Source organism: Lacrimispora sinapis, from assembly GCF_043633585.1.
GTDB classification, from domain to species: Bacteria; Bacillota; Clostridia; order Lachnospirales; family Lachnospiraceae; genus Lacrimispora; species Lacrimispora sinapis.
Map to the genome: position 1 here is coordinate 2,879,772 of NZ_CP141832.1, position 57,671 is coordinate 2,937,442.

A 57,671-nucleotide genomic window follows, 5' to 3' on the forward strand; every position below is an offset into this window, starting at 1 on the left:
TCACACCTGCTGCCACCAGATGATCACAGACGTCTTGGGCTGACTGGGCGGGAACCGTAATGATGCCGATATGTATGTTCATTCTCTGGCAATGATTTTCAAGCATTTCAAAAGGCAGGACCATTTTCCCTCCAATTTTAGTATTCACTTTTCTTCCGTCCGTATCAAATGCCATAACAATCTTCACCCCATACTGCTCAAAGCCTTTGTAAGAAAGCAGCGCTTTCCCTAAGGAACCGGCTCCTACCAGTACCGCCTGGTTGTTGTTATGGTATCCCAAAAACTCCTCCATGTCCTTAATTAACTCTGTAACCTGATATCCCATCTTTGGTTTTCCGCCGTTCCTGGACACCATAGCCAGATCCTTTCGTACCTGAACCTCGTTAAGCTGCAGCTCCGCGGCGATGGAGGGGGCTGATATGGTTTCCGTTCCTTCTTTAAGCAGCTTATGTTCCAGATAATGATGGTAAATGGGGAGGCGCTCCAAAGTTTTTCTGGATATGCCCCCGACCATATGCTTTTTTTCTTCCATACGCAATACCTACCTTTTAAAACGTCAGGCTCCGGCACCGGTTAAATGCCGCAAAAATCTCCTGCCTTCTGGGGAGTGCAAGATTTACAGGAAGATATCCCTTCTCTCCCAGAACATCCAGACCTTCTGTCCGCACCATATGTTCCAATTCATCAACGACCTGTACCAGAGTCTTCTTCCGGTTTATCAACCGGGCGCCTGCATACTGGAGCAAAAATCCCAGTGCCGCAACCTGTTCCACATCTGCGATCTGTTCCACATAACGCAAGTCCACCACCTCATGGCCGATCTTAAAACTGTCCCGCCCCAAAACCTTTGTCTTAGAGCGTTCCTCTTTTCCTCCGGTCTCCAGGGCAAGCGGCACACGGCTAAGATTTATTTCCGGTAATGGAAGGGGGAAAATCCCTTCTCCATACGCCTCTGCCGCTTCCTTTGCAAAACTTGTGATTTCGACTGGCACATAAGCATCCATCTGAATCACCCGATCTGCAGGATGGAAATAAGCTCCGGAGCTTCCAGCAACGAGTATGGTGGAAATGCCTTTCTGCTCGTATAATGCCCTGATCCGTTCCACAAACGGAGTGATCGGTTCCCGGTCCCGGCTGACCACCTGCTGCATCAACCGGTCTCTGATCATGAAGTTGGTGGCACTGGTATCCTCATCAATCAGAAATACCTTTGCTCCGCTTTCTATAGCTTCCACCAAGCCAGCTGCCTGTGAAGTGCTTCCGCTGGCATCTTCTGTGGAAAACCGGACCGTATCCCGATGATCCGGAAGATTATTAATGAATGCAGAGATGTCCACCTTCTTCACACTTCTTCCGTCTTCTGCCCGTAGCTTTACCGCCGAACTCTCCGTAACAACAAACTCTCTTCCGTCTCCGGAAATATGGTTATACACGCCCTTTTCCAATGCCTTCAATAATGTGGACTTCCCATGATACCCTCCGCCCACAATGAGCGTAATGCCTTTGGGAATCCCCATTCCTTTGATACGGCCCTTATTGGGCAGAGAAATCTCCACTTCCATAGCAGAGGGCGAGAGAAAAGGAACTGCCTTTTTCATGGGTTCTTCCGATATTCCCGATTTTCTGGGTAAAATTGCTCCATTTGCCACAAATGCCGCCAGCCCAAGCTCTGTAAGCTGGCTCCGAAGAAACTGCTGATCCTCTGCCAGTTTTCTCACTTCTTCAATTTGTCTTTTCTTTCCATCCGAATATGAATGGTAAAAACAAATTTCTGCCGCACAGGAGGGCAGAAAATCAAACAATATTTTGATCAGCTCCTCCGAACGAATGGATCTTCCATTGGCTGGAAATCCCACTTCAAGACGAAGGATCAGGCTGCCGTCTGTTTTATTAATCTTGCATCCAGTGCGTTCCAATATCTCCTGCCCAGGACGGCTGACGGCCAGCAGCCCGCTTTTGCCTGATCCTTTTGCCTGAAACTCATAGGGCTTTAAGCTTTCTCCAAACTGCCGTAACAGATGATCAGAAAGAGCCGTTCTTTTATAATCCGTATCATAGGAAGCAGGCGGAAATCCTGCTCTTTTTCCATCGACATGTATGCTGATCCTGGAAGGAGATGCAAATGGATCTCCCTGGACATGGTCAACGGATAACACGTAATCGGGAAAACGGTATTCCCCTTTGGCTCCTTTGTATGCCGGGTACCCCTTCCCATCTACGGAGCGGAGAAATTGTTTTAAATCCCCGGAGGTTTTCATTACACGTTCCCTCCATGTTCCTGTTTTTCATGAAGATCCGTTAAAAACATGGCATCACCGAAACTGAAGAACCGGTAGCGTTCTTTTATAGCTTCTTCATAAGCATGAAGCACGTGCTCCCGTCCTGCCAGTGCGGAAACCAACATTACAAGGGTGGATTCCGGCAAATGAAAGTTTGTAATCAGACAGTCCAAAATTTTAAAACGGTATCCCGGATATATAAATATCTCCGTCCAGCCGGTTCCTGCTTTTAAAATTCCGTCCTCTGTTGACGCGGATTCAACCGTTCTGCAGCTGGTCGTTCCCACACAAACCACTCTGCCGCCATTTTTTTTGGCATCATTGACCTTTTTGGCTTCCTCCTCCTCTACAATATAGAATTCGGAATGCATATGATGGGACTCTATTTCCTCCACTTTCACAGGCCGAAACGTACCAAGACCCACATGCAGAGTCACATGGGCAATGGAAATTCCCTTGTCTTCAATCTCTTTTAGCAGTTCCTTTGTGAAATGAAGCCCGGCGGTAGGTGCTGCTGCTGAACCCTCATGCTTTGCATATACGGTCTGATACCGGTTTTTATCCTTTAACTGGTGCGTAATATAGGGAGGCAATGGCATCTGCCCCAGACGGTCTAAGATCTCTTCAAAAATTCCATCATAGGAAAACTGAATCAGGCGGTTTCCCTCCTCCACCACGTCAATGACGGTTCCCTTCAGCAAGCCTTCCCCAAAGGAAATTACAGTACCGGCTTTTGCCTTTTTCCCCGGCTTTACCAGTGTCTCCCAAATATCATTCTCTCTTCTTTTTAAAAGAAGAATTTCAATCTTTGCTTCGGTTCCCTCTTTTACGCCAAAAAGTCTGGCCGGAATCACTTTTGTATCATTGATGACCAGACAGTCTCCTTTCTTTAAATAGGAAAGGATATCTTTAAAATGTCTGTGTTCTATCTCTCCGGTGTGCTTGTCAAGTACCAGAAGTCTGGAAGCAGAACGGTCCAAAAGAGGGTCCTGTGCAATCAACTCCTGAGGTAAATCAAAATTAAAATCTCTCACGTTCATAAATAATTATCTCCTTTGCCAAAAATGCTCCTCTGCACGGTGCCACGCAGAGAAGCATCTGTTTACATATTGTTGGTCTGGCTGCCGGACTCTGTTGCAGCTTCCGTCTCTTCTGCGGAACTCTCATCTGCACCCGAGGAAGCAGCACTTTCCTGTGAATCCTCCTTCTGGTCCATCAGGGTGTGATAAACAGCCAGAAGATTCTCATCAGACTTTAATGCCTGATCCAGGCCCTCATTTACTTCCTTGGCCAATTTCTGAACCTCATCAGACCGATTGGCTTTATCCATTAATGCGGATTGATTTTTATCCGGATTCGCTACCAGATAATAGGTATGATCTGTTCCCTTTTTTGCATAGCACACGATCAAGCTTGGAGCCAAAGTCTCCGCCTGGCGGAATTTGATGTCAAACTTTGCATAAACGAGAAAATCCCCTTCCAAAAGCCCTGGTGCGGTGTAGCATACCAGATTCTCATAATCCTGATAAAACTTCACCTCTTCTTCCAGTCTGGCACTCTGCTGACTCAGTTCTTCTGCAGAACAGGTACCTCCGTATACCTCAGAAAGCGCTTCTGAGTCGCAGGTTTTTCTGGCTTTAAAATAAGCTTCCATTAAATCATGGATCTCAGGCACAGACTCTTTCATCAAGGTAATCTTTGCCGCAGCCGCTTCCGCTGAAGCGTTCTCTTCTGTTCCAGCAGCAGATCCGCCCACAGTCCCGGACCTATGGTCTTTTCCGGATTTATCAAGTACAATTACGACAGACATAAGTATTATGACTATCAACGGAATGGCCAAAAATTTAAGATATTTTTTCGACTCTTCTTTCATTCCATTCTTCCATTTTTCCAATAAGTGCTTCATATAGGCTTGACCTCCTGGAGAATCAATCTCCTCTTTATTTTAACAAAAAAAATGATAAAAATCAACAAATACTCTTGCGCATTATAAGAACTTATAGTAGAATATAAAAGATGCATCTGTAGCTCAGTGGATAGAGCAATGGCCTCCGGAGCCGTGTGCGTAGGTTCGATTCCTATCAGATGCACTATTTTTTTGCTTTATTTTAATTCTTTAAAAGTCTTATCTTATATGGAATTTCTTGTATTTATCAGCTTTTCATAAATTTTTCCAATTCCTCATGTTTTACTGGTTTCTACTGATGCTTTTGATTTTTAATGAATGATAAGTGGTCATTAAATGGACAGTTCCATTTCCTGGTCAGATATTTGGTAAAACTTATGCACAATCCTGGAATAATTCGGCTTCTACTTTAACAGTATATTTAGTCTTGTCCTTGTTATATTCCTCAATTTTACGTTATAATTTCCTATCGGTTTTGGTATCGAAAAAATATTATCACATTATAAACATTTTAACATGGAAAGGTACTGATACGAAAAATTATATAAAGCCTATTTAATTATTAAGGTCCTATGAGGAAACAAGCATCATCCCTTTGATTACCTTCAAGTACCTTGTCAATATATAATACTGACAGCTTTATGATCTGCTCTCCAATAACCAACGCACTATGTACTGTTACATACAGTCGCATACACAAAAAAACGCCATCTTTACGACAGCGTTTTTTCCTCATAATCATTTGTTACTTTTATCATAAATAATAATTGCAACTACAATCATACCTATCAGAATTACAAGAGTTTTATCCCGCAATTCTGATTTTATCATGTTCCAGCAAATAGCTTTAGCGGCTGCTTTTTTCAGCAGCAAGCCAGCGATTATTGCAATAAAGCTCCAAACACTAATGATTCACTCATTCTTTTTCTTTTAAATTTTATGTTCTTTTTCCTAAGCTAAAACATGATGCCTGCCCTTAGGTACAATAAACGGAGATCCTGACACCGGATCTTTAATAACCTCACAGTCCAATCCAAACACCTGCTTGATCAGTTTTTCTGAAATAATCTCCGAAGGCTCTCCTTTGGCAATTAAATTTCCTTTTTGTAAGGCAAAGATATAATCTGCATAACGGGCAGAAAGATTAATGTCGTGAAGGACCATAACAATGGTGGTTCCCTTCTTCCGGTTTAAATCCGTCAACAAATCAAGGATCTCGATCTGGTAAGTAATATCCAGGAATGTGGTCGGTTCGTCTAAAAGCAGAATATCGGTCTGCTGGGCCAGTGCCATAGCAATCCAGACTCTTTGACGCTGACCACCGGATAATTCATCTACACTCCGGTCCGCAAGTTCTGTGATTCCCATAATTTCCAAAGCCTCTTCCACCGCTTCATAATCCTGACTGCTAAGCCCTTTTAAAAAGCTCTGGTAAGGAAAGCGTCCACGGGATACCAGATCAGAAACCGTAATTCCTTCCGGGACTACCGGTGATTGAGGAAGCAGACCAAGAATTTTTGCCAGTTGTTTGGGCGGAATGGAACTGATCTCTTTTCCGTCAAGACATACCTGACCTGATTCAGGACGAATCAGCCTGGCCAGGGTTTTTAACAGCGTCGACTTTCCGCATGCATTGGAACCGATAATCACACTGATTTTATTTTCCGGTATTACTACATCAATCCCATTGATAATAATTTTTTTCTCATATCCGGCAACAAGGTCTTTTGCCGTAAATACTGGTGTTTGCTTCATGCTCCTCCTCCGGTTCGGTTGATTCGTATTAACAGAAAGATTAGATAGGGGGCACCCAGGATTCCGGTTATCACTCCCACTGGAAAACGGGTCCCAAATACATGCTGCCCAATGAGATCCGCAGCAAGCACCAAAATCGCTCCCGTCAGTCCGGCAGGTATGGTGTTGGGTGCCCCGGCTCCTGCAAGCCTTCCTGCGATTGGTCCTGCAAGAAAAGCAACAAAGGCAATCGGCCCAGTGACAGCAGTTGCATATGCAATTAAAAATACGGAACTGATTACCAGAATAAGCCTTGCCTGATCGGTCTTCAATCCCAGTGTTACCGCGGATTGATCACCCAATTCAAGAATCTTTAGCTGTCTTCCAAATAAAATCTGGACTCCTCCAAAAATAACAACTACTGCAAAAAGTCCGGGAATACTTTTCATTTGCATTCCATTTAAACTGCCGTTGAGCCATCTTAAAGCAGTTGAAACATCATGTTCATTGGCTTTGAGAATCAGAAATGAGATCACTGCATTTAACATTGCCTGGATTCCAATTCCAATCAGGATCAGCCTTCCACCGGAAAAACTGCCTCCTCTGGATAAACCGTATATCAGTGTTGCCACAGCAATTCCTGATAAAACCGCCGAGACAGAAACAATGCTTCCGCTGATTTTTAATATAAGAATACAAAATACGGCAGCAACACTGGATCCGGAGGTAACACCGATGATATCAGGACTTGCCAGAGGATTACGAAGCATGGTCTGAAAGGTATTTCCAGCCATTCCAAATGCCAGACCTGCGAACAAGCCGGCAAGCAGCCTGGGAAGTCTTATGGTTCCCACCGCAAAAGCGGCTCCCTTTATCTGCTCTCCCAGAAGCACCTTAAATATGACCACAGGAGAATATGTGGTAGTTCCAAAATACAGCATTGCCATGCACAATATTGCAGTGATTGCGATTAACACGGCTGTTATGGTTCTATAACGAATTTTTCGCTTTTGAAATCCCGCTTGAACTGTAGTAAGAATATTTTTTGTCATAAGGAACGCACCTTCACTCTCATCGCTATCCATATCAACACAGGTGCTCCGAAAAATGCGGTAACAATTCCTGCTTCCAGTTCTCCCGGATGTCCAATCATTCTTCCGATAATATCAGAAATCGTTAATAAAATCGCACCGCCAACCGCAGACATTGGTATCATGCATCTCATGCTGGAGCCGCATAGCAGTCTCATGGTATGAGGAATCATCAGTCCCACAAATCCAATGGGTCCTGCAAGAGCAGTCGTAGCACCACATAGAAGCACGCCTGCAGCAGCACTTACAATTCTGACCAAAGAAGTATTTACACCTTGTCCCGTTGCCACATCATCTCCCAGCGCCAGAGCATCAAGAGAAGAGGAGGATAAGATACCTATTCCAAGTCCTGCAACTATAAAAGGTAAAATTGATAAAATGCCTGTCCATGTTGCTCCGCTGACACTTCCCACTTGCCAGAACCGATATGCGTCCATTACATCCGATCTTGGAAGAATTACGGCACTGACCAGAGAAGACAGCGCCGCACTGATGGCAGCTCCGGCTAGCGCAAGCTTAATGGGAGTGGCTCCTCCGTATCCAAGAGAACCGATTCGGTATACAACTACAGCCGTTACCGCAGCTCCTGCCATAGCAAACCAAATGTACTCGCTCGCCGTACTGATATGAAAAAACGCTATTCCGCTAACTACAAACAAAGAAGCACCCGTATTTACCCCTAATATGCTTGGATCGGCAATGGGGTTGCGGGTAATTGCCTGCATCAAAGCTCCTGAAACTCCCAGGGAAGCACCGGCTATCATACTGAAAACGGTTCTCGGAATCCGTTCCCTGACAACCAGAGAATCAAAAGAATTGGCTCCATTTCCAAATAAAGCAGCAATCACTTCACTGAGTCCCACATTTCTTGAACCAAAGATAAACGAAGCAAAGGCGGCCAGAATAAGGCCGAAACCGGATACAATAACTAAAACGATTATTTTATTTGCTTTCATTTCACTTTATCAGCTGCCTCTCCGATCAAACCTAAATACTCATCAATGGTTGCCGGGATAGAAAGTGCGCTTGGAGTACAGGAAGCCGCTAACGGTGTGCCGTCAGGAATCATTACCACAGAACCTCTTTTTACAGCAGGAATGGTTCCAAGCAGAGAATCTGCCTGTAATGCAGTTAAAACGTTCTGGTCTCCATAAGCTATAATAATATCAACGTCTTTCAGTAAATCAGCATTCTCTGCACTAATCTCAGCAGAAAAACTTTTGGAATTCTTCCCAAGGCTTATCACACTTTCCGGAACTTTTAATCCCAAATCAGTAAGATAGGCAGCACGTGGGTCCGTAGGGAGATATACACTAAATTTACCTAAATCAGAAGGATTGAAATAGAAAAATGCTGCTGTTTTGCCCGTTATCTGGGAATACTCTGCCGTTTTATCTGCAATCTGTTTTTCTAAATCAGAAACCAGTTTTTCACCCTCCTCTTTCATTCCCATACCAGTCGCATCAAGAATGATCTGATCTCTCCAGTAGGTCTGCCAGGCAAGGGTCGGATAAGCGACTACAGGAGCAATCTCACTTAACAAATCATACTCTTCTTTTGTAATTCCCGAATAAGCCGCAAGTATTACATCTGGCTGGGCTGCACTGATTGCTTCATAATCAAGTCCATCCGTATCATGAAAAAGAACTGGATTCTCCACTCCAAGCTTTTTGAAACCGTCCCTTGTCCACGGCAGCAGACCGCTGCCATCCGTCACGCCATAGTTGGCTTCTGATACTCCCACAGGAGTAACTCCTAATGCCAGAATCACATCCTGATTCCCCCAGGAAATAGATGCCACTCGCTCTGGTTTCTTATCAAGAACAGTTTCTCCAAACGCATGTTTTATAGTAATGGAATCCGATGATTTCGCTTCGCTTTTAGCTGTTGTAGTTTCCGTTTCAGTTGATTCCGTTTCAGCAGCAGATGACTTCGGATTCTCTGCTTTACCAGCACATGCAGTTAATGTCACTGCTAAGGTTACACTCAAAAGGAAACCCAGTTGTCTTAATTTCATGTTTAACACCTCAAATAGTTTTCTTAAATTTGTTAGTTTAAACTAACTATCGTTAAGGTTATCAAACTCCAGTTGCTTTGTCAAGTGGACCGGTCGTGCAAAGGTATTTAGAGGGTACTTATTGGGAGACTATATTTTATATTACTGGTTTAATCTTATTAGTAAATATTATATTATGATTTATTTCATATATAGTTATTTTTTATTATATTTTTCTTATATTTATCGCACTCCACATTACTCTTTTGTAATGTTTTACACAGAATAGTGTCAATAGAATGCTTTCATCTTATTCTTTATTCCATTTTTTATAGGGCCGTATAATGACCCTATGATATTTATGATAAAACCAGAGGTGATTATAAAAGTCAAAAAAATCTGGACTTATGTCCATAACTCAGACACAAGCCCAGGCTAATTACACCATCACTATAATTTATTTAATCCCTACTCCTCAACCTCATGCAGCTTCCTATTCCCATTCAAATTAATAATCCCCGCCACAAATTCCTCTTTTTTCACCACAATAATCCGATACCCCTTCGCCACAAACAGCAGCCCCAAGAGAAAGAGCCCCATAAAAATTATGAGCAAAGAAGTTTCATTTCCATTCCCCGCATTCCACACATTCCCGATCATTGAAAATAAGCAAATAAAAATACCGATTACATAATAAGATACTTTTTTACTCATAATTTTTATCCTCCTGTTTTTTTATAAATATTATAGCACATTCTCGTGTTAAAAATTGTTAATTTTAACCATCATCTTTTATATTCTCACAAAAACCGCTTTTATTGAAATTAATTATCAAATAGTGCACCAGTCTCCCACATTTTTTTTCCTTAAATCTTTTTTCATTCTCAAATTTTTTAAATCATATTGTTTTTTCCCCATAACTCCGCTATAATAGAACCACCAATCAAATCTAAAATCATTTCTATATCTGTTACGGTTCTGAAATTCAATTTCAATTCCCTAAAGAATCATCCAAATCCAGTTGTAAATCTGCACTCTGCAATTTACATAAATCACATCTAAGGAGGTATACCCATGGTATACGAAGCATTTCTTGAAACTATCAAACAATCCGTTGGAGAACGTCTTGGTCCGGATTTTACGCTGATTCTCCAGTCCATTACGAAAAACAATGGTCTGGTTCTGGATGGGCTGTGCATTGAAAAAGCTGGAGAAAAAGCTGCTCCCACCATTTACTTAAACCAATTTTACGAACCATATGAAAATGGAATTCCTATCAACGAAATCGTCGAAGATATTCTACTGCTCTATCAGACCAACCGGCTTCCCGATCATATTAAAATTGAAAAACTATCTTCTCCTGAATACATCAAAACAAAAATCATTTACCGGCTGATTAATGAACCAGCCAATCAGGATCAGTTATCAGATATTCCTCACATCTCTTATCCATCTCTGGATTTATGTCTCATCTTTTGCCTGTCTCTGCATCGGTCACAAGATGACCTTTTGACCGCATTGATCCACAACAGCCACCTAAAGACCTGGAACTTAACCACAGAAGAATTATTTCAGGCTGCAAAAATCAATACGCCCTATCTATTCCCCGCACGCATCCGTTCCCTCTCAGAAGTAATAAAAGATATCGCCAGGAATTCCGCAAAAGAAGAGATAGAGGAAGAAGATTTAATTGATTTTTTTGATACCACACCTCTGTCACCACCCATGTATGTACTTACCAATCCAGCAGGTATCAATGGTGCTGCATGTATGTTTTACGACGACATATTAAAAGACTTCGCCACCTGTACAGACAGTGATCTAATCATTCTGCCTTCCAGCATTCACGAAGTCCTTATAATCCCCAACAGCAAAAATATATCCATAAAAGAACTGTCTGAAACCGTCTTCTCCATCAATCAGGAGGAAGTCCCGGAAGAAGACCGCTTGTCCAATCACATCTATTTCTATTCCAGAAGCAGCGACGAACTCACCATCGCTTTCACCTCTTCTTTCCCAATCGGAACAAAGAATCCATAATAAAGATTGCCATGGCAATGGCGCCTGAAATCTGCAGCGTCTGTACCAGATAATAACTGGATAGCTCTGTATTGTTGCTGATTACATAGGACACACTGCGGTAAATAGAAGCTCCTGGCACGGACGGAAGAATCCCTGCTACCAAAAAAACAGTTACCGGAGCTTTGAATATCCTTGCAGAGACATGGCTTGCCAAAGCCACTAAAAGCGTGGATAAAAATGCCGCAGCCGTAACTGACCCTGCTGCGGCATCCACCAAAAGATAGGCCAGCCAGCCTGCCGCCCCAATACTGCCTGCCAAAACCACATACTTTTTTGGTAATTCCAAAATCAGGGAAAAACTGATCACTGCCAAAAATGCACCAACCGTCTGCACTACCATAGAACCCCTCCTGTCAGCCACTGGAACAACCCCATACCGGCTCCTACTCCTGCTGCCACAGCCAAAGCGACCACTATCGCTTCCACCATTCTTGCTGTACCGGAAGCATAATCACCATTTAACGTATCTCGGATTGCCGTAGTGAATATTACCCCTGGTACCAGAGGCATGATTGCTCCGATAATGATAATATCACTCTTGACTCCCGGCAGCAGCCAGCGTTCCACAAACAATGCGGTTACTGCAATTAAAAAAGCACATACTCCATTGATGCAAAAGTCATTGAGCCGGAACCGAACCGATAGTTCCATGGTTCCTGCAAGAACAGCACCCGTCACTGCCGCTCCCAGACAGTCCCTTCCACTTCCCCCCAGCAGCAGCGTAAAAAAAACTGCAACGCCTACAATACCCACATCCTTCAGCAAGCCGCTATACTGCATGGTATTGCGTATTTCCTTCAGCTTACCATAAGCCTCTTCTACCGTCAAAAGATCCTCACAAAGTCTGCGTGATACATCATTGACCAAAAAAACCCTGTTTAGATTTGTAGATCTTCCCGGTACTCTCCTGGCCACTGTGATAGCTTCGATGGAAGGATCATTGAGCGAAGCAAATATCCCGGTAGAAAAGACAATGGCCTCCGCAGTCTCCCGCCCTGCCTTACGTAAGATATGGTCTATGGTATTTTCCACTCGAAAAATTTCCGCACCGCTTACCAGCATAATTTCGCCTGCCAGTACTGCGGTTTCCACAAGCAGTTTATCATTCATTCACGTATCCCTCAAAATTTAGTATAAAATAGGAGGCTTCCCATCTGAAACACCAGAACAGCTGCAAGCCAAGCCACTGCAAGCTGAAAAAGCACCATCCCAATGGTCCATTTTATGGAGCCCGTTTCTTTTTTTATTGCCGCAACAGCGGCAATGCAGGGAGAATAAAGAAGACAGAAAATCATGAGTGCATAAGCATTTACACTCCCGAATCCAAAGTTTCCAAGACTCCCAAAAAGCTGTTTCATTCCTGCTGCCGAATTGATATTGCTGATTCCAAAAAGAACAGAAAAACTGGAAACCACCACTTCTTTTGCAGAAAGCCCGGAAATCAGTGCTACAGCAATTCTCCAATCCCCCAATCCTGCGGGACGAAGAATCGGAATAAGAACACGTCCGATGATTGCTGCAAAGCTTTTTGATACATCAGTAACAAAACCGTTAGGTCCTCCGTTTAATACAAACCACAATACAATGGTTGCCAGAAAAATAGTGGTTCCTGCCTTACTTAAATAATCCTTTACCTTATCCCATACATAGATGGTTACCGTTCTTCCATCAGGCATTTTGTATTCCGGAAGCTCAATAAGGAGTGTATCCTCTCCCTTTGCACCTGCCAGGCGATGAGTGATAAAGGCAATCGCAACCGCCATTATAAGACCTACAAGATATAAAGAATATGCCACTGCCAATGCATGATTTGGAAAAAACATTCCAGAGAATAAAATATAAATTGGAAGTCTTGCCGAACAGGACATAAACGGCGTAATGAGTATGGTTCTCTTCCTGTCCCTATCGCTTGACAGAGCCCTTGTTGCCATAACAGCCGGAACTGTACAGCCAAAACCAAGAAGCATGGGCAGAAATGCTTTTCCAGATAAACCTACCCGCCCCATCACTTCATTCATCACATAAGCTACCCTTGCCATATACCCGCTGTCTTCCAGAAATGCCAGCGCAAGAAACAAAATAATGATATTCGGCAAAAACGTGAGAATCCCTCCTACTCCCGCTGCGATACCATCAACCACTAACGATGTGATCCAGCCAGAGGCTCCGATTCCCACCATCAACTGCTGCATATACGAAGAAAACAGATCCAATGCAATCTCAAAATATTTCTTCAGAATATCACCGATGGTAAACGTAAAAAAGAACACCAACGCCATTATTCCCAGAAAGAAAGGCACACCCAGAACCGGATGGGTCAAATAATGATCGATCTTATCCGTGAGTGTGCAGCTTCCTTCTTTTTTTACCAGACATTGTTCCATAATTTCTTCAATATAATCATATTTCTGATTGATAATTTCCTTTTCATAATTCCGGTCAACAATGCCGCTTAAATCGACGAGGCAATCATTCATAACCGTTTTATCATATTCCAGGCACTTGATCGCATACCATCTTATGTTATCCAGATTGTTATCATGAGATTTTAAAATCGTTTTTATCTTGCAGATCTTATTTTCAATTCTAGGAGTGTATTTCACTGTCACCCCCTGAGGCGGCTCCTTGTAATGATGAACGACCGTATCCAACAACAGCTCCAATCCGGTTCGGTTTCTAGCAGAGACAGGCACCACTGGAATGGTACCAAGCATATCAGAAAGGCGGTGAAGATTTATCTCTATTCCCCTCTCCTCCACAAGATCCATCATGTTAAGTGCCAGAATCATTGGTTTTTTCATTTCCAGAAGCTGAAGAGTTAAATACAGATTACGCTCCAGAGAGGAAGCATCCGCTACGTTTACAATCACGTCCACTTCTCCGTCTTCCAGACACCTTCTCGTAACTTTTTCTTCCATCGTATAACAGGACAGGCTGTAAATACCAGGCGTATCTATCAATTTTATGGGACAGTCATTATAACTGGTCATGCCTTCCATTCTCTCGACCGTAACTCCCGGCCAGTTAGCTACTTTTAATTTGGCACCGGTGAATGCATTAAATAAAGTTGTTTTTCCGCAGTTAGGGTTTCCAACAAATCCAACACGGATCCCTTTATTTTCCTCATTCATGACTGGCGGCCTCCCTTATTTCAATTCCCTCTGAGATTTTTCTTCCAAGAGCAAGTCTGGTACCTCTTACTTTAATAATTACAGTACCTCTTCCCTTTTTATTCATCAGAATTACCGGAGTCAGTTCTGTGATTCCCAAGGACTCCAGCCGCCTGGTGATCGCATCATTTACCATAACACGGTATACAATGTATGTTTTCCCGATCTCCCCTTCATGAAGCTTCATGATAATCTCCTCTGCATGCAGACATTTCCTGTCATTGCATCCATAGAAATTTTACTATTCCCCCAATTCATTGTCAATGCCGCTTACTTGTACGATTTTTAAAATAATTACAAAAAGGAATGAACTCATTCGTCATCCATTTCCTGCAGCATCTTTTTTACCTGTACCATACGGTCACGCAGCTTGGCGGCCTCTTCAAAATTCAGTTCTGCGGCTGCCTGATGCATTTTCTTTGTAAGCTCTTTGGCAAGCTTCTCCAGTTCTTTGGCATCCATGGATTCCGGATCCTTTTTAAAGTCTTCCTCTTTCTCAATGGCGGCTTTTGAAATTGCAATCAGATCCCTGACTGACTTTTTAATGGTAGTCGGCGTGATCCCATGTTCTTCATTATACTTTTGCTGAATTGCCCTTCTACGGTTCGTCTCTTCAATTGCCACCCGCATGGAATCCGTAATATGATCCGCATACATGATCACATGGCCTTCTGAATTTCTGGCGGCCCGGCCGATCGTCTGTATCAGAGAGGTTTCTGAACGTAAGAAACCTTCTTTATCCGCATCAAGGATTGCCACCAGCGTGATCTCTGGAATATCAAGACCCTCCCGCAGCAAATTGATGCCCACCAAAACATCAAAAACATCAAGACGCATGTCACGGATTATCTCGGAGCGCTCCAGCGTATCAATATCGGAATGAAGGTATTTGACCCGGATTCCCACCTCTCTCATGTAGTCGGTCAAATCCTCCGCCATACGCTTGGTCAGCGTGGTAATGAGAACCTTATTCTTCTTCCCAATCTCTTTATTTACTTCAGAAACCAGATCATCAATCTGCCCCTCCACCGGTCTTACATCAATTTCCGGGTCAAGAAGACCGGTAGGCCGTATGATCTGTTCCACTCTCATCAGCTCGTGCTCCGCCTCATAAACCGAAGGAGTCGCGGAAACAAACAGCATCTGATTGATCTTGGATTCAAATTCCTGAAAATTCAACGGGCGGTTGTCCAAAGCAGAAGGAAGACGGAACCCATAATTGACCAGAGTGGTCTTTCTGGAACGGTCTCCTGCATACATTCCCCGGATCTGAGGCAGCGTAATATGAGACTCATCCACGATGATCATAAAATCATCTGGGAAATAATCAATAAGGGTAAAAGGCGGCTCCCCCTCTTTCCCACCGGTCAAATGTCTGGAATAGTTTTCGATTCCCGAACAAAATCCAGTCTCCCTCATCATTTCCACATCAAAATTGGTTCGTTCCGCAATTCTCTGTGCCTCTAAAAGCTTGTCTTCACTTTTAAAAAACTCCACCTGCCCTTTAAGCTCCTCCAAAATCGTCTGAGTCGCAAGCTCCAGCTTATCCTTGGAAACCACATAATGGGAAGCCGGAAAAATAGCCACATGGCCAAGCTCCGCCCGGATCTCTCCGGTCAGGGTATCAATCTCCGTAATCCGGTCCACCTCATCACCAAAAAATTCCACCCGGTAAGCCTCACTGCCGGAATAGGACGGAAATATTTCCACCACATCGCCTCTGACCCGGAAGGTTCCACGCCTGAAATCCATATCGTTTCTGTCATACTGGATCTCAATCAGCTTATGGATCATCTCATCCCGATCCTTCATCATACCCGGCCTTAAAGAAATAACCATCTCCTTATAATCTATGGGGCTGCCCAATCCGTAAATACAGGAAACCGATGCAATAATAATAACATCCTGCCGTTCCGAAAGAGCCGCCGTGGCAGAATGACGGAGTTTATCGATCTCATCATTGATTGCAGAATCCTTCTCAATATAAGTATCTGATGAGGGGACATAAGCCTCCGGCTGGTAATAATCATAATAAGAAACAAAATACTCCACTGCATTTTCAGGGAAAAATTCCTTAAACTCGCCATAAAGCTGAGCAGCCAGCGTTTTATTATGGGCAATAATAAGCGTCGGCTTCTGAATTCTCTGAATGACATTGGCCATGGTAAATGTTTTCCCAGAACCGGTAACACCTAATAATGTCTGGAACTGATTGCCTTCCTTAAAACCTTCCACCAGCTTTTCAATGGCTTGAGGCTGGTCACCGGTAGGCGCATACTCTGAGTGTAATTTGAACTCCATGATTTTTTCACCTCCAAAATCTCTTAATGCAAATTATATCATAGCAGGAACAAAAAGTATAGCGGATAAAGAACATCAGTTCTGATATGTGGACTATTTCATCTTCCATAACTTACAGCAATCATTGTATACAGTTAAAATAAGGCTATACCCTCTCCTGGTAATTTTTCCAAAGTAAGTCACAGGCAAGGACCGCAGATGCAATGCGTTTAAAAATAGATTGAATTTTAAACTTATTTGTTATATGATAACTCTCAAACAATCAAACAGCAGGAGGACTTATTATGTATAGCTTTAAGAACGATTACAGCGAAGGCGCACATCCAAAGATACTGGAAGCTTTGATTCAGGAGAATTTAATCCAGAACGACGGTTACGGACTTGACCCTCACAGCCTTCATGCCGCAGAGCTGATCCGGCAGGAAATCGGCCGTGATGATGCTGATATCCATTTCATCGTTGGCGGCACCCAAACCAACCTGATTGCCATTGCAACGGCTCTCCGCCCCTGGCAGGCAGTGATCTCTACGGATAAAGGCCATATCAATGTTCACGAAACCGGTGCGATTGAAGCCACCGGCCACAAAGTTCTTGCTATGCCTGTAAAAGACGGAAAACTGACTCCTGCTGATATATTAAAGGCCCTGGACCATCATACAGATGAACACATGGTCCAGCCAAAGATGGTCTATATCTCCAATTCCACTGAAATCGGCACCCAGTACACAAAAGCCGAACTGGAGGCCTTACACCATATCTGCCGGCAGAAAGACCTGTATTTATTTCTTGACGGTGCACGTATGGGTTCCGCACTGACAAGCCCGGTCAATGACTTAACCCTGAAAGATATTGCACAGCTCACTGATGTCTTCTATATTGGAGGTACAAAAAACGGTGCCCTCTATGGAGAAGCACTCATCATCAATCATCCCGATTTAAAACCAGATTTTCGTTTTATGATCAAACAGCGGGGCGCCATGCTGGCAAAAGGCTGGACTCTTGGCATCCAGTTTGAGGAGCTGTTCCAGAACAATCTTTATTATGATCTGGCCGCTCACGCAAATGAAATGTCTGCCCTGTTAAAAAAGGGCATCCAATCTTGCGGTTACTCCTTTTTTTCAGATTCCTCCACCAACCAGCTGTTCCCCATTCTTCCTGATGCCGTGATAGCAAAGCTTAAAAAAGATTTTCTCTTTTCCATACAGGAACGGTTCGATGACAGCCACACCGTGATTCGTCTGGTAACCTCCTGGGCCACCAGAGAAGATGCCTGTAAAGAATTTATCAAATCCCTGGAATCCTGTAAATAACAAAAAGCCTCTGTATGCCAGCAATTTCATTCCGGCATCAGAGGCTTATAAATTTCATATCTAACTTCTTAATTTACATTATTTCAATGCTTTGATCGCTTCCTGGAGCTGATTATCTTCCCCATGTTCAATCTTAATCTTTGTTTTCAGACTTTCCTCCAATTCAACCGGAACATCAGGCTCCAGTCCTTTTCCATGAAGATCAAAACCGCTGGGTGTATAGTAATGAGCCACTGTCATTTTAATGGCAGTTCCTTTATCAAGAGGAAACAAGGTCTGAACGATTCCCTTCCCAAAGGTCTTCGTTCCCACCAGCTTTGCTTTGTCGTAGGCTTTTAAAGCTCCGGAGAATACTTCAGAAGCACTGGCGGACTGGCCGTTGACTAAAACAGCCATGGGCACATCTACCTGATGACCGTCAGAAGCATAATACTGCTCTCCCTTTCCATTCTTATCTGCCATATAAACAAGAAGAGTCTTATCCTTCTTTTTTCTCACAAGGTTTGGATCTCCCTTGATCACCAGATCATCCGGAAGAATATAATCAAGCATAGACACTACCGCGTCCACAACACCGCCCGGGTTATTTCTTAAATCCACCACCAGTTTTTCCATTCCCTGCTTTTCCAGATCATCGACTGCACTCTTAAACTGATCCGCTGTCACAGAATCAAACTGGCTGACGGAAATATACCCTATATGATCTGCCAGCATTTCATGCTCAACCGTTGGAACAGTGATCTGACGGCGCTCCATGGTCATGTCGATGTATTTTCCTGTATCTTTACGAAGAACAGTAATGGTAACCGGGGTTCCTTCCTCTCCCTTGATATGATCCTTTACTACAAGCTCCAGGTCTATTCCCGTCACTTCTTCATTCCCTACTTTATAAATTAAATCACCGGGCAGAATTCCCGCTTCCGCGCCAGGCGTTCCTTCAAAAACCTTGGTTACTGTAATGATACCTGTATCTGCACTCTGGCTGACCATGACTCCGATCCCGCAATACTCACCGGAGGTATCTTCCATCAGTTTGTTATACTCGTCTGCTGTATAATAAACTGTATAAGGATCTCCTAATCCATTTAGCATCCCCTTATAAATCCAGTCTTCCACATCATTGAGATTTTCATCAAAAAGATAATACTTTTCAATTACCGCCTGGATCGTCTGTATTTTGGAAGCGATCCGGTTCATGTCTAAGTTCCCCTGTTGATTTTCTGCCTGAGCGGATTCCGCAGCCTGCCCTTTTCCATCAATTGCGGTTTTTCCGATCAGAAAGATCCCCAAAGACATTCCTACAATAACAAGACCTGCTAATGCAGTTAAAAGCGCCCCGACCAGGGCACCCTTCCAAAATTTATTTTTACTTTCCACTGCTATTCTCCTATCTAGCCATTATGGGCTAACGTATTTCGCCGGATTTACATAACTGCCATTTACTCTGATTCCAAAATGGAGGTGCGGCCCGGTAGAATATCCGGTAGAACCCACTTTTCCAATTACCTGCCCCTGTGTAACTTCCTGTCCAGCGGAAACCAAAAGCTGGGAACAGTGCATATACACGGTGTAAACACCTCCGCCATGATGGATCATGATATAGTTGCCGGCAGAATAACTGTATGTAGATATTGTAACCGTGCCTGATGCGGCTGCTAAAATGCTGTTTCCGGCAGCAGCACCAATATCAATTCCCTTGTGGTTGGAAGATGCTCCTTCCGTAGGGGATTCCCGGTCGCCGAAATTTGAAGTAATCCTGCTTGAAGAAGGACAGGGCCATATGAATTTAATATTCCCTATCGCAACGGTATTATACGTTTTCCCTGCTTTCTCGGCCGCTTTCCGTGCTTCTTCTTCTTTTTTCCGGATCTCAGCCTCCATATTTTTAATGTGCTGTTCCTGTTCCGCAATATCCTTCTCAAGCTCTGCCAAGCTTCCTTCACCGGCACTGATCTGGTTTTGAAAGTTTACAAGCTCCGCATTCTTCTTCTTAATGAGCCGTTCCACATCCTGCTGCTTGTCATTGGCCGCTGTCTCAAAGGTTTTCAGCTCTTCATACTCCGCTAAAAGCTTCTGCTCCCGCTGTTCCACCTCTTCTTTGGATCGTTTAAAGTTCTCCAGCATTTTTCTATCATATGCAGCAATGCTCCGGATATATTCCACACGGTTAAAAAGCTGGGTGAGATCGCCCGACTTAAATAACAAGTCAATGTAGTTCGTCTCACCCTTCTCATACATATATTGAATTCTCAATTTCATATCCCGGTACTGGCGGTCCATGGTCTGCTTCGCCGCCTCCAAGTCTGCTTTTGCCGATTCAAGTTCTGCTTCCTTGGTAACAATCCGGGACTGAAGCGCATATAGCTGTTTATTCAGGGAATCAAGGGTGGCATCCAGATTTTTTATATAACCTGCTGCATCATTTCTTAATCCCTCCAGTTCTTTTATGGTTGACTCTATTCCCTTTTTTTCCTCTTCGAGAGTCGAGGCTTTTTCCTTTGCTTCCTCCACTTCAGTTTTGGTACCATAGGAGGGAAATATACATGATATGGTCATCATACAGCCAAGTCCTGCTGCAAACAGCCTTTTTTTCAATTTCATGAGCATTTCCTCTTATACTTTTAAATGCTTCCGAATGGTAAAGAAACTTACAAAAAATCCAATCCCCAAACCGAGGCCCAATGCAGTTGCCGCCATATAAGGGAATATGGCCTCCACTGGCAGGAACTGAAAAAGCCCCGATAAAATACTGAACTTTGTAACAACATATTCAACCGTAGACCGGTAGAGGAAATAGATGGCAATCAGAGGAATGGAGGCTCCGACCAGGCCGATAATGACTCCCTCCACGACAAACGGAGCCCGGATCATATAATCAGTGGCACCGATGAGCTTCATAATATGATTCTCCGTCTTACGGAAGGCCGCAGCCACTGAAATCGTATTACTGATCAGGAATATGGCCACTGCCAGTAAAATACCGATTATCAGCATAGAGAGTACACCAATGACCTTATTTAAGCTGTTCATTCCTTCTGCTGCTGTCTGAGAATAGTTGACTTTTCTTACTCCATCAAGACTCTTTAACCAGTCAACCACCTTATTCTGATCCACCAGATCATTTAAAAATACGGTGTAGGAAGAAGAATTGGCAAGAGGATTATCCTCTTCAAAGCCTTCTGCCAAATCCTGCATATCCCCAAAATATTCTTTCTTGGCTTCTTCCCAGGCTTCTTCTGCAGAAATATACTTTATTTCTTTTACTTCTTTTCTGGCTTTTATCTTATTACCGATTTCAGTGATTTTATTTTTATCCAGCCCTTCTTCAAAAAATACTGTAATCCCAACGGTACCTTCTGTATTTTTAATCACATGCTGTACGTTAATAACGATTGAAAAAAACAGGCAAAACAGAAAAATACAGGCAGAAACTGTAGCAATAGACGCCAGAGAAAACAAAATATTTCTGCAAATATTATTAACCCCCTGCTTCAGGCAATACCAAAATGTACTAATTCTCATATGTATAACCGCCTTTTTTCTCATCGCTCATGATGGTTCCCCGATCCATCACAATCACTCGTTTTTTCATTCGGTCCACAATCTCCTGACTGTGAGTGACTACGATCACTGTAGTTCCCTGTTTATTAATCTCGTTTAACAGCTTCATAATCTCCATGGAGTTGTGACCGTCTAAATTACCGGTAGGCTCATCCGCCAGGAGAATCTCCGGACGGTTGATCAAAGCCCTGGCAATGGCAACACGCTGCTGCTCACCGCCGGAAAGCTGCTGAGGAAAAAATTTATACTTTGAAGATAGCCCCACCATCTTTAACATGGCAGGAACCGACTCTTTGATATTTCTTGTTGATGCACCGATGACTCGTTGAGCAAACGCTACATTCTCATATACATTCCGGTCCTTTAACAGGCGGAAATCCTGAAATATCATGCCAAGCTTTCTTCTGTATTTCGGAATAAATTTTCTGGGCATCTTGCCTAAATTCATATCATTTACTATAATTTTCCCGGCTGTTGGTTCTACTTCCTTGAGCAGCATCTTTAAGAGCGTGGATTTCCCCGAACCGCTGCGGCCGATGATGAATACAAATTCCCCATCCTCCACCGTTATGCTGACATTCCGAAGCGCTTTATTGCCGGCTTCATATGTTTTACTTACATTCCATAGTTCTATCATTTCTGTCCTCTAACTCTTTGTGCTTTTGTACTTCTGGTGAGGGAGAAAGAGATTTATGTATCCCTCTCGCCGCAGTGAAACTTCGATTGCGCTTCACTCCATCTCAGTTTACGGGCTTCACCCTATGAAAAGAGTCAGAAACACAGCTGCTTTTATGCAAGCATAACGCAGCTGTGTTACTGCCTCTTTTCGCACTGCTCATGGCTTGCGTTAATAGTCTTGGTTTTCCATGTACTTCATGTATTTTACTACCATCAATGCAATCTTAAAGGTAATGGCATCCTCAAATACGCGAAGGTCAAGCCCTGTGCTCTTTTGAAGTTTGTCCAAACGGTATACCAGAGTGTTTCTATGGATATAGAGCTGTCTGGAAGTTTCGGACACGTTTAAGCTATTCTCAAAGAACTTGTTGATGGTGGTAAGAGTTTCATCATCAAATTCATCAGGGGATTTTCCATCGAAAATTTCCTTAATAAACATCCGGCATAATGGCAGGGGGAGCTGATAAATCAGACGTCCGATTCCAAGCTTGCTGTATGCGACCACATTTTTATTGCTGTAGAAGATCTTTCCTACATCCATCGCCATCTTTGCTTCCTTATAGGATCTGGAAACTTCTTTAATTTCGCTTACAATGGTGCCAAATGCAACATGCACCTGAGTCATTGCCTCTGTGTTGAGCATGTCCAAAATGGTATTGGCGGTTTTTTCTAAATCGTCGTAAGTCTCGCCTTCTTTTACTTCCTTTACAAGGATAATATTCTTCTCATCCACAGCAGTAACAAAATCCTTTGTCTTCGCTGCAAATAAGTTGCGCACTGTTTCCAGTGCATTCACATCTTTTTCGTGCTGGGTTTCAATAATAAACACCACTCTTTTAATATTTGTTTCAATGTGGAGTTTCTTAGCTCTGTTGTAAATATCTACTAAAAGCAGATTGTCAAGCAGCAGGTTCTTTATGAAATTATCTTTATCGAAACGTTCTTTATATGCAACAAGAAGGCTCTGGATCTGAAAAGTTGCCAGTTTGCCGACCATATATACATCATCGCTTCCTCCCTTAGCCAGGAGAATGTATTCTAACTGGTGTTCGTCAAAAACCTTGAAGAACTGATATCCCTGGATTACCTGGCTGTCAGCCGGAGAATCCACGAACGCCAGGATGGAACTTTCATAATCTTCCGCATCAGGAAATGTGGTAGCCAAAACCTTTCCTTCTGTATCACAAATACACAGATCAATTCTTGTTATCCCTTTTAATCCTTCAATGGTTGTTTGAAGTATTTGATTCGAAATCATGGCATATTCTCCTTTTTCGTAAATTTACCTTATTCTATATTAAAGCAAAAAGAAAAAAAAAGCAAGCGAGTATCATACCCGCCTGCTTAAAATTTCATATAATTTAATTTAAAATAACAAGTTCTGTATCTTTGTCAAATACATGTACCTTGGATAAGTCAAGCGCAAGCTTAATGGTATCACCAGGTCTTGCAGTTGTACGAGGATTGACTCTTGCTGTAAAGTTTGAATCATCAACATCAAAGTATAAATAAACTTCTGCACCTAATAACTCATAAACTCTGATAGTTGCGTCAATGATACTGGTAGGAGAAGCTGCAAGGAATGCTTCTTCATCGTGTAAATCTTCCGGACGGATTCCCAGAATTACACTCTTACCAACATATCCGGCACCCTCTAATTTTTTCGCTTTTGACTCTGGGAGCGCAATTGTATTGCCGCCGAATGTAAGTGTTACATCACTTCCGCTTTTAGCAACCTTTGCTTCAATTAAGTTCATCTGAGGAGCACCGATAAATCCGGCAACAAACTTGTTGCCTGGCTTATCGTATAAGTTCTGAGGAGAGTCAACCTGCTGGATAATGCCGTCCTTCATAACTACGATTCTGGTACCAAGTGTCATAGCCTCTGTCTGATCATGTGTTACGTAGATAATAGTAGCCTGAAGTCTCTGATGTAATTTAGAGATCTCAATACGCATCTGGCCTCTCAGCTTGGCATCAAGGTTTGATAACGGCTCATCCATAAGGAATACTTTAGGATTACGTACAATGGCACGTCCCATGGCCACACGCTGTCTCTGTCCGCCGGATAATGCCTTCGGCTTACGGTCTAACAGATGCTCCAGGTCAAGAATTCTTGCTGCTTCATGAACCAGCTTTTCGATCTCTTCCTTTGGAGTCTTTCTGAGTTTCAGACCAAATGCCATATTATCGTACACGGACATGTGTGGATAAAGAGCATAGTTCTGGAATACCATTGCAATATCTCTGTCCTTAGGCTCCACATCATTCATTAATTTCCCATCAATGTAAAGTTCCCCAGAGGTAATATCTTCCAGACCTGCAATCATACGAAGAGTGGTAGACTTTCCGCATCCGGATGGTCCTACAAAAATAACAAATTCTTTATCCGCGATATCCAAATTAAAATCTTTTACTGCCTCAAACCCATTTGGATATCTTTTGACAATGTTCTTTAATGATAAACTAGCCATTTACTGATCCTCCTAAAAATATAATGTATATTCTCTAGTCGGAACCTGCAGCCCCCACAGCTACGGCCCCCATTTCTTAAAATAATCATACATGAATTAATTTTTATTTACCATATTGTTATTTACCAAAATCCATTTGGGCCTTTTGGCTAAATTGTATAACCAGTAAAAAAACTGACTGAAACGTCAAAATAACAAAAGTTGGCCTTGGCCATTTCTGTCTATATTCGATAGTGTATGATAATTCTCACCCATATTTAGTAAAAAACTACAAGGCGGTGTCGAAATATTCGGCACCGCCTTGTGTATTTTTATGTCATTTTATTGTTTTTTCAAAAGAACGTTTAACCAACGTACGTCAGAATGACCAGAACGAACGTCATCGGTTTGCCAAAGCTTTAAGATCTCAAAACGGCCATTATCCCTTAAAAGCTCTGTCATGGACTCCTCCGTAAAATCACTGAAATACCGTTTGCCCCGAAACCCTTCAAAATCCCCAAGCTTATATGACATATAAAGGATCCCGTTGTCATTTAAGGCCCTTGCTATTTTTGTAAGAATGTCCGACAGTTCCTTTTTGGGAGTATGAAGTAATGATGCGCATGCCCAGATTCCATCGAAAACGTTGTCAAAATCCATTTCCTCATATGTCATCTGCAGCACTTCCAGACCAGTATGGATCTCTGCCAGCTTGCACATCTCCTCAGATGCATCAAGAGGCGTCACGTCATACCCCAGGTCATAGAACGTCAGACTGTCTCTGCCTGATCCGCAGCCTAAATCCAGGATGGTGTCCCCCTCATTCAGCAGACTTGTAAATTCCTTCATGATCTCTGACATGTCCTGATTTACAGTTTCTTCAAATTCCTTTGCCGCATACTTATTATAATAGTCTATCGAGTCCAAAATAATCCTCCTGTTATCTACTTACCCGCTATTTAATCTTTTCAATCTTATTTTCTGCTATTTTAACTTTTCCTTCTTTTAAAAGATGGCCTATGGCACGCTTAAAAGCATTCTTGCTCATAGAAAACTCCCGCTTGATGATTTCCGGATCTGCCTTATCCGTAAATGGCAGACAGCCTTCAAACTGGCTTTCAATAATTTCAAGCACCCGCTCAGAATCTGCATTCATCTGAATATGAGCCTTCTGTCTTGGACTTAAATCCAGCTTCCCATCTTCTCGCACCTTGGTCACCCGTGCAGTCACTTCATCGCCTTCCCGGTAATTTTCAAAAAATTCTTTTCGGGGAATCAAACCATAATACTTATTATCCACCGCAACAAATGCACCAAGGGTTTCGTTGATCTCATAGATAATTCCAGTTACCTGATCGTCCTTTTTATAAGGAGACTCATTGCTCAAGTGAGAATACACCCGCATGGTGGCAGCCAGACGTTTACTTTTATCAATGTACAAGGCAACCAGTACCTGCTCGCCCTGGCGGACCTTGTGAGTCTGTTCCTTAAATGGCAGAAGCAGATCCTTTTCAAGTCCCATGTCAAGAAATGCGCCGATTTTACCCACTTCTTTTACATTAAGTACTGCAGTTTCTCCCACCTTGAGTTTGGGTTCTGCTGTTGTTGCAATCAGACGGTCCTCAGAATCCTTATAAATAAAAACATCAATTCTGTCTCCCGGTCCTGTACCCTCCGGTACCTGTTTTTTGGGAAGAAGCACGGATGATTCTCCGTCAGCCTCTTCTCCCAAGTAAACGCCGAACTCTTTGACCCTCTGTACGACCAGGGTCTGCATCTTTCCTAATTCTATCATTTCATATCCTCTCTATTGTCCCCCGCAGCCAGATGACTGCATAAGCTGAACCTTCCCCGTCACACAAAGAAACCGTATAGCCTTCCTTTGTCCGGCTGATGCGGGGATAAACTACATCTCCAAAGACTGCCGCTTTTTTATATTCCACTCTCAGTTCATGAACTTCCATTTCATCTGGAAGAGCTTCCCTGGCAATCTCTACATACTTAGCATTGTTTACATGATGGTTTGTGTCAATATGATGTTTGCTAACCGTAACCGGTTCCAAAGCCATATAATCATCCGGCACTTCAATCTTTCGGGGCGCATACTCCATGGACAGCTTTTTTTCCCAGCCATTCCCATACCCCCTGATGTCCTCCGGCTGAATTTTAACCGGACGGCCTTTTTTTGTATCAAACAGAAACCATACCGAATTGGCCCTTACCAGATACTCTCCATTCTTATCACATATGGTGAAATTTCGGTAGCCGTAAAATCCTTTAAAATCATAAGGCCAGGTACTGATAAGAATCTCTTCCCCAAGCACTGGGTAACGGTCCACCACAATCTGCCAGGAGGACAGCCACCATGCCTTGTGACATTTCATCAAGTAAGAAATCCCCAACCCGTTGTCTTCTGACTGAAAGGTTGAGCAATCCTGCAGATAATTCAAAATACCTGTCAATGTCAGTTTTCCATATTCATCAGTCTCACTGTAACGGACCCTGCTGCCGAAATTATACATTCCACACCTCTTATCAAAATTATATAACATTATAAAGCATTTTTATGCTCTTGTCCAGATAAACCAAAAACATCCTTCCTCCGCCTTATGCTGAATTCTATTAAAATTAAATTTTAAACAACACTATACCGTTTTTTACAAGCAAAAAACGGAACCTAACCAGGTTCCGTTTACAAACTGGGCTACAAGGATTCGAACCTTGAAAATGACGGAGTCAGAGTCCGTTGCCTTACCATTTGGCGATAGCCCATCACTACAACGAGATTCATTATACATGAAGTTACAAAATGTGTCAAGTATTTTTCCCAAATAATTCTAATCCGCTAAATTGGCAAAAAAATAGCTCTGATTTTCCGAATCATACGAAAAACCAAAGCGTCCAATAACTGGGCTACAAGGATTCGAACCTTGAAATGACGGAGTCAGAGTCCGTTGCCTTACCATTTGGCGATAGCCCATTAACACAACGAGTGTATTATACTACTGAATATTCAATTGGTCAAGCATTATTTTAAATTTTTTATAAAAAACCGCCCTTTAAGAGGCGGTTTCATTTTTAATCGTCTGTTCCTGTGAGGCAGGTTTTTGACTGCTGCTCTCCGTTTCTTCTGTTTGAGAAGTTTCTTCCCCGGGTCTGGTCGTCTGATTAAGTTCGCTGGTTTCTTGAGGCTTCTCAGTTTCGTCACTCTCCTCCGGCTCTTCTATAACCGGATTCCCGATTACAGGGGTCTCAAAGACTCCTTTTACCGTAGTCTGTTTTCCGATTTTAGGTGAGATTCCACCCAGAACAAAGGTATATTCCTGTCCTTGTGCCAATCCCGTCACACTTATTTCGCAATAATCCGAATCCGTATCCGTAACCTTCGCAGAGTAAGTATTTCCATCATCATCTTTGACCGACACCGTAGGATTTTTCCATTTCACCTTTGTTTTAAAATACACCATCACCGACCCATCCTCAAAATCAACATAATCAATCTTGATTTTATCCTTGGATACGACCTCCTGTTCCGAAGAAGATGCTTCTGCCGAAGGTGGAATTGTAATTGCCGGGGGCTGTGTCTGAGTGGAATTGCTCTGTGCGGTTGTCTGGCTCTCAGTCTCCAAAGGCTGCTGCTCTGTTACTGGTTCTTCTGAGACATAAGTTTCCTCCTGGCTTTTTTCATTTGCAGCAGTTGAAGCAATCTTATGGTCTGAAGTAGTTTCCTCTGTGACTCCGGTCTTCCCGCCGACCGCATACGCACGCTCCGTTATGACTTTAGCAATCTCCTCCATGGTCATAGACGATAATTTCTTCATGTCGTTCATGGTTAAGGATGGATTCTGGGCGATCAGTTCTTTTAAAAAGTAGGCTTTTCCATAAGAAATTCCATACTGACCGGCCAATTCCTTCACATGATCCTCTTCAATCACCTGCTGATCGTATACAACCGCTTTTAACTGCCGTTCTTCCAGAGTACTCTGGATATCACTGACCACGGCAGAACGCAGGCTTTTGGCTTTTTTTACACTGTCATTGGCTACGGTAACCAATATGGCATTGTCCATATCAGAGAGGTAACCATTGGTGACCATGGCGCCGATTACGGCATTCACCGCAACATTTAAATCCACGCCCTTTAAATCCATTGGCTGCATAATACTTTCAGCATCTTTATTCAAAGCCTTAGCAGACAATACCTTATTATGTCTGTTAACGGAAAGTTCCACGCTGGGATTGACATCAATTCCAATCACGGAATCCACTCTGCCGTTCTGATACGAATAGGTTCCTCCAGCCAGGACAATCATGCAAAAACAGGCAGCTATCAAAGTTGCAATAACCTTCTGCCTGATAAAAAATGACGGTGTGGCTGCACGCTCTTCCTGTTCCTGCGGTGTACTTAAATCAATGCGTTCCAGAACATCAGGAACCAAATCCCGGGTGGCAGACTTTAAGCAGGCTTCGATCTGTTGTCTATTCAATTGTCTGCGGTCTGATTGATTCATATCAAAGCCTACTCCTCTCTCAAGTAATTTTCCAGTTTTTTCATAGCACGGTTATATCTGGAAAGAGCTGTTGCCAAAGGGATCTTTAAGTTTGAAGCGATTTCTCTGTGCTTCATACCTGCCGAGGTATGGAGCAGAACAATCTCCCGCTCTTCTTCCTTCAGAATATTGAGTGCAGCAAGAAGCACCATCTTATCCGCCGCCATCTCTATCTCCTGGCAGACTTCACCTGTCTCCATCCCCGTCAAATCATCTAAAGCAACATCAGAATCATGCTTTTGTTCCCGAAACTTCATGTAACAAAGATTCCGCGCAATCGTAAACATCCATGCCAAGGGCTTTCCATGGGACTTATAGCTTTTGGCCGAAGTCCAGATTTTTAAGTAAGCTTCCTGCATGATTTCCTCTGCATCCTGAGGGTTCTTTATAATGGACAGAATAAAACTGTACATGTTACGATCCGTATTCTGATATAGCTGCCGGAAGGCCTCCTGGTCCCCATCTGCGACTTTATTAAGAAGTTTTTCGTCGCTTAAACGGCCGTAATCTTCAGGCCCGTCAAGGCTCATCAATCCCATAAAAAGCATGGTTCCGATTTCCTTTCTATTTAGTTAATGCGGATTACTGTCATCTTATTGCATAATATGGAAAATTTTTATTCCCTTATTTTTCCACACCAAAACCGCTTTCAGCTGTTATGACCAGACAGCACCGTTTATCCGTCTCAGTTACTTTATTTATAATTTCTTCCTTCAATTGTTCTCTTTTCTTTTTGTCATACTCACGTGGAAATACCAGATCAAAAATCAGATTGATCTGATTTTCACCATCAGTCAGCCGGAAATCATGAAATGAAATTCTGGTATCGATTCCATGAATCACATTTTCCAGCATGGTGCCAAATTCCATAACTCTGGAATTTTTTGTCTCCACCGGGTCCATATGAATTACCAGGAATATCCCAAATTTTTTCAAAGCCTCTCTTTCAATCCGGTCAATAATCTCATGAGAAATTTCCACATTCACATCATTGGGAACTTCCGCATGAATTGATGCCATACTCCTGGAAGGGCCATAATTGTGGACAATTAAATCATGACTGCCAATAATTCCATCGTAGCTTTCCACAAATTCTGTTATCGCACGATAAAGCTTTGGATCAATGGGTTCGCCAATGAGTGGGGTTAGCGTTTCTTTTGCAATGTTGACCCCTGCCCACATAACAACCACAGATACCACCAGGCCCACGATTCCGTCAATGTTAAGCCCCCATATGCCGTATATACCAACCGATAGAATCGTTGCAGAAGTAGTGATAACATCCCCCAGAGAATCTGCTGCCGTAGCCTTCATGACCGAAGACTGAATCCTATGTCCCAGCGTGCGGTTAAAAAATCCAAGCCAAAGCTTCACACAAACAGACAATAGCAAAATAACTATGGTTATCATCTTAAACGACATTTCTTCGGGATGAAGAATTTTCCCCACAGAAGTTTTAAACAGGGAAAATCCCACTTGTATAACCAAAAATGCCACGATAAAAGCAGCAATGTATTCCACCCTTCCATGACCAAAGGGATGATCCTCATCAGCAGGCTTCCCCGCCATTTTAACTCCGATAAAACCTATGATAGAAGAAGCTGCATCCGATAAATTGTTAAATGCATCTGCCATGACTGAAATACTGTTGACCAAAAGACCTGCGAAAAACTTGGCACAAAAAAGCAAAATATTGCAGCAAATTCCAACCGTACTGGCCATTAGACCATACCTTGTGCGTACCTGAACATCTTCCGTATTTTTGTAATCCTTAACAAAAGCCCTTACCAAAAATTCAGTCATAGTTCTCCCTTTCTGACTTTTCCTTTATTCCTTATAATACACCTTTTCCAAAAAGAGTCCCTCCGGCGGTGCCGTAAATCCAGCTTGACTCCGGTCCAGGGCAGCTAAAATATGCTTTATCTCATCCGGCTTTCTTTTTCCCTCTCCCACTTCAATTAATGTCCCCGTAAGGATCCGAACCATATTATACAAAAACCCGTTTCCCGTAAAACGGATCAATAGACGGCTCCCATCTTGTTCAAATTCTATATTCTTTATTGTTCGGACTGCAGATTTTTTCATTTTTTTGTTTGCACAAAAACTTCTAAAATCATGTTCCCCAATAAGCAGAGAGGCTCCAAGCTTCATTGCCTCTACATTAAGGGATTTTCCTAAACCATAAATATATTTTCGCTCAAATACCGGTTTCTTATCAGCGGTTTCGATCCGGTATAAATATGTCTTTTCCTGGGCATTCAACCGGCTGTGAAACCTGTCATGAACACGCTCCACACGTTTTACGGAAATGTCCTCCGGCAGATACTGATTAAAATAATCTTTTATTTCACCTTCTGACAGATTTACATCTGCATGGAAATTTGCTACTTGAGCCAATGCGTGAACACCTGCATCCGTTCTCCCTGATCCATGGATTTCCAAAGGTTCTCCTGCCATCCGCTCCAAAATACGTTCTAATTTCTCCTGGATCGTACGATCCGTGTTTCCCTGCTTCTGCCATCCATCATAACGGGTGCCGTCATACTCCAGTATCATTCGATAATTTTTCAACATGTAATTTCTCCATTCTTTTGCAGATTAAAAATACACCTCCTGCAAACAAGGTACCAAAAGCTATACCGGCACAATCCAGCCATACATCGGAAATCTGTCCAGAACGTCCTTTCACGAACAATTGAATAGTCTCATCCATAAACGGCACCAGATATCCTATAATAATATGAACAAACCAACGTTTTTCTGATTCTATTCCAATGGATTTTAAACATTCATAAAGCAAGACACCTAGCAACGCATATTCCATAAAGTGCCCCATTTTACGAAGGACATGCTCAGTAAGCCAAAACGCCTCAACTCCAAAAGTACTGAAAAATCCATGAATCAGTTTCAGCATTTTCCCGCTGTCCTCTGATGAAACTTCTGCAACCTTCATCGAATTAGAATAAATAAACAGAATATATAGGATGACAGTCAGAATCCATACATATTTTTTCTTCATATTTATTTCCTCAATATCCCACTTTTGTTGATCTGATCTGCCGCTTTTTTCAGCATATCTTCATTCTGAACCAGTGCCATCCGGACAAAACCTTCTCCAGACGGCCCAAACGCACTGCCGGGTGTTACCAAGACCCCTGACCGATCCAGTAAATCCATGGCAAACGTCATCGAATCCTCAAAACCATCTGGTACCTTTGCCCATACAAACATGGTTGCCTTTGGTTTTTCTAAATCCCATCCTATTTCTTTCAAACTGTCACAAAGAACATCTCTCCGTTTTTCATAAGCGTTCCTTGTTTCAGACACACATGACTGATCGCCGGTGATTGCTGCAATGGCCGCCTGTTGGATGGGAAGAAACATCCCATAATCCATATTGGATTTCAAAGCTTTCATTTTCCCAACCACTTCTCTGTTACCTACACAAAAGCCGATTCTAGCCCCGGCCAAACCATATGTTTTAGATAATGAATTAAATTCTACTCCAACATCCCTGGCTCCCGGAAATCTCAAAAAACTTCCGCATGTCCTTCCATCAAAAACCAGTTCACTATACGCATTATCATGAAGGACAATAATATCATAATTCCTGGCAAATGCAATCAGCTCCTGATAAAAAGAATCCGGTGCAATGGCAGACGTAGGATTGTTTGGGTAGGAAACTAACATGAATTTTGCTTTCCTTGCAATTTCTTCCGGAATATCACCAAAATCAATGACGTAATCATTCTCCTTTTTTTGAGGCATGTAAAAAAGACTTGCTCCAGCTAACACCGGCCCATCAGCAAAGACAGGATAACACGGATCCGGAACAAGTACTACATCTCCCTCGTCGACAACAGATAACGCAATATGAGCCAGTCCTTCCTGAGACCCCAGAAGAGAACATATCTCAAAATCCGGATCAAGAATTACCTGATATCTTTTTTTATACCAAAAAGCAACCGCTTCCAAAAGCTCCTTCTGGTCCCGGATGGCGTAAATATAATTTTCCGGCTTTGCCGCAGCCTCACATAAAGCTTCCCTAATATGCTTTGCCGGAGGAATATTGGGTGTTCCCACACTTAAGTCGATTACCTCTTCTCCCTTTTCTACCTTCTTCTGTTTCATTTCCAAAAGCTTGGAGAAGATTCCTTCCTCAAAACGGTTCATTCTCTCTGAAAAATGCAATGGCCGATCCACCTCTGTCTTTTCGTAATTTTCATAATGTAAGTTATTATAGTACAAAGGCTCTTATAATACAAGGATAGCTGCAAAAAAAGTCCCCAAAAGCAGCATTTTGCCGCATATTGGGAACTATGTATCTACGGTCCTATGGTAACTGGAACCCCCAAATTGCAATAACTCCATAACACATCCATAACATCATTATCAACTGCCACACAGCCATGGGTATTTCCACCAGGAACTCTGCACCCATGAATCATAATGGCTCCTCCAAGAGGTGTATCCCATGGAGGCTGTTTTCCTTCCAGATTGGCGTTCACTATTTCATCACGCTGCTCCTTCGTAATGATACCGTCCGCATACCCTCTTTCTGCATCCTTTATTCCCGGATAGGAAAGACCTAACGAAAGATAAGCAACACTTTTATCATTTCTTGTACAGACATAAAACTCTCCGCTGGGTGTTCTTAAATCCCCTTCTACCTTTTTATTGCCCTCTGCGGATGATGCCCCCAAAGAAACCGGATATTGTGATATTAATACACCATTTTGTTTTAAAGAAAGCGTCTTCAGCCTTTTACTCACATAAATGCTTACTCCATTTGTAGACCCGGTATTACCAGCCGCAATATCGGCTCCTGGTCCAACAATCGGTTCAGCATAGCCGGTAATGTCCAAAGATACCGCCATAACAAAAATTAGCACGCCCGATATCAGACGTTTAAAGAATTTACAGCCATTACTTGCCCAATTCATTTCTTACATTCCTCTCTTTTTTTAATTATATCATCCAGTTGGTATAATCCGGATTACAATATTCTTACATTTTGCACTCTTTACTGACTGGTTTTAAGAAAACATTTTAAATAGGCCAATGCCGTATGAAAACACCCCTCCACACCTATCAAACCGCTGTTAAGGCATAAATGGTAATTCTGTGCTTTCCCCCATTCACACCCGGTATAATATTGATAATATTCCTTCCGTTTCTTATCCACTTCCCGAATTCTGTTTTCCATTGTATCAGGATCTGTGCCGGTATTTAAAGAATTCATACGTTTCAACCGCTCTTCCATTTTAGCATACACAAATAGATCAATACTGTCCTCAAGCACCCTGTCCGCACAACGGCCAACAATAATACACGGCCCCTGTTCCGCCAGCTTTTTGATTACACGGGCCTGAGCAAGAAAAACCTGATCAGACATCGGTATTTCATAAGAAAATGAAAAAGGATGATAACTTTGCGGATCTAAGGAGTTCTGCAGTTCAGGTATATTTTCAAAATAACGCAAAAACTTTTCCTCTGACAGCCCACATTCCTCCGCTGACAGACCAATCAATTCCTTATCATAAAAAGGAACCTTCAGTTCTTCCGCCAGTTTGATACCCAATTCCCGACCCCCACTGCCAAATTCCCTGCTTATCGTTATCACTTTATCCAACATACGCTCCTCCTTATCTTACTCCCAGCAGACTTTTCTTCCGCCTTTCATAACTAAAAATTGTAAATTCTCAGATCATTGACGGAAAAAACAAATTAATATTCGAGTTTAATTCCTGCTTAAAGTATGTTCGCTTCGTTTGATAAATCAACATCACTATAACCGAATTTATTCACATAGAAAAATAACTGTATAGCTTACTTCTATTATACATGATTTTTCCCAATTTTCACAAAAAATGATAAGTAAATTAAAAAAGTTATATTTTACCGTTTTTTTGATAATGGTTTAATAATAAATTCGTGAACATGAACACAAAAAAGCAGATCTCCACCTGGAAATCTGCTTTTTACCTTCTGAATGAAGAGCGCGAGACGGGACTCGAACCCGCGACCCCGACCTTGGCAAGGTCGTACTCCACCAACTGAGCCACTCGCGCTTATCTTTGTTTCTTCCTTGGGCATATACCCTCAAAACCACACATTGTCTTATATCTTTCATCCGTTCTTTCTCTTACCTAAACCAACCTGGTTAAGCCCTCGACCTATTAGTGACAGTCAGCTACACATGTTACCATGCTTCCACCTCTGCCCTATCTACCTCGTCGTCTTCAAGGGGTCTTACTCTTGCGATGGGATATCTCATCTTGAGGGGGGCTTCACGCTTAGATGCCTTCAGCGTTTATCCCTTCCCGACTTGGCTACTCTGCCATGGTCTTGATCACCAACAGATACACCAGAGGTCAGTCCATCCCGGTCCTCTCGTACTAAGGACAGCTCCTCTCAAATATCCTACGCCCACGCCGGATAGGGACCGAACTGTCTCACGACGTTCTGAACCCAGCTCGCGTACCGCTTTAATGGGCGAACAGCCCAACCCTTGGGACCTACTACAGCCCCAGGATGCGATGAGCCGACATCGAGGTGCCAAACCACTCCGTCGATGTGAACTCTTGGGAGTGATAAGCCTGTTATCCCCAGGGTAGCTTTTATCCGTTGAGCGATGGCAATCCCACTTTATACCACCGGATCACTAAGTCCTAGTTTCCTACCTGCTCCACCCGTCGGTGTCGCAGTCAAGCTCCCTTATGCCTTTGCACTCTTCGAATGGTTTCCGTCCATTCTGAGGGAACCTTTGAGCGCCTCCGATACTCTTTCGGAGGCGACCGCCCCAGTCAAACTCCCCGCCTGACATTGTCCCCCAGCCAGGTCATGGCTGCAGGTTAGAAACCCAGTATCGCAAGGGTGGTATCCCAACATCGGCTCCTCAAAGACTGGCGTCCTTGATTCTCTGCCTCCCACCTATCCTGTACATGCAATACCGAATCCCAGTATCAAACTAGAGTAAAGCTCCATGGGGTCTTTCCGTCCTGGCGCAGGTAACCAGCATCTTCACTGGTATTTCAATTTCACCGGGTGCATTGTTGAGACAGCGCTCAAATCATTACGCCTTTCGTGCGGGTCGGAACTTACCCGACAAGGAATTTCGCTACCTTAGGACCGTTATAGTTACGGCCGCCGTTTACTGGGGCTTAAATTCAGAGCTTCGCGTTTCCGCTAACCCCTCCTCGTAACCTTCCAGCACCGGGCAGGCGTCAGCCCATATACCTCACCTTTCGGTTTTGCATAGACCTGTGTTTTTGCTAAACAGTTGCTTGAGCCTATTCTCTGCGGCCTGATTTCTCAGGCACCCCTTATCCCGAAGTTACGGGGTCATTTTGCCGAGTTCCTTAACAATGCTTCTCCCGCCGGCCTTAGGATTCTCTCCTCATCCACCTGTGTCGGTTTACGGTACGGGCACATATTACACAATAGCGGCTTTTCTTGACAGCCCCTACAGAGACTTCCCTACTTTTGTTCGGTACGCGTCACACCTTCCTGTTGTTAAGCGGATTTGCCAGCTTAACCAGTCCAATGCTTGCCCCGGTCTTTTCATTCCCGGGTTCTCTCTCGGTTCTGTGTCCCCACAGTTCTGATAATATGCGGTACAGGAATTTCAACCTGTTGTCCATCGACTACGTCTTTCGACCTCGCCTTAGGCCCCGACTTACCCAGAGCAGATCAGCTTTACTCTGGAAACCTTAGATATTCGGCCTGGAAGATTCTCACTTCCATCTCGCTACTCATTCCGGCATTCTCTCTTCTTAACACTCCACATCTCCTTACGGTAATGCTTCGATGCATTAAGAATGCTCCTCTACCAATGTACATAAATGCACATTCCACAGCTTCGGTGTCGTGTTTTAGCCCCGGACATTTTCGGCGCAAGACCTCTCGACTAGTGAGCTATTACGCACTCTTTGAATGGGTGGCTGCTTCTAAGCCAACATCCTAGTTGTCTCTGAAATCTCACATCCTTTTCCACTTAACACGCACTTTGGGACCTTAGCTGGTGGTCTGGGCTCTTTCCCTTTTGACTGCCCAACTTATCTCGTGCAGTCTGACTCCCGTACATCATCTGACCGGCATTCGGAGTTTGATATTCTTTGGTAAGCTTTGACGCCCCCTAGGAAATTCAGTGCTCTACCTCCGGCAGACTAATACGAGGCTAGCCCTAAAGCTATTTCGAGGAGAACCAGCTATCTCCGGGTTCGATTGGAATTTCTCCCCTACCCACACCTCATCGCCACCCTTTTCAACGGATGTGCGTTCGGTCCTCCACCGCCTTTTACGGCAGCTTCAACCTGGACATGGGTAGATCACCCGGTTTCGGGTCTACCTTTACTGACTCAACGCCCTATTAAGACTTGGTTTCCCTTCGGCTCCACACCTTCAGTGCTTAACCTTGCCAGTAACGGTAACTCGCCGGACCGTTCTACAAAAAGTACGCGGTTCCACCTTTAACGTGGTTCCACAGCTTGTAAACACAGGGTTTCAGGTTCTTTTTCACTCCCCTCCCGGGGTCCTTTTCACCTTTCCTTCACAGTACTATGCGCTATCGGTCACTAAGGAGTATTTAGCCTTGGGGGGTGGTCCCCCCGAATTCCCACAAGGTTTCTCGTGTCTCGTGGTACTTTGGATCCTGCTCGCTGACTATTGCTTTCCCATACAAGGCTTTCACTTTCTATGGCCGGTCTTTCCAGGACCGTTCTGGTAACAAATCGTCTCACTTCCTGCAGTCCATAACCCCGCCATGCACGCATGACGGTTTAGGCTCCTTCCATTTCGCTCGCCGCTACTTTGGAAATCGAGTTTTCTTTCTTTTCCTCCGGGTACTTAGATGTTTCAGTTCCCCGGGTTCCCGACGTATGGCTATGGATTCACCATACGACAACTGAGGTTTGCTCAGCTGGGTTTCCCCATTCAGACATCTCCGGATCAAAGGATATTTGCTCCTCCCCGAAGCTTTTCGCAGCTTATCACGTCTTTCATCGGCTCTTAGTGCCAAGGCATCCACCCTGCGCTCTTATTAGCTTAACCAATTCGATGTTCACCTGCGGGTGCGGGCTACTTATCTAAGATACATAGCGTTGTATCTCTGGTCTTAGGTTTGTTCGTTTATCGTACGTCACGATAATTGAACGAGTTTTGTTTGGTTACATCGTTCGATGTAACACCTCGGATGTCTTGATATTGTCTTTTTGCAAAGACTTTATCTAGATATATTTCAATATGTGGTTTTCAAGGTACATACTAATGATTGTTCATTCAGCAAAACTCACTTTCGTTTGTTAAGCTTCCTGAACGGCCTCACACTCAATTCAGCCTTCGCCTTTCGGCTCGTCTTTATGAAGTGGCTTTCGGCCAATGGAGATGGAGAGATTCGAACTCTTGACCCCCTGCTTGCAAGGCAGGTGCTCTCCCAACTGAGCTACACCCCCATAAATAATCTGGCACCCACCTGCTCTCCCATGCCGTTTCCAGCATAGTACCATCGGCCGCTTAAGTCTTAACCATCGTGTTCGAGATGGGAACGGGTGTTTCCCCTAAGCGCATCGGCACCAGAAATTTCGTGTCTTACTAGTAATGTGTGCACGATTAGAAGTCAAAATGGGTGTTGTAAGCTTGCTTACATAATCACATTTTTATTTCTAATTGTATAAGCGGCACAGCCGCGACCGAGTGAGTTTACTCACGAGGTTACACATTACGTTTCTTGGTGTTTCCTTATTCAATTACTTCTTTGAAAACATAAGACTCAACAGTATATAAAACCCCTACTTTTTCTTCCTTAGAAAGGAGGTGATCCAGCCGCACCTTCCGATACGGCTACCTTGTTACGACTTCACCCCAGTTATCAGTCCCGCCTTCGGCAGCTCCCTCCTTACGGTTGGGTCACTGACTTCGGGCGTTACCAACTCCCATGGTGTGACGGGCGGTGTGTACAAGACCCGGGAACGTATTCACCGCAGCATTCTGATCTGCGATTACTAGCGATTCCAGCTTCATGTAGTCGAGTTGCAGACTACAATCCGAACTGAGACGTTATTTTTGGGATTTGCTCCAGATCACTCCTTTGCTTCCCTTTGTTTACGCCATTGTAGCACGTGTGTAGCCCAAATCATAAGGGGCATGATGATTTGACGTCATCCCCACCTTCCTCCAGGTTATCCCTGGCAGTCTCCCCAGAGTGCCCAGCCGTACTGCTGGCTACTAAGGATAAGGGTTGCGCTCGTTGCGGGACTTAACCCAACATCTCACGACACGAGCTGACGACAACCATGCACCACCTGTCTGGAATGCCCCGTAGGGAAGGCCCCGTTACGGACCGGTCATTCCGATGTCAAGACTTGGTAAGGTTCTTCGCGTTGCTTCGAATTAAACCACATGCTCCACCGCTTGTGCGGGTCCCCGTCAATTCCTTTGAGTTTCATTCTTGCGAACGTACTCCCCAGGTGGAATACTTATTGCGTTAGCGGCGGCACCGAAGAGCTTTGCTCCCCAACACCTAGTATTCATCGTTTACGGCGTGGACTACCAGGGTATCTAATCCTGTTTGCTCCCCACGCTTTCGAGCCTCAACGTCAGTTACAGTCCAGTAAGCCGCCTTCGCCACTGGTGTTCCTCCTAATATCTACGCATTTCACCGCTACACTAGGAATTCCACTTACCTCTCCTGCACTCTAGCAACACAGTTTCCAAAGCAGTCCCGGGGTTGAGCCCCGGGCTTTCACTCCAGACTTGCATCGCCGTCTACGCTCCCTTTACACCCAGTAAATCCGGATAACGCTTGCCCCCTACGTATTACCGCGGCTGCTGGCACGTAGTTAGCCGGGGCTTCTTAGTCAGGTACCGTCATTTTCTTCCCTGCTGATAGACCTTTACATACCGAAATACTTCTTCAGTCACGCGGCGTCGCTGGATCAGGGTTTCCCCCATTGTCCAATATTCCCCACTGCTGCCTCCCGTAGGAGTTTGGGCCGTGTCTCAGTCCCAATGTGGCCGGTCACCCTCTCAGGTCGGCTACTGATCGTCGGCTTGGTGAGCCGTTACCTCACCAACTACCTAATCAGACGCGGGTCCATCTCATACCACCGGAGTTTTTCACACCGTGCCATGCGGCACTGTGCGCTTATGCGGTATTAGCAGTCATTTCTAACTGTTATCCCCCTGTATGAGGCAGGTTACCCACGCGTTACTCACCCGTCCGCCGCTCAGTCAATCCTAATTCCACCCGAAGGCTTCCTTAAAATCGCTTCGCTCGACTTGCATGTGTTAAGCACGCCGCCAGCGTTCATCCTGAGCCAGGATCGAACTCTCAAATTTAAGCAAATAGTCTTTGAAAGCGGTCAGATATTTACCAGGAAGTCTGTTGGAAGCTCGCTTCCATAAGGACTTTCGGGTGAATAGCTGAACATTTGCGAAGCAAATGGTAGCGAATGAAGCAAAGCTTCATGAGCGTACCGCTTGGACCTGCCAGTTTGTTCAATCCACGGTCAAAATCAACTAACTAGCTAATTTATTTCCCGTTTTACTTGTTGTTTGGTTCGTATACAATTGCTTGTATTCGTTCTGAATTTCTCATTCAAAGCTGTTCAAACACAGCTTATTTATTAGAATTTTCAGGGTTTTACATACTGTTCAATCTTCTGTTTTCAAAGTACTTTTTGTGTTGTCTGCTTCAACAGCAACTCGTATATCTTATCATTTATGGTTGTTTTTGTCAACCATTTTTTTCATTTTCTTCAAAACATTTTCCATCGTTTCCCGATGTGTTTTGGAAGAAGTTTTGCCGCCGTTTCCAGCGGCGAATTATATCATACCAAAGCAGGCGACATTTGTCAACAATTATTTCAAATTTTTTAATACTTATTTTATTAACTAACTTAGAGCTTTTATGTCCTGTAGTTCAGATAACAAATGACTATGCATGGAAATCCATTTAAGGAAAGGTAACGTAAACTTTTATACCTGTTTTTTTACTCTAATCTGTTTCATTCTACGTTTAATACGCTTTGGTGGGGTATAGCTTATGTTTGTAATTCTTTAGACTGCTATTGACTATCTTAATTTTCTTATGTCAGCTCTCTTATGCTTTAACCTGTTTTAATCAGCTTTGCCTTTGGGAATATACCTGAATTTTCTTTAGTCTACTTTGGTCTGTTTCAGTCTACGTTAGTCCCCCTTAATTTGCTTAGTATACTTTTATCTGCTTTAATTGATTTTGTCTGCTTTAATTTACTTTGATCTTATTTATGTAATTTGTTCTCCATTAGTCTGGTTTGGTTATCCTCACCCCATTGAGGCATCTTTGATCTATTTAGGTCTTCTTTTACCTACTTGACTTCTTACATCCTCTTGGGCCTTCTTTGATCCGACTGGGAACTCTGTGATATTCTTTTTGGGGGCCTTCTTTGATAATATTGACTCTACTTTACATGCCATAAACACCTATGTTCGCGTTAAAAACCTGAATACAAGATCTACTGAACAAAGATTATTACAGAACTGCCTTCTGAATGGTCAAGTATATTTCATAATTTAAAATAAATTTACAATAACTGTTCTTCGTCTAAGTTAAACATTGGCTTTATTATTGCATTTAAAATGTTTTATACATCAACCATATAAATTCTAATGAACAATAAAAAATGGTGGTATACATTACATGCAAATTCCAGTATTTCTCCTGAAATTATTTTATTGAAAAAGCAAATAGCAATGTAATCATTATCAAAAGATTCTAAACTAAATGTTGTAAGTTGGTTTTAAGCATCCCCAACATTTTATAGGGCCGCAAAAGAAAGGCCGCATGATAAGTTTTATTTCAACTTTTCATGCGGCTTTACCTATTATTATATATTATACAGTGATCCAGTCATGGAATCTGATTCATTATGTTGATTTGCAATAGAATAAGAAGACATCTGCATTCTCAGCTTCATCAATTCTATCAAATAAAGATAATTCGTTTTATTGGTTAGAAGGGAGTTCTCCCCGGTTCCATCTGACTGTTTGGTCATGGAACTAAGGGCTTGCATAAAATCGGTAATTTCATTTGTACTCTGCGGATCATAACCGTTATAATTTGACGCATGCGTTTGAATGTAATTGTTTGTATTTTTAGAACTTTTTGAAAAATAAAACGAGGATTCCTTGGTTTCGTCAGAGCCGCCCATATAGTTCATGACTTTTTTTACATATTGCTGGGTCTCTTTAAAAGGTGGAATACCGCCGTACTTTTTTACATTGTTGCTTCCTGCATTATATGCCGCTAATGTAAGTTCCACATTTCCATTATATCGTTCTAAATTTTCTTTTAGATATTTGGCACCGCCCATAATATTGCTTCTGGCATCATAAGGGTTTGCCACTCCGAGAGATTTTGCTGTAGCGGGCATAAGCTGCATCACACCTGCTGCACCTTTTTGAGAAGTCGCTGAAGGATTGAAATTTGATTCAACCTTGGCAACCGCCTTTAAAAGTTTTTCCGGTATTCCATATTTATTAGCCGCTTCGGTAAACATCGCGTCAAGATTTGCCGGTATGTTGGTTATTGACTTTAATACTTGTTTAAAATCTCCCCCAGATACTGATCCTGTATTTTCCGTCCGCCTTGTATTTGCTCTTGCAATTGCGGACAATCTTAACTGTTCTATTGTCGCCAAAATTCAGTCCTCCCGCCTTTTTGGGGCTTTTATGATACCCATTTCCCTGAAGCATCCACCCAGTAATCCCCTACGTTTGTGTTGCTTGCCATACTGCCGTCAGAATACAAATAATACCAGACTCCTGGCTGTGTCTGTACCCAGCCGGTCATCATCTCACCGCCCTGTGGATTTAAGTAATACCACTTTCCATTTACGAACTGCCAGCCGGTGAGCAGTTTCCCGTCAGAAGGGCTTAAATAATACCATCTTTGCCCAGACTGAAGCCAGCCAGTCTGACGAATTCCATTGCCATCAAAATAGTACCAGTCATTTAAAATCTGCTTCCAGCTGTTTTTCGGCACTCCGCCATCTTCCTGTTTGTAGGTATTGCCTTTCCAGGTTCCGGTCGTATCTCCGTCATATTCCATAAATACATCTTCCGAAGTGACATAATCCCCCTCTTTCATGTATTTGCGGTCTTCTGCAGTATAACCAATGGCCCGTACTTCATAATAATAATTTGCATCCTTATCCATATATTCAGAAAGATCGGCTACATTGGTTGAAACAGATATTCTTTTTTTCATCTTATCATCTGCATATAAAGCCACCTGATACCCTGTGGCAAATTCAACTTTTTTCCATACAGCTTTCGTCTTTTTGCTGTCGCTCCAGCCAGCTTGAGAGGTTCTGCCTAATTTCACCACCGGAACATAGTCAACCTTTACTTCCAGCGTATGATTATCAAGAGGTTTGGCTGAAACAAACTTCGCACCTGTAATCTTACATTCGGAGCGGTTATAGGATTCGGCAAACACCATGCTGTCTGAAGTAAGAATCACACTGACTCTTTCATTGGAAGCCGCTTTCCACTTACTGATATCTCTTTTCCAGAGAATATCCTGAATGGTAACTCCGGAAGTTGTCGTGGATATCTCAGGCATTAAAATCTCTTCATCTCCATACTGGCTTTTAAACGTTAAGTTCAATTTCCGAATTACAATTGAATCAGCTGCATATGCTTTCAAAGGCATTAATAATGTCATTATAAAAACCAAAGCAGCAAATAATACCAGATACTGTTTTCTGTCATCTTTTCTTATCATTGCACCCACACTCCATCTTCATTGATCTGATATCCATCGATCACCGAGTTGACTGCCATGGTTCCATCCTGATGAAAGAAGCGCCAATAACCGTCAACCTGCTGCCAGCCGGTCTTCATCACACCATCTTCTCCAGTATAATAAGTTTTACCATTGCGGGTAAATAGACCTTTGAGCATGGCTCCCTCAAGGTTTGACTGAATGGTATTTAAATAATACCATCTGCCGGCCTGATTGATCCAGCCCTTCTGCATGGCTCCCTGGCTGTTAAAGAAATAATGGTAACCATCAATAACCTGCCAGTTGGTTGCCGCTGCTCCCTGAGGTGCTTCGTGTCCGTTATCCGGGTAAAAATAATACCAGGTATCATTGATTTTCTGCCAGCCGGTAAGCATCGCTCCGCTGGAATTCATGTAATATATATCAGAGCCTGATATATACCAGCCGGTTACCATCTTTCCCGTCTCATCAAACCGGTACCATACATTATCCAGTGCCAGCCAGGAATTTGACTGAATCGTTCCATCCGCATACCGGTAATACCAGACTCCGGATCGCTCCTCCCAGCCATTATTTGCTTCCTTACTGCTGGTATTATCCTTGGTCCGATCAGGTTCTTTGCCTGTTCCGTCTGATACATCTCTGTCTCGGATCACAAGTTCATCCGACTCAACCCAGTCGCTTTTTTTGCCATTTTTTAATTCATCCTGTTTGAACGGAACGGAGCGGATCTTGTAAGAGTAAGTTCCCTCCTCGGTCATATAGGGATAGAAATTATAGGTAGTAGTGGTTACCAATTCTTTTTTTAAGATAATTTTCTTTCCAAGATAAAGCCATAATTCATAGGCTCCGGATGTGTTATCTCCCTTTTCCCATACGGCCTGACCAAGCCTTGTATCCTTCCAGCCTACGTCTTCCGGCTCTGCATAAAGACCTTTGATCGGTTTCGTCCGCAGGGTTACAACCAAATCACTTCCTTCACGCTTGGCGCTGACATAAGTGCCTCCATTCACCTTTATCTTGGAGGCCTCATAAGATGATTTGAAATAGGCGTCAGATTCGCTGGAAGGGGTAATGGTAACGTTCATCTTGGGTTCTTCTCCAATGGTCATATCCTTGGAAGTCGAAGTCACCCATTCCGCATCTGTTACACGATACTGTTTGTTTCCGGAACTTACATAGCAGTCTGCTTCTTTTTTATCAATGCTTATATCCGGCAGCCGGTCTCCTGCCTCGATCTCAAGCTTGACTTTAATGTTAATCGAATTGATGGCTTCCGAAGCCATGGTTTTATCCGAGATGATGCACAGACAGAAGGCTGCCAGTATGCTTATTGCCATTGCCCGCCTTTGTTGTTTCATTCAATCACTCCTTTGCTTAGCTAACGCACATCACAATACATAATTTTTATCGTCAAATCCTCCTATAAACATAAGCCATTACTGGATATTTGTATTTTTCAGGTACTCAAATGATATTATTTTTCTTAACATAGACTCCTGATGCGCTGTCATATCCAAGAACCTGCTGCCATACCGGTAATACGGATTTCCAGCCTTATCTGAAAACTCTTTTTTCCACAGAATACAGCCTTTTAAACGAACGCAGCCAAATTTTGTTTCAAAGAGAAACGAAAAGGACTGCTCCTCCTTTAACTCCTCTTTGCACTCAAAACCTGCTCCTCCTGCACTTAAATCCTTTACTACCGCCTGGATATGTATTACCTTTCCTTCCTCGGTAAGGATTTCTAATGTAACAGAATGTTGGACCCTGACTTTCATCGCCCGGCGCCTTTCCTCTTCACTGATCTGTTTATCGACCCTGCATGAAACCCGGTAAGTCAGGCCGTCTTCCTGCTTTACCCAACCGGACAAACGGCATTTACAGGTGACCAGCCCCTTAACTCCATCATAAAACACAACCATTGTTTCTGAGCCGATCTTACCAATATCATCTTTTTGAACTATGAGTCCCATAATATCTTTCTCGCAGTCGACCACTTCCACTTCCGCAAGCAGACTTCCTGCAAATGAATAAATGGTAGCTTTTTTACATTCTGCAAACATATTCTTATTCCCCCGCTTCTGGTGATTCCGGCTTTTCCGGCTCTGAATCATCGGAGTTTTCTGTCATTAAATTTTCCTTTATGCCTGGTACATAATCCAGGAAATAAAGATAAATGTCAACAATTGCATGGTACAGTTCTTCCGGGACCTGGCTTCCAAGCTCAAGCTGAGTCAGGATGGTAGCCAAAGAATTATCTTCATAGACCGGTACACCGTTTTCATTGGCCGTCTCAACGATCTTCTCAGCCATGTAACCCATTCCTGATGCAACTATGACAGGTGCAACATTCTTGGTGTCATCATATTTTAATGCGACCGCTTTTTTGTTTAGTGTATTCTTAAATTCTGACATCGACTGAATTTTTCCTTTCCTGAATTTTGGGAAATACCTCTACCGGGGAATTTGGCCCGCCCCCTGCCTGTAAATACAAATTCTCAATTCTAAAATGATATTTTTCCAGAATGGCTTTTAATCCCTTCTGGATATTGCCTTCTGATTTTTTCATATTTTCCGGATAATAGAGCTGAAGGGCCGCCGTATTCTCTCCATACAGAAGCAAAAGCTTGAACTGCCCCAGATCTCTGATATCAAACTTCACAAAAATTCTGGCAACCCGTTTAACCCCAGCCTGAGTGCTGCTTCCTTCTTCATCCGGATCAATCCACATCTCAGAAAATAACTTCTTTCCATTTATATCAACCGGAAATGCCAAATGCAGAAGAGGCATATAGACGCTCTCGCTTAAAAGCAGTGATTGCAGCATCTGATGAAACATCTGTTTATTCTCGAGGCCGGTTCCCCCGCTGACTCCGGTCCGCAGGAAATCCAGGAATTTATCCGCCCATTCATTCTTTCCTGCTGCCTGATCCATATCAACCTGACTCAGTAAGTGACCAAACTCATCTACGGTCATACCGCCGAAGAATTTACGGAAACCCTGGTAGCCGGTCAGTTTGGAAAAAGCCTGCATTACTTCTTCCTTGTCCCCATTTTCATACCGGGACATCAAAACAGTCAAGAGAGAAATCTTATCTCTGATTGTTCCCATATCATGATTCATCGCAATATAACGGCCAAGGAACGGAAGAATTTTTTCTTTCAGTAAGGTGCTGTTATGCGCCGTATCCCCTTCACCGGCAGATAAATCCAGTTCCTTCAGCAATTCTTCCATCTGCTCTTTCGTCTGTTTGAATACATAATTCTCCATATCTTTAATTGTACGGAAAATATCATTTAAAATATGCTTTCCGGAAGACATATCGTTGAACTTCTTTATAAAATTAAGAATGTCCGCTTTCAGATCCACAGAATTCGTATCTGCCATCGCACTTCGCAGCCGGTCAAATATGCCTCCGCTAAAGCGCACGGAAGCTTCTGCCTGTTCCTTTAAAAAAGGAAGGAGGTCCTCTTCGTTCATTTGTGCTGCCTTGAAGAAAGAAGCAATCCGTTTTGCGGCTTCCTCTCCCATAACACCCCCTGTAAGCATCTCCTCCCCCTGGAAGAAGATGTCTGCCAGAACCTTTGACAGATCCGGAACATTCTTTACCATACTGAGGAAAGTCCCAAAATTAGACCTATACTGAAATGCCAGCTGCTGTTCCCCATCCCCACCGGAATTCGTCCGGTTATCTCCCCTAGTTACTTTAGAGGGATCAACTGGATTCTGGATCTGAACGTCCTGGCCAGCCTGGGGATTATTTTTAATTGTAGAATTATCATAACCAGAAAGCGGGGTTGTTACTTTTAAAACATCTGCCATATTAAGCCTCCATTTATGTGGTAAATCATTTATTTTTTTCGAAAGGTTCTTCTAATTACTATTATTTTTTAACCAACCATACCGATAAATAGATATATACTAAACTAGACAAGGCGGTGTAAATATTATGGATAACGGCATGGATAATATGCTTGATATGTATCTCTTTGAAACCAATTCTCTACTGGAGCAATTGGATGAACTCCTGATAGAAGCCGAAAAAGCAGGAGATTTTACAGTGGACGATGTGAACGAAATCTTTCGTATCATGCACACCGTCAAGGGTTCTTCCGCTATGATGGAGTTTTCTTCACTCATGCAAATTGCGCATCACATTGAAGATTTGTTCTTTTTTATCCGTGAGAATGGCTTGGAATCTCTTGACAGTTCTCACAAAAGCATCCTTTTTGATTTGATGTTCCGTTCTACCGATATGCTTCGTGCCGAAGTATCAAAGGTAGAAAATAATGAAGCACTTAGTGATAATGTCGACAATCTGACGCAGGAAATTAATAGTTTCCTGAAAAAAATCAGTAAGGATGAGACACAGAAGGGTGCGAAAGAACCGAGTGCAAAATCTCCCGAGCCACAAAAGCCAACAGAGCCTGAAAATCCTTCGGTGAATGCTATACAGGCTGTTAATTTGGATGAGATACGTATGGACCTGGCAGAATGCCCGGAAGATAATGCCGCTTTCTTCCTGCGTCTCTTTTTTGATGAAGGATGCGGAATGGAAAACTTACGTGCATTCATGCTCATCAGTACATTAAAAGAATCCGGTCTGGAATTTGGCTTTTATCCTCATGATATTGAGACAAACAGCCAAACCTGTTCCACGATCATTGAAAAAGGATTTTTTCTGATGTTTGAATCCCGCAAGGATGCAGAATCAGCCATTTCCCAGATCAATAATTTAAACAATATCCGATCCTATGAACTGATTGAAAATGTCCGTGCAAAAGATACGGCAACCGCAGAGGTACAGAACCCCTCCTCTGCTGCTCCTGCTGTTCGTGAAACCTCCGCTGCTCCAAGTGCACCGGTAGCGAGTTCCGGTCATCAGACCCCGAACAAACAGAATTTGATCAGCGTAAATCTTACAAAGCTTGACAATCTGGTTGCCATTGTAGGAGAAATCGTTATTACGGAGTCCATGGTAACATCTTCTCCGGAAATTCAGAATTTAAAAAACCTGGACAGCTTTTTAAAAGCTACCAGACAGCTTCGCAAGCTGACGGATGACCTTCAGGATATCGTTATGTCCCTGCGCATGGTTCCCGTATCCGGTGTATTCCAGAAAATGAACCGTATCGTCAGAGATATGAAGCAGAAGCTGAAAAAAGATGTCCGCCTTACCATCATCGGAGAGAACACGGAAGTTGATAAATCCATTGTAGACAGCATCGGTGACCCGATTATGCATATTGTCCGTAATTCCATGGATCACGGAATTGAAGATACTGCCGAGGAGCGTATCGCAGCCGGCAAGAATCCTCAGGGTGAAATTACCTTGTCTGCAAGCCATACCACCAATGAAGTAATTATTTCCATTAAGGATGACGGCCGCGGCGTAAACCCAGCCGGTGTTCTTGCAAAAGCCAAAAAGAACGGACTCCTTACAAAACCGGAAAGCGAATACACACAAAAAGAAATTCTCGCTCTTCTGCTGGCTCCTGGTTTTTCTACCAACGAAGTGGTTACAGAGTACTCTGGCCGTGGAGTTGGTATGGATGTAGTTAAGAAAAATGTAGAAACCATCGGCGGAACCGTAACGATCACCAGCGAATTAGGGAAAGGCATGTGCACCACCTTAAAGATCCCGCTTACCATGGCGATTGTTGACGGTATGGAAATTGCAGTCGGAAAATCTGTATTTACCATTCCGATTGCCAACATCCGTCAGTCCTTCAAAGTGAAGAACGAAGATGTGATTTACGATACCGACGGCAATGAAATCATTAAATGCATGAACCAGTTCTATCCGATTATCCGTATTCATAATCTTTACAATATTGAAACGGAAGTTACCAATATAGAAGACGGAATTCTTGTCTGGGTAGAGTCCGGTGATAAATCCTACTGTCTGTTCGTAGATGATCTTTTAGGCGAGCAGCAGGTTGTAGTAAAACCGCTTCCCGTATATCTGAATAGTTTTAATATTAAAGATTCAGGCATCAGCGGCTGTACCATTCTTGGCGACGGAAACATCAGCATCATATTAGATGTCTTAAATCTGTATGCTGCCGCACACAATCAATACTAATTGGGAATTGGAGGAATACAAATGTCAGCAGAGAATACACAAACTACTATGACCGGTCCAGATTATGAAGCAGAAAAAGATCTTGCTTCTGCCAGTGCTGAAGCGACCGAACGCTACCTGACCTTCCGCACGGATAATCTGGTCTTTGGTGTGAGTACCAACTATATTATAGAAATTATTACCAATCATGTGATCACAGTTATGCCCATGATGCCCAATTACGTAAAGGGAATCATCAACTTAAGAGGCCAGATCGTGCCGATCATTGATATTCGCTTAAGACTTGGCAAACCGGCGATTGAATATACCAATACAACTTGTGTCATTGTTTTAAATGTTGATTCCGTATTTATCGGGATCATTGTTGATGCCGTAGAACAGGTTCTGGATATTGACTATTCCAGAATATCTTCCGTTCCTGCCAATAACAGGGAGGAATTGGTAAGCGGTATGATATCCATGCCGGACAATAAAGTTGTTCTGCTAATGGATTGTGAAACTTTAGTTAATAACTCATAAAGGACGGCTTCTCTATGTTAACACTCTCACAGCAAGACTTCACACGGCTGGTTCAGTTCGTGAAAAAAAATTATGGGATTGACTTGTCAAAAAAGATGCAGTTAATCATGGGTCGGTTGTCAAATACAATCATTACACTGGGTTATAGTTCCTTTACCGAATACATAGACCATGTTACCTCATCGAAAAATCCCGCCGACCTGGAAGTAATGCTGAATAAGCTTACGACAAATTATACTTACTTTATGAGGGAAGAAGCTCATTTTAACTTCTTCAGAGATACCATTCTCCCATATCTGGTGAGGACGAAAAAAAATAAAGTTTTAAGCATATGGAGTGCCGGCTGCTCTTCCGGTGAAGAGCCTTATACCATTTCAATGTTAATAAAGGAAACCCTGGGGGCGCAGGCCGCCCTCTGGGATACCAGGGTTCTGGCTACCGATATCTCCCAAAATGCTTTAAAGGCAGCCAAACAGGCGGTTTATGACGAAGAATCCTTAAAGAATCTATCACCTGCTTGGAAATCCAAATACTTTGTTAAAACAGAACAACAGGGAATCTATTCTGTATCACCAGTCATTAAGTCCAACGTCATTTTTCAAACTTTTAACTTAATGGATCCCATTCGGTTCCGCCTAAAATTTGACGTTATCTTCTGCAGAAATGTAATGATTTATTTTGATCAGGAAACCAAAGATGGTTTGATCCAGCGTTTTTACGACGCTACTGCACCTGGAGGTTATCTGCTGATTGGGCATTCGGAAACGATCAACAAAGAAAAAACGCCTTTTAAGTATATAATGCCGGCAACATATCGAAAAGAATAATCTGTTTAATATAAAATCTATTTACTGCTGATTCAGCCAAGTAAATGGATTTTATATTACACAGATTTAAAATCAAATATCAGAGAAGTAAAACTTTCATCTGCCTGGCTGATTTTTTAATTGCCAAGAATGGAGTAAATAATGAATAATAAAATACGAGTTTTCATCGTAGATGACTCTTTGCTCTTCCGCAAAGTGTTAATGGATAACCTTTCCAAAAATCCCAATATTGAAGTGATAGGGTATGCCATTGATGCGTTTGATGCGGAACGAAAAATCCCTTTATTAAAGCCCGATGTTGTTACACTCGATGTGGAGATGCCGCGCATAAGCGGAATCGATTTTGTAAAAAAGCTTTTGCCAAAATATGCCGTACCGGTTATTTTGGTATCTTCTTTGAACTTAAACGTATTTGAAGCTCTTTCTGCTGGGGCAGTGGATTTCGTAAGAAAACCTGACATGACTGTCAGCAACTCTTCAAGCGTCTTTTTAAACACCTTGGTGAGTAAGATCTTTATTGCCTCCCGAGCAAAAATCAAAGTACCGGCTGCCGCGTCCCCCGTTTCTCCGGTTTTAAGAAACACGCCGGTCAGCGGAAAGCCGTTTCCCTTAAACGCGTACAATACGGTGATTGCCATCGGTGCTTCCACAGGCGGTACGGAAGCTACACTGCAGGTTCTCAAAAACTTACCAGCCGATACACCTGGTATTGTGGTCACCCAGCATATGCCGGAAGGATTTACAAAAATGTATGCAGACCGTTTAGACCGACTATGCCAGATGCGTGTAAAAGAAGCACAAAGCGGTGATGTTATTGAAAGAGGCCAGGTATTGATTGCTCCCGGCGACCTTCAGATGAAAGTCGTACGCGTGGGAAACCGCTATTCGGTCAACTGCTTTTCCGGTGAAAAAGTAAGCGGACACCGTCCCTCAGTAGATGTTCTCTTCCAGTCTGTTGCAGATACGGCCGGAGCAAATTCTGTCGGTATTATTATGACTGGCATGGGACGTGACGGTGCGGATGGGTTATTGAGTATGAAAAAAAGAGGTGCTTACACCATTGGCCAGGATGCAGAAAGCTGTGTCGTATATGGAATGCCTATGGTCGCTTATAACATCGGAGCAGTTGTAACCCAAGCCTCATGTGCTAACATTTCCAATGTTTTACTGAAGTATTTATATTCACTTTAATTAAGAAATTAATGGATCTAAAGTTAATATTTTTTTTTTAATGACGATAATATAAGTAGAAACATTGGTATATAAAGCTCTTAGAAAGGAGTCGTTAAATGCGTATTTCATCGAACTATTTCAGTACGCTATATAATACACCCATGATACGACAAAATCAGGATCCTTCCGGAATTTCTGCTTCGGATTCTTCTAAAAACCAATATGATGAAATCACGATCCGATCTGCACCACAGGAAGACTTAGATTCAAAATTTGCATCTACTCTGAAAAATCTTTTAGTGAAAGAGATCCATCAGCCGTCTTCCGAAGAAAAACTGAATCTTTTAAAACAGAGAATCCAGAATGGGACTTATCAGGTGGATGCCAACAAGATTGCTGAAAAGATTCTTTTATACAAAGGAGCAGATTTATAATGAATGATTTTATTACTGTGATTGAGGATTTGACCGAATTATTCCAGGAGCTTATACAGATAGAACAGTTGAAACTGGAAGCTGCAAAAAAAAACCGTATCACTCATGTGGAAGAATCCATGAATAAGGAGCAGGCCGCTATATTAAAGCTGAGAGGCCTTGACCGCAAACGAGAGCTTTGCCAGGAAGCCCTGGGATTCAAGGGGCTTACATTCCAGGAAATTCTTTCAAAAACTTCCGGCGAGGAACATGAGCAGCTAAAAAACCAGTTTAACACGCTTTCCCATTATGTTCGTCTTTTTCAAAATATCAATGACAGCGCACGAACCATGATTGAAATAAACTTACACAAGATAAATAATGTTATCAGCAATGCAACGAATAAAACAGCATCCGATAAAAGGTAACAGGAGGAACAATTATGACACGATCAACATTCGCCGGATTTACAACTGCCCGTCTTGCCATGGCTGCAAGTCAACGGTCTCTTGATGTAACCGGACAGAATATTGCCAATATTAATACTGTAGGTTACACCAAACAACAAGTGGATCTTGTAAGCCTTAATCTACAAGGCGGAGATTTATACGGCAATGATCCCAGTTCAAAAATTGGTTACGGAGTTGAAACAAAAGGTATTTCTCAGATCAGAGACCCGTTTCTTGATATTCAATACAGGAACCAGGTTGCTAAAGTAGGAACCGCCGATGCACGCCAGTCAGCTTTAAACCAGCTGGCCGATATTTTCGATGAGACTAACAGAGAAGCGCTGAAAAAGGCGCTAAGCGATTTAAATAGTAACTTAGACAAACTATCCTCTAATGCCAACAATAGTGAATTTGACAGCATTGTACGCTCCAGTACCCAGGTTCTTTTAAGTTATATTCACCAAAAGGCTACCGATTTAAAAAGCGTACGTGAAGATACGATCAGCAGCCTTGAAAAAACAAGCATCCCTACAGTCAATGGTCTTTTATCTGACATTGGCAAATTAAATGATTCGATTTGGAAAAATCAGCTGCTTGGTAACCCGGCACTTGAGATGCTGGATCAAAGGAATAGTAAACTTGATGAACTTGCCAGTTATCTTCCAATCAGCGTCTCTTATAAAGAAGTGGCTATTTCAACTGGTGAAAAATACAATTACCCGGTTGTGAAATTTACTGGTTCTGATGGAGTAAGCTATGACCTCACCGGTGGAGAGCATGGAGAGAACTTTGCTTCTCTTTCGATTGACCGCAACAAGGATGCAAAAGGCAATGAGGATGGAACTGTTTCCATTTCCCTTATCCCTGCCAGTGACTTTCCAACCTCCGACGATATTTCATTGATAAAAACAGATATTACCAGTTATTTAAAGGAAGGTACTATAAAAGGTACTGTTGATATGTTAAATAAATCTGGTGAGTTAGATAACCCTGCCACTGATTTCAGAGGTATCGGATATTACGAGAAAGCGTTTGATTCCTTTGTTCAGACCTTTGCTAACACCTTTAATAAATTAAACGAAAATACGGTTCCGGATACCGGAGTCAGGGAGATGCCTTCCACTGGTTCTGCAAAAAGTGTCACTATCAACGGAGAAGAAAAAGCCGAGTACAGCATCAGCTTTGAAAAATCCACCGGCAATATAATCAAATTTGAGCATATAAGCATTGACGGACAAAAATATATGTTTGGCTCTGGAAACGGCGACGGAACCGTAGCCGTAGGAAAGGATCTGGAAGAAAGTCTGAACAATCTGGCAAAAGAACTGAATGAGACCAAAAAAAGTTTAACTGTCAATGGCCAAAGCATGGAAGGAGTCTGGGCATTTAATGCAACCACTAAGAAGCTGACCTGGACCAGTGCTTCACTGCCATCCGGAACTGTTATTGAATCCGACAGCATCAAAGGCAGCGATAACAAAGATTTAAAGCTGCTATACGAGGCCAATCCCAGCAATATCAAAGACTATGATTTATTCAAGACCTCAGATGGCAGCAGAACATTTACTGCCGGCAATATAAAAATATCTGATGATTGGATGAATAATAATATCCATATTATTGCTTCCCATGATCCAAAGGCCGGCTCTAAGGATAATAGCAATATTCTCCTTATGAAAAAAGCTTTGACCGACAGCCGGCAGTTTACATATGAATATACCTATCTTGATCAATCCGGAAAATCTCAAGTGGGTTCAATTTCCTATTACACGGGAAGCTTTTCCCAATGCTATTCTAATATGGAAAATATGCAGGGTGTTGACAGTAAAGAAAATTCGAGTATCCTTAATAATCAAATTACTGTACTTAATCAAACATCAAACAACAAAGATTCTGTTTCAGGAGTTTCTCTTGACGAAGAAGGCATCAATCTTATGCAGTACCAGCGATCCTATACTGCTGCTGCCCGTCTTATGACTACTCTGGACCAGGCACTTGATGTATTAATTAATAATACAGGCGTTGTTGGTCGATAGGAGGATAAATTATGAGAATTACAACAAATGCACTTTTGCGCAATTATAAGAATAATCTTGCTACAACAATTAATTCTTTAAATAATTCCAGAACACATGTAATGACTCAGCGTAGTTTTAACAGCGTAGCCGAAGATCCATTTTCCGCTGCCAGAGCTTCTCAGCTCCACCGTAAGTATTACTCTAACCAGGATAATTTAAGCATGTTAAAGGATGTTCAATCCAGGCAGGATGGGCAGGAGGATGCATTAAGACAAGTTTCTGATATCGTCAAAACAATCAGCAAGGAATATAATGTACAGGCTATGAATGGAACGAACCAGACGAAAGAAACTCGACAGAGCTATGCTTCTGCGATCCGGCAGTTTCAAAAATCCATGGTGCTGAGTTTGAATTCCACTTATGAAGATACCTTTTTATTTGCAGGAACGGATGGAAGTAATCCTCCTTTCAAGCTTACAGACAATGGGACTTTGACCTATCGCGGAGTCGATGTTGATGCCGCTAAAGGAACTGCTGATTATTCTACGCTTTATAGTTATTCCAAAGAAAATCTATATGTTGACTTGGGTATGGGTCTTTCTCTCGATGATTCCAATCAGGTCGTTCCTTCCAGTGCATTTAACTTATCTTTGCCAGGAATTAAAGCAATTGGATTTGGAAAAGATGAAGATGGGGTCAGCAATAACGCAATTGTTCTTGCTGGACAATTGGCAGATACTTTGGAAGCAGAAGAATTTGACCCCGAGGCTTATCGAAAGTTAATGGGAAAATTTGAAACTTTAAGTGATGGGCTGCTTAATCAAATCACAGAATTAGGAGTTAAATCCTCATTCCTTACCACAACAAAAGACCGGTTAGAAAACACTGAAATCTCACTCCAGGAACAGATGGAGAGCGTGGAAGGAGTTGATATGGCAGAAGCCATTACCAACTATATGTGGAATCAATACGCTTATAATGCTGCCTTGAAAGTTGGAACTAGTATTTTATCTCCTTCTTTTATTGATTTTATGAAATAAAACAGACCTAATTGGGGGTGTACAATATGGAACCATTGCTAAGAATAACGACAATACCTATTAAGTATGAAATTAAAACAAAAAAAGCTTCATTGGAATACTCACATTCAAAAGCACAATTGGTAACAAATAGAGAAAAAGGCCGTTTTGACATTCAAAACAGCCCAATCAAAGTACGCTTAGATACATATGACGCTCGAAATTCTGTATGTCCTACCACTATGGAAAGCGTACGTCAATCAGCTCAAAAAGGATTAGCAGCTGCGCAGGAAGCAACCGCAGCTTATGCAGAGGAGGGTGCGCTTTTGTTAGACCCAAATATTTCAAATCCACTTGACCAAATAGCGGTTCAGCGTTCACAGATGCCCACAGGTGAGTTTGGTTTACAGTTTCTTCCAACCACCGGACCTGATATTGAATGGTCGGATCCTGATCTGTCGATTCAATATCAGATGGACAAGATAAGTTTTGATATAAAAGTAGCTAATGGAGATTTTGAGTTTATACCTGGTGATGTAGAGGTATCTATCACTCAAATGCCGGATGTTAAAATCGAATATATAGGCAAACCCATTTATGTTCCACCCAGTGCTGCAGAATTATTTAATCACTCTCCAGTAGATGTGCTTGCTTAATTTAAATAAGGAGGTTGATATGGAGGTTCAGACACAATATTTTGGTACAATTACTTGCTCAGAACAAGAAATAATATATTTTCCCGATGGATTATTTGGATTTACTGAGTTAAAAAAATATGTTCCCTTAGCCTTTCAAGATAACAGTGATGCACTCATCTCACTGCAGTCATTGGAGGATCCCAATATTTCTTTTATACTCATGAATCCGTTTCAATTGTACAATGATTATTCACCAGTATTGTCTGATGAAGACAAAAGACTGTTAGATGCTTCTTATAATGAAGATAATATATCCTATTATGTCATTTGTGTAATACATGAATCCATGGAAGATAGTACTGTCAATTTAAAATCGCCAATCGCCGTAAATACTGATACTAGAAGAGCACGCCAGATAATACTGGATAATGCACTTTATAAATTTCGCCACCCCATGAAAGACTTTGTAAAAAAGGAGAAATAGAATGCTTATTCTTCAAAGAAAAAAAGATCAGGAATTGATTATTGGCGATAATATCTGCATTACCGTACTGGATATTGGAAATGATTGGGTGAAATTGGCTATTGATGCACCCAGAGATGTTTCAATCATGCGTTCAGAATTAATAGAAGCTGCATCAGTGAATA

At 42.6% G+C, this 57,671-nt stretch carries 50 protein-coding genes, 5 tRNA genes and 3 rRNA genes (2 of these 58 cut by a window edge); 14 read left to right on the forward strand and 44 right to left on the reverse strand.

Annotated features, from left to right (window positions below):
- The 4 genes from VIG27_RS13520 to VIG27_RS13535 form a co-directional block, all read right to left on the reverse strand.
- On the reverse strand, positions 1 to 532 hold the 5' portion of the coding sequence (locus VIG27_RS13520; RefSeq protein ID WP_394523052.1) for a redox-sensing transcriptional repressor Rex. The gene continues 155 nt to the left of window position 1, outside the view; only the first 532 of its 687 coding nucleotides appear in the window; the start codon lies at positions 530 to 532; its stop codon lies beyond the left edge, outside the window.
- A gap of 16 nt (positions 533 to 548) precedes the next feature.
- On the reverse strand, positions 549 to 2,258 hold the full coding sequence (locus VIG27_RS13525; protein WP_394523053.1) for an ABC-ATPase domain-containing protein: 1,710 nt from the start codon (positions 2,256 to 2,258) through the stop codon (positions 549 to 551).
- Entirely contained in the window at positions 2,258 to 3,319 is a 1,062-nt protein-coding gene (gene queA, locus VIG27_RS13530) for a tRNA preQ1(34) S-adenosylmethionine ribosyltransferase-isomerase QueA (RefSeq protein ID WP_394523054.1), read from the reverse strand. Before queA ends, VIG27_RS13525 begins: the two co-directional genes overlap by 1 nt.
- Positions 3,320 to 3,381: 62 nt before the next feature.
- The gene (locus VIG27_RS13535) at positions 3,382 to 4,185 is read right to left on the reverse strand and encodes a hypothetical protein (RefSeq protein WP_394523055.1); all 804 of its coding nucleotides are present in this window, start codon (positions 4,183 to 4,185) and stop codon (positions 3,382 to 3,384) included.
- A 112-nt stretch (positions 4,186 to 4,297) separates the two neighbouring features.
- Between VIG27_RS13535 and VIG27_RS13540 the strand changes: the two genes are divergently transcribed.
- Positions 4,298 to 4,369 (forward strand) — tRNA-Arg (locus tag VIG27_RS13540).
- A gap of 767 nt (positions 4,370 to 5,136) precedes the next feature.
- Here the strand turns inward: VIG27_RS13540 and VIG27_RS13545 are convergent.
- The 5 genes from VIG27_RS13545 to VIG27_RS13565 all read right to left on the reverse strand — a co-directional run bounded on the left by VIG27_RS13545 (position 5,137) and on the right by VIG27_RS13565 (position 9,720).
- Complete coding sequence (locus VIG27_RS13545) at positions 5,137 to 5,940, reverse strand: ABC transporter ATP-binding protein (RefSeq protein WP_394523056.1); 804 nt, start codon at positions 5,938 to 5,940, stop codon at positions 5,137 to 5,139.
- Positions 5,937 to 6,971, reverse strand: a complete 1,035-nt coding sequence (locus VIG27_RS13550) for a FecCD family ABC transporter permease (RefSeq protein WP_394523057.1) — start codon at positions 6,969 to 6,971, stop codon at positions 5,937 to 5,939. Before VIG27_RS13550 ends, VIG27_RS13545 begins: the two co-directional genes overlap by 4 nt.
- A complete protein-coding gene (locus VIG27_RS13555) occupies positions 6,968 to 7,966 on the reverse strand; it encodes a FecCD family ABC transporter permease (RefSeq protein WP_394523059.1) in 999 nt (332 codons plus the stop codon). The genes VIG27_RS13550 and VIG27_RS13555 overlap by 4 nt, the downstream gene beginning before the upstream one ends.
- Positions 7,963 to 9,027, reverse strand: coding sequence for an iron-siderophore ABC transporter substrate-binding protein (locus VIG27_RS13560; RefSeq protein ID WP_394523060.1), 1,065 nt, complete (start codon positions 9,025 to 9,027; stop codon positions 7,963 to 7,965). The genes VIG27_RS13555 and VIG27_RS13560 overlap by 4 nt, the downstream gene beginning before the upstream one ends.
- A gap of 447 nt (positions 9,028 to 9,474) precedes the next feature.
- Positions 9,475 to 9,720 carry a hypothetical protein gene (locus VIG27_RS13565; protein WP_394523061.1) on the reverse strand — a complete coding sequence of 82 codons (246 nt, stop codon included), beginning with the start codon at positions 9,718 to 9,720 and terminating at the stop codon, positions 9,475 to 9,477.
- Between the two features lie 360 nt (positions 9,721 to 10,080).
- On the opposite strand from VIG27_RS13565, the gene VIG27_RS13570 reads away from it, so the two are divergent.
- Entirely contained in the window at positions 10,081 to 11,046 is a 966-nt protein-coding gene (locus VIG27_RS13570; protein ID WP_394523062.1) for a DUF5688 family protein, read from the forward strand.
- On the opposite strand, the gene VIG27_RS13575 is transcribed toward VIG27_RS13570, so the two are convergent.
- From VIG27_RS13575 to uvrB, 5 genes are all read right to left on the reverse strand, one after another.
- Complete coding sequence (locus VIG27_RS13575; protein WP_394523063.1) at positions 11,009 to 11,428, reverse strand: threonine/serine exporter family protein; 420 nt, start codon at positions 11,426 to 11,428, stop codon at positions 11,009 to 11,011. The genes VIG27_RS13570 and VIG27_RS13575 overlap by 38 nt on opposite strands.
- Complete coding sequence (locus VIG27_RS13580; RefSeq protein WP_394523065.1) at positions 11,422 to 12,198, reverse strand: threonine/serine exporter family protein; 777 nt, start codon at positions 12,196 to 12,198, stop codon at positions 11,422 to 11,424. The genes VIG27_RS13575 and VIG27_RS13580 overlap by 7 nt, the downstream gene beginning before the upstream one ends.
- 11 nt (positions 12,199 to 12,209) lie before the next feature.
- On the reverse strand, positions 12,210 to 14,219 hold the full coding sequence (gene feoB / locus VIG27_RS13585) for a ferrous iron transport protein B (protein WP_394523066.1): 2,010 nt from the start codon (positions 14,217 to 14,219) through the stop codon (positions 12,210 to 12,212).
- Positions 14,212 to 14,445 (reverse strand): ferrous iron transport protein A, encoded by a 234-nt coding sequence (locus VIG27_RS13590; RefSeq protein ID WP_394523068.1) that lies wholly within the window; start codon positions 14,443 to 14,445, stop codon positions 14,212 to 14,214. Before VIG27_RS13590 ends, feoB begins: the two co-directional genes overlap by 8 nt.
- 125 nt (positions 14,446 to 14,570) lie before the next feature.
- Positions 14,571 to 16,559 carry an excinuclease ABC subunit UvrB gene (uvrB, locus tag VIG27_RS13595; RefSeq protein ID WP_394523070.1) on the reverse strand — a complete coding sequence of 663 codons (1,989 nt, stop codon included), beginning with the start codon at positions 16,557 to 16,559 and terminating at the stop codon, positions 14,571 to 14,573.
- Positions 16,560 to 16,843: 284 nt separating this feature from the next.
- Between uvrB and VIG27_RS13600 the strand changes: the two genes are divergently transcribed.
- The gene (locus VIG27_RS13600) at positions 16,844 to 17,869 is read left to right on the forward strand and encodes a threonine aldolase family protein (RefSeq protein WP_394523071.1); all 1,026 of its coding nucleotides are present in this window, start codon (positions 16,844 to 16,846) and stop codon (positions 17,867 to 17,869) included.
- 78 nt (positions 17,870 to 17,947) lie between these two features.
- On the opposite strand, the gene VIG27_RS13605 is transcribed toward VIG27_RS13600, so the two are convergent.
- From VIG27_RS13605 to VIG27_RS13750, 30 genes are all read right to left on the reverse strand, one after another.
- The gene (locus tag VIG27_RS13605) at positions 17,948 to 19,246 is read right to left on the reverse strand and encodes a S41 family peptidase (protein ID WP_394523072.1); all 1,299 of its coding nucleotides are present in this window, start codon (positions 19,244 to 19,246) and stop codon (positions 17,948 to 17,950) included.
- Positions 19,247 to 19,267: 21 nt separating this feature from the next.
- A complete protein-coding gene (locus VIG27_RS13610) occupies positions 19,268 to 20,470 on the reverse strand; it encodes a murein hydrolase activator EnvC family protein (protein WP_394523073.1) in 1,203 nt (400 codons plus the stop codon).
- Positions 20,471 to 20,482: 12 nt separating this feature from the next.
- Positions 20,483 to 21,391, reverse strand: a complete 909-nt coding sequence (gene ftsX, locus VIG27_RS13615) for a permease-like cell division protein FtsX (RefSeq protein ID WP_394523074.1) — start codon at positions 21,389 to 21,391, stop codon at positions 20,483 to 20,485.
- Entirely contained in the window at positions 21,381 to 22,067 is a 687-nt protein-coding gene (gene ftsE, locus VIG27_RS13620; protein ID WP_394523076.1) for a cell division ATP-binding protein FtsE, read from the reverse strand. The genes ftsX and ftsE overlap by 11 nt, the downstream gene beginning before the upstream one ends.
- A 210-nt stretch (positions 22,068 to 22,277) precedes the next feature.
- Positions 22,278 to 23,366, reverse strand: coding sequence for a PucR family transcriptional regulator (locus tag VIG27_RS13625; RefSeq protein ID WP_394523077.1), 1,089 nt, complete (start codon positions 23,364 to 23,366; stop codon positions 22,278 to 22,280).
- Positions 23,367 to 23,469: 103 nt separating this feature from the next.
- Entirely contained in the window at positions 23,470 to 24,582 is a 1,113-nt protein-coding gene (locus tag VIG27_RS13630; protein ID WP_394523078.1) for an ABC transporter ATP-binding protein, read from the reverse strand.
- A 321-nt stretch (positions 24,583 to 24,903) separates the two neighbouring features.
- Complete coding sequence (locus tag VIG27_RS13635; RefSeq protein WP_394523079.1) at positions 24,904 to 25,488, reverse strand: class I SAM-dependent methyltransferase; 585 nt, start codon at positions 25,486 to 25,488, stop codon at positions 24,904 to 24,906.
- Positions 25,489 to 25,516: 28 nt separating this feature from the next.
- Positions 25,517 to 26,356 (reverse strand): S1 RNA-binding domain-containing protein, encoded by an 840-nt coding sequence (locus tag VIG27_RS13640; protein WP_394523080.1) that lies wholly within the window; start codon positions 26,354 to 26,356, stop codon positions 25,517 to 25,519.
- Between the two features lies 1 nt (position 26,357).
- A complete protein-coding gene (locus tag VIG27_RS13645; protein ID WP_394523081.1) occupies positions 26,358 to 27,083 on the reverse strand; it encodes an acyl-[acyl-carrier-protein] thioesterase in 726 nt (241 codons plus the stop codon).
- A gap of 177 nt (positions 27,084 to 27,260) precedes the next feature.
- Positions 27,261 to 27,333 (reverse strand) — tRNA-Gln (locus tag VIG27_RS13650).
- 136 nt (positions 27,334 to 27,469) lie between these two features.
- Positions 27,470 to 27,541, reverse strand: a tRNA-Gln gene (locus VIG27_RS13655).
- Positions 27,542 to 27,620: 79 nt separating this feature from the next.
- The gene (locus VIG27_RS13660; RefSeq protein WP_394523082.1) at positions 27,621 to 29,072 is read right to left on the reverse strand and encodes a hypothetical protein; all 1,452 of its coding nucleotides are present in this window, start codon (positions 29,070 to 29,072) and stop codon (positions 27,621 to 27,623) included.
- Positions 29,073 to 29,080: 8 nt separating this feature from the next.
- Complete coding sequence (locus VIG27_RS13665; RefSeq protein WP_394523083.1) at positions 29,081 to 29,659, reverse strand: RNA polymerase sigma factor; 579 nt, start codon at positions 29,657 to 29,659, stop codon at positions 29,081 to 29,083.
- 76 nt (positions 29,660 to 29,735) lie between these two features.
- Positions 29,736 to 30,914: a cation diffusion facilitator family transporter gene (locus VIG27_RS13670; protein WP_394523084.1), complete on the reverse strand. Its 1,179-nt coding sequence runs from the start codon at positions 30,912 to 30,914 to the stop codon at positions 29,736 to 29,738.
- Positions 30,915 to 30,938: 24 nt separating this feature from the next.
- Positions 30,939 to 31,685: a tRNA pseudouridine(38-40) synthase TruA gene (truA, locus tag VIG27_RS13675; protein ID WP_394523085.1), complete on the reverse strand. Its 747-nt coding sequence runs from the start codon at positions 31,683 to 31,685 to the stop codon at positions 30,939 to 30,941.
- A complete protein-coding gene (locus tag VIG27_RS13680) occupies positions 31,651 to 32,130 on the reverse strand; it encodes a VanZ family protein (RefSeq protein WP_394523086.1) in 480 nt (159 codons plus the stop codon). Before VIG27_RS13680 ends, truA begins: the two co-directional genes overlap by 35 nt.
- 2 nt (positions 32,131 to 32,132) lie before the next feature.
- On the reverse strand, positions 32,133 to 33,302 hold the full coding sequence (locus tag VIG27_RS13685) for an aminotransferase class I/II-fold pyridoxal phosphate-dependent enzyme (protein ID WP_394523087.1): 1,170 nt from the start codon (positions 33,300 to 33,302) through the stop codon (positions 32,133 to 32,135).
- Positions 33,303 to 33,436: 134 nt separating this feature from the next.
- A complete protein-coding gene (locus tag VIG27_RS13690; protein ID WP_394523088.1) occupies positions 33,437 to 34,054 on the reverse strand; it encodes a L,D-transpeptidase family protein in 618 nt (205 codons plus the stop codon).
- Between the two features lie 80 nt (positions 34,055 to 34,134).
- Positions 34,135 to 34,743 carry an AAA family ATPase gene (locus VIG27_RS13695; RefSeq protein WP_394527593.1) on the reverse strand — a complete coding sequence of 203 codons (609 nt, stop codon included), beginning with the start codon at positions 34,741 to 34,743 and terminating at the stop codon, positions 34,135 to 34,137.
- Positions 34,744 to 35,109: 366 nt separating this feature from the next.
- Positions 35,110 to 35,182, reverse strand: a tRNA-Gly gene (locus tag VIG27_RS13700).
- Positions 35,183 to 35,270: 88 nt separating this feature from the next.
- Positions 35,271 to 38,162 (reverse strand): 23S ribosomal RNA (locus VIG27_RS13705).
- Between the two features lie 328 nt (positions 38,163 to 38,490).
- Positions 38,491 to 38,563, reverse strand: a tRNA-Ala gene (locus tag VIG27_RS13710).
- Between the two features lie 7 nt (positions 38,564 to 38,570).
- Positions 38,571 to 38,688, reverse strand: a 5S ribosomal RNA gene (rrf, locus tag VIG27_RS13715).
- 229 nt (positions 38,689 to 38,917) lie between these two features.
- A 16S ribosomal RNA gene (locus VIG27_RS13720) occupies positions 38,918 to 40,448 on the reverse strand.
- The 16S, 23S and 5S rRNA genes sit together here with 2 tRNA genes alongside, the layout of an rRNA operon.
- 1,529 nt (positions 40,449 to 41,977) lie before the next feature.
- Entirely contained in the window at positions 41,978 to 42,790 is an 813-nt protein-coding gene (locus VIG27_RS13725) for a lytic transglycosylase domain-containing protein (RefSeq protein ID WP_394523089.1), read from the reverse strand.
- Between the two features lie 29 nt (positions 42,791 to 42,819).
- Positions 42,820 to 43,878, reverse strand: coding sequence for an N-acetylmuramoyl-L-alanine amidase family protein (locus tag VIG27_RS13730; protein ID WP_394523090.1), 1,059 nt, complete (start codon positions 43,876 to 43,878; stop codon positions 42,820 to 42,822).
- Complete coding sequence (locus tag VIG27_RS13735) at positions 43,875 to 45,239, reverse strand: N-acetylmuramoyl-L-alanine amidase family protein (protein ID WP_394523091.1); 1,365 nt, start codon at positions 45,237 to 45,239, stop codon at positions 43,875 to 43,877. The genes VIG27_RS13730 and VIG27_RS13735 overlap by 4 nt, the downstream gene beginning before the upstream one ends.
- A gap of 78 nt (positions 45,240 to 45,317) precedes the next feature.
- Complete coding sequence (locus tag VIG27_RS13740) at positions 45,318 to 45,944, reverse strand: PilZ domain-containing protein (protein WP_394523092.1); 627 nt, start codon at positions 45,942 to 45,944, stop codon at positions 45,318 to 45,320.
- Positions 45,945 to 45,948: 4 nt separating this feature from the next.
- A complete protein-coding gene (locus tag VIG27_RS13745) occupies positions 45,949 to 46,296 on the reverse strand; it encodes an EscU/YscU/HrcU family type III secretion system export apparatus switch protein (protein ID WP_394523093.1) in 348 nt (115 codons plus the stop codon).
- Complete coding sequence (locus VIG27_RS13750; protein ID WP_394523094.1) at positions 46,283 to 47,704, reverse strand: hypothetical protein; 1,422 nt, start codon at positions 47,702 to 47,704, stop codon at positions 46,283 to 46,285. The genes VIG27_RS13745 and VIG27_RS13750 overlap by 14 nt, the downstream gene beginning before the upstream one ends.
- Before the next feature lie 127 nt (positions 47,705 to 47,831).
- Here VIG27_RS13750 and VIG27_RS13755 point away from each other — a divergent pair, with 127 nt between their 5' ends.
- The 11 genes from VIG27_RS13755 to VIG27_RS13805 form a co-directional block, all read left to right on the forward strand.
- Positions 47,832 to 49,967 (forward strand): chemotaxis protein CheW, encoded by a 2,136-nt coding sequence (locus VIG27_RS13755; RefSeq protein WP_394523095.1) that lies wholly within the window; start codon positions 47,832 to 47,834, stop codon positions 49,965 to 49,967.
- A gap of 21 nt (positions 49,968 to 49,988) precedes the next feature.
- Positions 49,989 to 50,486 (forward strand): chemotaxis protein CheW, encoded by a 498-nt coding sequence (locus VIG27_RS13760; protein ID WP_394523096.1) that lies wholly within the window; start codon positions 49,989 to 49,991, stop codon positions 50,484 to 50,486.
- 14 nt (positions 50,487 to 50,500) lie between these two features.
- Positions 50,501 to 51,313 carry a CheR family methyltransferase gene (locus tag VIG27_RS13765; protein WP_394523097.1) on the forward strand — a complete coding sequence of 271 codons (813 nt, stop codon included), beginning with the start codon at positions 50,501 to 50,503 and terminating at the stop codon, positions 51,311 to 51,313.
- Positions 51,314 to 51,454: 141 nt separating this feature from the next.
- Positions 51,455 to 52,504, forward strand: coding sequence for a protein-glutamate methylesterase/protein-glutamine glutaminase (locus VIG27_RS13770; RefSeq protein WP_394523098.1), 1,050 nt, complete (start codon positions 51,455 to 51,457; stop codon positions 52,502 to 52,504).
- A 98-nt stretch (positions 52,505 to 52,602) separates the two neighbouring features.
- Entirely contained in the window at positions 52,603 to 52,920 is a 318-nt protein-coding gene (locus VIG27_RS13775; RefSeq protein WP_394523099.1) for a flagellar biosynthesis anti-sigma factor FlgM, read from the forward strand.
- Positions 52,920 to 53,327, forward strand: a complete 408-nt coding sequence (gene flgN / locus VIG27_RS13780) for a flagellar export chaperone FlgN (RefSeq protein WP_394523100.1) — start codon at positions 52,920 to 52,922, stop codon at positions 53,325 to 53,327. Before VIG27_RS13775 ends, flgN begins: the two co-directional genes overlap by 1 nt.
- A 14-nt stretch (positions 53,328 to 53,341) precedes the next feature.
- The gene (locus VIG27_RS13785; protein WP_394523101.1) at positions 53,342 to 55,384 is read left to right on the forward strand and encodes a flagellar hook-associated protein FlgK; all 2,043 of its coding nucleotides are present in this window, start codon (positions 53,342 to 53,344) and stop codon (positions 55,382 to 55,384) included.
- 11 nt (positions 55,385 to 55,395) lie between these two features.
- Complete coding sequence (locus VIG27_RS13790; RefSeq protein WP_394523102.1) at positions 55,396 to 56,406, forward strand: flagellin; 1,011 nt, start codon at positions 55,396 to 55,398, stop codon at positions 56,404 to 56,406.
- Positions 56,407 to 56,432: 26 nt separating this feature from the next.
- Positions 56,433 to 57,041 (forward strand): DUF6470 family protein, encoded by a 609-nt coding sequence (locus VIG27_RS13795; RefSeq protein ID WP_394523103.1) that lies wholly within the window; start codon positions 56,433 to 56,435, stop codon positions 57,039 to 57,041.
- 19 nt (positions 57,042 to 57,060) lie between these two features.
- Positions 57,061 to 57,507 carry a flagellar assembly protein FliW gene (gene fliW, locus VIG27_RS13800; protein ID WP_394523104.1) on the forward strand — a complete coding sequence of 149 codons (447 nt, stop codon included), beginning with the start codon at positions 57,061 to 57,063 and terminating at the stop codon, positions 57,505 to 57,507.
- A gap of 1 nt (position 57,508) precedes the next feature.
- Positions 57,509 to 57,671, forward strand: partial view of a carbon storage regulator gene (locus VIG27_RS13805; RefSeq protein ID WP_394523105.1) — the 5' portion only. The gene runs 89 nt beyond the window's last position; only the first 163 of its 252 coding nucleotides appear in the window; its start codon is at positions 57,509 to 57,511; its stop codon lies off the right edge, out of view.

Bases quoted from the DNA above. Each gene is read 5' to 3' on its own strand.
- VIG27_RS13525 (WP_394523053.1), bottom strand. From the start codon at position 2,258: ATGAAAACCTCCGGGGATTTAAAACAATTTCTCCGCTCCGTAGATGGG.
- queA (WP_394523054.1), bottom strand. From the start codon at position 3,319: ATGAACGTGAGAGATTTTAATTTTGATTTACCTCAGGAGTTGATTGCA.
- VIG27_RS13535 (WP_394523055.1), bottom strand. From the start codon at position 4,185: ATGAAGCACTTATTGGAAAAATGGAAGAATGGAATGAAAGAAGAGTCG.
- VIG27_RS13545 (WP_394523056.1), bottom strand. From the start codon at position 5,940: ATGAAGCAAACACCAGTATTTACGGCAAAAGACCTTGTTGCCGGATAT.
- VIG27_RS13550 (WP_394523057.1), bottom strand. From the start codon at position 6,971: ATGACAAAAAATATTCTTACTACAGTTCAAGCGGGATTTCAAAAGCGA.
- VIG27_RS13555 (WP_394523059.1), bottom strand. From the start codon at position 7,966: ATGAAAGCAAATAAAATAATCGTTTTAGTTATTGTATCCGGTTTCGGC.
- VIG27_RS13560 (WP_394523060.1), bottom strand. From the start codon at position 9,027: ATGAAATTAAGACAACTGGGTTTCCTTTTGAGTGTAACCTTAGCAGTG.
- VIG27_RS13565 (WP_394523061.1), bottom strand. From the start codon at position 9,720: ATGAGTAAAAAAGTATCTTATTATGTAATCGGTATTTTTATTTGCTTA.
- VIG27_RS13570 (WP_394523062.1), top strand. From the start codon at position 10,081: ATGGTATACGAAGCATTTCTTGAAACTATCAAACAATCCGTTGGAGAA.
- VIG27_RS13575 (WP_394523063.1), bottom strand. From the start codon at position 11,428: ATGGTAGTGCAGACGGTTGGTGCATTTTTGGCAGTGATCAGTTTTTCC.
- VIG27_RS13580 (WP_394523065.1), bottom strand. From the start codon at position 12,198: ATGAATGATAAACTGCTTGTGGAAACCGCAGTACTGGCAGGCGAAATT.
- feoB (WP_394523066.1), bottom strand. From the start codon at position 14,219: ATGAATGAGGAAAATAAAGGGATCCGTGTTGGATTTGTTGGAAACCCT.
- VIG27_RS13590 (WP_394523068.1), bottom strand. From the start codon at position 14,445: ATGAAGCTTCATGAAGGGGAGATCGGGAAAACATACATTGTATACCGT.
- uvrB (WP_394523070.1), bottom strand. From the start codon at position 16,559: ATGGAGTTCAAATTACACTCAGAGTATGCGCCTACCGGTGACCAGCCT.
- VIG27_RS13600 (WP_394523071.1), top strand. From the start codon at position 16,844: ATGTATAGCTTTAAGAACGATTACAGCGAAGGCGCACATCCAAAGATA.
- VIG27_RS13610 (WP_394523073.1), bottom strand. From the start codon at position 20,470: ATGAAATTGAAAAAAAGGCTGTTTGCAGCAGGACTTGGCTGTATGATG.
- ftsX (WP_394523074.1), bottom strand. From the start codon at position 21,391: ATGAGAATTAGTACATTTTGGTATTGCCTGAAGCAGGGGGTTAATAAT.
- ftsE (WP_394523076.1), bottom strand. From the start codon at position 22,067: ATGATAGAACTATGGAATGTAAGTAAAACATATGAAGCCGGCAATAAA.
- VIG27_RS13625 (WP_394523077.1), bottom strand. From the start codon at position 23,366: ATGATTTCGAATCAAATACTTCAAACAACCATTGAAGGATTAAAAGGG.
- VIG27_RS13630 (WP_394523078.1), bottom strand. From the start codon at position 24,582: ATGGCTAGTTTATCATTAAAGAACATTGTCAAAAGATATCCAAATGGG.
- VIG27_RS13640 (WP_394523080.1), bottom strand. From the start codon at position 26,356: ATGATAGAATTAGGAAAGATGCAGACCCTGGTCGTACAGAGGGTCAAA.
- VIG27_RS13645 (WP_394523081.1), bottom strand. From the start codon at position 27,083: ATGTATAATTTCGGCAGCAGGGTCCGTTACAGTGAGACTGATGAATAT.
- VIG27_RS13660 (WP_394523082.1), bottom strand. From the start codon at position 29,072: ATGAATCAATCAGACCGCAGACAATTGAATAGACAACAGATCGAAGCC.
- VIG27_RS13665 (WP_394523083.1), bottom strand. From the start codon at position 29,659: ATGCTTTTTATGGGATTGATGAGCCTTGACGGGCCTGAAGATTACGGC.
- VIG27_RS13670 (WP_394523084.1), bottom strand. From the start codon at position 30,914: ATGACTGAATTTTTGGTAAGGGCTTTTGTTAAGGATTACAAAAATACG.
- truA (WP_394523085.1), bottom strand. From the start codon at position 31,685: ATGTTGAAAAATTATCGAATGATACTGGAGTATGACGGCACCCGTTAT.
- VIG27_RS13680 (WP_394523086.1), bottom strand. From the start codon at position 32,130: ATGAAGAAAAAATATGTATGGATTCTGACTGTCATCCTATATATTCTG.
- VIG27_RS13690 (WP_394523088.1), bottom strand. From the start codon at position 34,054: ATGAATTGGGCAAGTAATGGCTGTAAATTCTTTAAACGTCTGATATCG.
- VIG27_RS13730 (WP_394523090.1), bottom strand. From the start codon at position 43,878: ATGATAAGAAAAGATGACAGAAAACAGTATCTGGTATTATTTGCTGCT.
- VIG27_RS13735 (WP_394523091.1), bottom strand. From the start codon at position 45,239: ATGAAACAACAAAGGCGGGCAATGGCAATAAGCATACTGGCAGCCTTC.
- VIG27_RS13740 (WP_394523092.1), bottom strand. From the start codon at position 45,944: ATGTTTGCAGAATGTAAAAAAGCTACCATTTATTCATTTGCAGGAAGT.
- VIG27_RS13745 (WP_394523093.1), bottom strand. From the start codon at position 46,296: ATGTCAGAATTTAAGAATACACTAAACAAAAAAGCGGTCGCATTAAAA.
- VIG27_RS13750 (WP_394523094.1), bottom strand. From the start codon at position 47,704: ATGGCAGATGTTTTAAAAGTAACAACCCCGCTTTCTGGTTATGATAAT.
- VIG27_RS13755 (WP_394523095.1), top strand. From the start codon at position 47,832: ATGGATAACGGCATGGATAATATGCTTGATATGTATCTCTTTGAAACC.
- VIG27_RS13760 (WP_394523096.1), top strand. From the start codon at position 49,989: ATGTCAGCAGAGAATACACAAACTACTATGACCGGTCCAGATTATGAA.
- VIG27_RS13765 (WP_394523097.1), top strand. From the start codon at position 50,501: ATGTTAACACTCTCACAGCAAGACTTCACACGGCTGGTTCAGTTCGTG.
- VIG27_RS13770 (WP_394523098.1), top strand. From the start codon at position 51,455: ATGAATAATAAAATACGAGTTTTCATCGTAGATGACTCTTTGCTCTTC.
- VIG27_RS13775 (WP_394523099.1), top strand. From the start codon at position 52,603: ATGCGTATTTCATCGAACTATTTCAGTACGCTATATAATACACCCATG.
- flgN (WP_394523100.1), top strand. From the start codon at position 52,920: ATGAATGATTTTATTACTGTGATTGAGGATTTGACCGAATTATTCCAG.
- VIG27_RS13785 (WP_394523101.1), top strand. From the start codon at position 53,342: ATGACACGATCAACATTCGCCGGATTTACAACTGCCCGTCTTGCCATG.
- VIG27_RS13790 (WP_394523102.1), top strand. From the start codon at position 55,396: ATGAGAATTACAACAAATGCACTTTTGCGCAATTATAAGAATAATCTT.
- VIG27_RS13795 (WP_394523103.1), top strand. From the start codon at position 56,433: ATGGAACCATTGCTAAGAATAACGACAATACCTATTAAGTATGAAATT.
- fliW (WP_394523104.1), top strand. From the start codon at position 57,061: ATGGAGGTTCAGACACAATATTTTGGTACAATTACTTGCTCAGAACAA.